The 56,531-nt window shown below is 63.6% G+C and carries 53 protein-coding genes, 1 tRNA gene and 1 other RNA gene (1 of these 55 only partly in view); 33 read left to right on the top strand and 22 right to left on the bottom strand.

From position 1 onward, the window contains the following. The 8 genes from HMPREF2734_RS11790 to HMPREF2734_RS07375 form a co-directional block, all read left to right on the top strand. A protein-coding gene (locus HMPREF2734_RS11790) for an NYN domain-containing protein (RefSeq protein WP_141750446.1) crosses the window boundary here: on the top strand, positions 1–210 show its 3' portion. The gene continues 543 nt to the left of window position 1, outside the view; only the last 210 of its 753 coding nucleotides appear in the window; the start codon falls outside the window, past its left edge; it ends in the stop codon at positions 208–210. A 21-nt stretch (positions 211–231) separates the two neighbouring features. Beyond that, complete coding sequence (locus HMPREF2734_RS07405) at positions 232–1,029, top strand: serine hydrolase domain-containing protein (protein ID WP_070570182.1); 798 nt, start codon at positions 232–234, stop codon at positions 1,027–1,029. A gap of 249 nt (positions 1,030–1,278) precedes the next feature. Further along, a complete protein-coding gene (locus tag HMPREF2734_RS07400; RefSeq protein WP_371440425.1) occupies positions 1,279–2,721 on the top strand; it encodes a uridine transporter UriT in 1,443 nt (480 codons plus the stop codon). Continuing rightward, positions 2,702–3,652, top strand: coding sequence for a uridine-preferring nucleoside hydrolase UriH (locus tag HMPREF2734_RS07395; protein WP_070570179.1), 951 nt, complete (start codon positions 2,702–2,704; stop codon positions 3,650–3,652). Before HMPREF2734_RS07400 ends, HMPREF2734_RS07395 begins: the two co-directional genes overlap by 20 nt. A 337-nt stretch (positions 3,653–3,989) precedes the next feature. Continuing rightward, positions 3,990–4,922 (top strand): trimeric intracellular cation channel family protein, encoded by a 933-nt coding sequence (locus HMPREF2734_RS07390; RefSeq protein WP_168163607.1) that lies wholly within the window; start codon positions 3,990–3,992, stop codon positions 4,920–4,922. Positions 4,923–4,946: 24 nt separating this feature from the next. Next, positions 4,947–5,882 (top strand): DMT family transporter, encoded by a 936-nt coding sequence (locus tag HMPREF2734_RS07385; protein WP_070570175.1) that lies wholly within the window; start codon positions 4,947–4,949, stop codon positions 5,880–5,882. Positions 5,883–6,353: 471 nt separating this feature from the next. Further along, entirely contained in the window at positions 6,354–6,677 is a 324-nt protein-coding gene (locus HMPREF2734_RS07380; RefSeq protein ID WP_070570173.1) for a hypothetical protein, read from the top strand. Next, entirely contained in the window at positions 6,667–8,058 is a 1,392-nt protein-coding gene (locus HMPREF2734_RS07375; RefSeq protein WP_070570238.1) for an NAD-dependent succinate-semialdehyde dehydrogenase, read from the top strand. Before HMPREF2734_RS07380 ends, HMPREF2734_RS07375 begins: the two co-directional genes overlap by 11 nt. 11 nt (positions 8,059–8,069) lie before the next feature. Here the strand turns inward: HMPREF2734_RS07375 and HMPREF2734_RS07370 are convergent, their stop codons facing one another. Together HMPREF2734_RS07370 and HMPREF2734_RS07365 are read right to left on the bottom strand one after the other, a co-directional pair. Further along, positions 8,070–8,870, bottom strand: coding sequence for an HAD-IIA family hydrolase (locus tag HMPREF2734_RS07370; RefSeq protein WP_070570171.1), 801 nt, complete (start codon positions 8,868–8,870; stop codon positions 8,070–8,072). Then, positions 8,867–9,142 carry an acyl carrier protein gene (locus HMPREF2734_RS07365; protein WP_070570169.1) on the bottom strand — a complete coding sequence of 92 codons (276 nt, stop codon included), beginning with the start codon at positions 9,140–9,142 and terminating at the stop codon, positions 8,867–8,869. Before HMPREF2734_RS07365 ends, HMPREF2734_RS07370 begins: the two co-directional genes overlap by 4 nt. 17 nt (positions 9,143–9,159) lie before the next feature. Here HMPREF2734_RS07365 and HMPREF2734_RS07360 point away from each other — a divergent pair, with 17 nt between their 5' ends. Next, positions 9,160–9,969: a YPDG domain-containing protein gene (locus HMPREF2734_RS07360; protein WP_070422124.1), complete on the top strand. Its 810-nt coding sequence runs from the start codon at positions 9,160–9,162 to the stop codon at positions 9,967–9,969. Then, a complete protein-coding gene (locus HMPREF2734_RS07355) occupies positions 9,966–10,823 on the top strand; it encodes an alpha/beta fold hydrolase (RefSeq protein ID WP_083308111.1) in 858 nt (285 codons plus the stop codon). The genes HMPREF2734_RS07360 and HMPREF2734_RS07355 overlap by 4 nt, the downstream gene beginning before the upstream one ends. Before the next feature lie 377 nt (positions 10,824–11,200). Here HMPREF2734_RS07355 and aceE read toward each other — a convergent pair whose 3' ends face one another. Beyond that, positions 11,201–13,996, bottom strand: coding sequence for a pyruvate dehydrogenase (acetyl-transferring), homodimeric type (aceE, locus tag HMPREF2734_RS07350; protein ID WP_070570165.1), 2,796 nt, complete (start codon positions 13,994–13,996; stop codon positions 11,201–11,203). 195 nt (positions 13,997–14,191) lie between these two features. Between aceE and HMPREF2734_RS07345 the strand changes: the two genes are divergently transcribed. From HMPREF2734_RS07345 to HMPREF2734_RS11785, 3 genes are all read left to right on the top strand, one after another. Continuing rightward, positions 14,192–14,596, top strand: coding sequence for a DUF3052 domain-containing protein (locus HMPREF2734_RS07345; protein ID WP_246816793.1), 405 nt, complete (start codon positions 14,192–14,194; stop codon positions 14,594–14,596). A gap of 64 nt (positions 14,597–14,660) precedes the next feature. After that, positions 14,661–14,736: transfer RNA gene (locus HMPREF2734_RS07340), tRNA-Val, on the top strand. 269 nt (positions 14,737–15,005) lie between these two features. Further along, on the top strand, positions 15,006–15,617 hold the full coding sequence (locus HMPREF2734_RS11785) for a hypothetical protein (protein ID WP_141740818.1): 612 nt from the start codon (positions 15,006–15,008) through the stop codon (positions 15,615–15,617). 489 nt (positions 15,618–16,106) lie between these two features. On the opposite strand, the gene HMPREF2734_RS07335 is transcribed toward HMPREF2734_RS11785, so the two are convergent. The 5 genes from HMPREF2734_RS07335 to HMPREF2734_RS07315 all read right to left on the bottom strand — a co-directional run bounded on the left by HMPREF2734_RS07335 (position 16,107) and on the right by HMPREF2734_RS07315 (position 19,745). Further along, the gene (locus HMPREF2734_RS07335; protein ID WP_256374916.1) at positions 16,107–16,997 is read right to left on the bottom strand and encodes an IS1249 family transposase; all 891 of its coding nucleotides are present in this window, start codon (positions 16,995–16,997) and stop codon (positions 16,107–16,109) included. Positions 16,998–17,257: 260 nt separating this feature from the next. Continuing rightward, positions 17,258–17,653: a hypothetical protein gene (locus HMPREF2734_RS12060; RefSeq protein WP_070570161.1), complete on the bottom strand. Its 396-nt coding sequence runs from the start codon at positions 17,651–17,653 to the stop codon at positions 17,258–17,260. Between the two features lie 30 nt (positions 17,654–17,683). After that, on the bottom strand, positions 17,684–18,649 hold the full coding sequence (locus HMPREF2734_RS07325) for an SURF1 family cytochrome oxidase biogenesis protein (protein WP_244268622.1): 966 nt from the start codon (positions 18,647–18,649) through the stop codon (positions 17,684–17,686). Between the two features lie 6 nt (positions 18,650–18,655). Continuing rightward, entirely contained in the window at positions 18,656–19,123 is a 468-nt protein-coding gene (locus tag HMPREF2734_RS07320; RefSeq protein WP_070450800.1) for a low molecular weight protein-tyrosine-phosphatase, read from the bottom strand. Further along, on the bottom strand, positions 19,110–19,745 hold the full coding sequence (locus HMPREF2734_RS07315; RefSeq protein WP_070450802.1) for an HAD hydrolase-like protein: 636 nt from the start codon (positions 19,743–19,745) through the stop codon (positions 19,110–19,112). Before HMPREF2734_RS07315 ends, HMPREF2734_RS07320 begins: the two co-directional genes overlap by 14 nt. 36 nt (positions 19,746–19,781) lie before the next feature. Here HMPREF2734_RS07315 and HMPREF2734_RS07310 point away from each other — a divergent pair, with 36 nt between their 5' ends. The 10 genes from HMPREF2734_RS07310 (at position 19,782) to HMPREF2734_RS07265 (ending at position 29,703) form a co-directional block, all read left to right on the top strand. Further along, complete coding sequence (locus tag HMPREF2734_RS07310; RefSeq protein WP_070570159.1) at positions 19,782–20,918, top strand: Nif3-like dinuclear metal center hexameric protein; 1,137 nt, start codon at positions 19,782–19,784, stop codon at positions 20,916–20,918. 10 nt (positions 20,919–20,928) lie between these two features. Next, positions 20,929–21,618, top strand: coding sequence for a zinc ribbon domain-containing protein (locus HMPREF2734_RS07305; protein WP_070422131.1), 690 nt, complete (start codon positions 20,929–20,931; stop codon positions 21,616–21,618). Next, positions 21,619–22,779: a bifunctional RNase H/acid phosphatase gene (locus HMPREF2734_RS07300; RefSeq protein WP_070570158.1), complete on the top strand. Its 1,161-nt coding sequence runs from the start codon at positions 21,619–21,621 to the stop codon at positions 22,777–22,779. Positions 22,780–22,977: 198 nt separating this feature from the next. Beyond that, complete coding sequence (locus tag HMPREF2734_RS07295) at positions 22,978–23,994, top strand: LacI family DNA-binding transcriptional regulator (RefSeq protein WP_070570156.1); 1,017 nt, start codon at positions 22,978–22,980, stop codon at positions 23,992–23,994. Continuing rightward, on the top strand, positions 23,991–25,523 hold the full coding sequence (locus HMPREF2734_RS07290) for a sugar ABC transporter ATP-binding protein (protein WP_070570154.1): 1,533 nt from the start codon (positions 23,991–23,993) through the stop codon (positions 25,521–25,523). The genes HMPREF2734_RS07295 and HMPREF2734_RS07290 overlap by 4 nt, the downstream gene beginning before the upstream one ends. Further along, on the top strand, positions 25,520–26,491 hold the full coding sequence (locus HMPREF2734_RS07285) for an ABC transporter permease (protein WP_070570152.1): 972 nt from the start codon (positions 25,520–25,522) through the stop codon (positions 26,489–26,491). Before HMPREF2734_RS07290 ends, HMPREF2734_RS07285 begins: the two co-directional genes overlap by 4 nt. 45 nt (positions 26,492–26,536) lie before the next feature. After that, positions 26,537–27,460 (top strand): D-ribose ABC transporter substrate-binding protein, encoded by a 924-nt coding sequence (locus tag HMPREF2734_RS07280; protein WP_070422136.1) that lies wholly within the window; start codon positions 26,537–26,539, stop codon positions 27,458–27,460. Next, the gene (locus HMPREF2734_RS07275; RefSeq protein ID WP_070422137.1) at positions 27,460–27,828 is read left to right on the top strand and encodes an RbsD/FucU domain-containing protein; all 369 of its coding nucleotides are present in this window, start codon (positions 27,460–27,462) and stop codon (positions 27,826–27,828) included. The genes HMPREF2734_RS07280 and HMPREF2734_RS07275 overlap by 1 nt, the downstream gene beginning before the upstream one ends. Before the next feature lie 61 nt (positions 27,829–27,889). After that, positions 27,890–28,291: RNase P RNA component class A (gene rnpB / locus HMPREF2734_RS07270), an RNA gene on the top strand. Between the two features lie 26 nt (positions 28,292–28,317). Next, complete coding sequence (locus tag HMPREF2734_RS07265; protein ID WP_070570236.1) at positions 28,318–29,703, top strand: RNB domain-containing ribonuclease; 1,386 nt, start codon at positions 28,318–28,320, stop codon at positions 29,701–29,703. 21 nt (positions 29,704–29,724) lie between these two features. Here the strand turns inward: HMPREF2734_RS07265 and HMPREF2734_RS07260 are convergent, their stop codons facing one another. Then, positions 29,725–30,906, bottom strand: coding sequence for a galactokinase family protein (locus HMPREF2734_RS07260; protein WP_070570149.1), 1,182 nt, complete (start codon positions 30,904–30,906; stop codon positions 29,725–29,727). A gap of 84 nt (positions 30,907–30,990) precedes the next feature. Between HMPREF2734_RS07260 and HMPREF2734_RS07255 the strand changes: the two genes are divergently transcribed. Next, positions 30,991–31,197, top strand: a complete 207-nt coding sequence (locus tag HMPREF2734_RS07255; protein WP_070422140.1) for a hypothetical protein — start codon at positions 30,991–30,993, stop codon at positions 31,195–31,197. A gap of 18 nt (positions 31,198–31,215) precedes the next feature. On the opposite strand, the gene HMPREF2734_RS07250 is transcribed toward HMPREF2734_RS07255, so the two are convergent. After that, the gene (locus HMPREF2734_RS07250; protein ID WP_070570147.1) at positions 31,216–32,817 is read right to left on the bottom strand and encodes a CYTH and CHAD domain-containing protein; all 1,602 of its coding nucleotides are present in this window, start codon (positions 32,815–32,817) and stop codon (positions 31,216–31,218) included. 142 nt (positions 32,818–32,959) lie between these two features. Between HMPREF2734_RS07250 and HMPREF2734_RS07245 the strand changes: the two genes are divergently transcribed. The 6 genes from HMPREF2734_RS07245 (at position 32,960) to HMPREF2734_RS07225 (ending at position 40,616) form a co-directional block, all read left to right on the top strand. Continuing rightward, on the top strand, positions 32,960–34,294 hold the full coding sequence (locus HMPREF2734_RS07245) for a glutamine synthetase family protein (protein WP_070484049.1): 1,335 nt from the start codon (positions 32,960–32,962) through the stop codon (positions 34,292–34,294). Then, positions 34,294–37,302 carry a bifunctional [glutamine synthetase] adenylyltransferase/[glutamine synthetase]-adenylyl-L-tyrosine phosphorylase gene (locus HMPREF2734_RS07240; protein WP_070570145.1) on the top strand — a complete coding sequence of 1,003 codons (3,009 nt, stop codon included), beginning with the start codon at positions 34,294–34,296 and terminating at the stop codon, positions 37,300–37,302. Before HMPREF2734_RS07245 ends, HMPREF2734_RS07240 begins: the two co-directional genes overlap by 1 nt. Positions 37,303–37,337: 35 nt before the next feature. Further along, positions 37,338–37,604: a hypothetical protein gene (locus HMPREF2734_RS07235; RefSeq protein WP_070422144.1), complete on the top strand. Its 267-nt coding sequence runs from the start codon at positions 37,338–37,340 to the stop codon at positions 37,602–37,604. A 323-nt stretch (positions 37,605–37,927) separates the two neighbouring features. Continuing rightward, entirely contained in the window at positions 37,928–39,367 is a 1,440-nt protein-coding gene (gene thrC, locus HMPREF2734_RS07230; protein WP_070570143.1) for a threonine synthase, read from the top strand. A 16-nt stretch (positions 39,368–39,383) separates the two neighbouring features. Next, positions 39,384–39,542 (top strand): hypothetical protein, encoded by a 159-nt coding sequence (locus tag HMPREF2734_RS12055; RefSeq protein WP_167594452.1) that lies wholly within the window; start codon positions 39,384–39,386, stop codon positions 39,540–39,542. 9 nt (positions 39,543–39,551) lie between these two features. After that, positions 39,552–40,616, top strand: coding sequence for a S1 family peptidase (locus HMPREF2734_RS07225; protein ID WP_246815404.1), 1,065 nt, complete (start codon positions 39,552–39,554; stop codon positions 40,614–40,616). On the opposite strand, the gene HMPREF2734_RS07220 is transcribed toward HMPREF2734_RS07225, so the two are convergent. Further along, positions 40,617–41,381: a hypothetical protein gene (locus HMPREF2734_RS07220; RefSeq protein WP_070570141.1), complete on the bottom strand. Its 765-nt coding sequence runs from the start codon at positions 41,379–41,381 to the stop codon at positions 40,617–40,619. Between the two features lie 27 nt (positions 41,382–41,408). Between HMPREF2734_RS07220 and HMPREF2734_RS07215 the strand changes: the two genes are divergently transcribed. Both HMPREF2734_RS07215 and HMPREF2734_RS07210 read left to right on the top strand, forming a co-directional pair. Beyond that, complete coding sequence (locus tag HMPREF2734_RS07215; RefSeq protein ID WP_070570139.1) at positions 41,409–41,933, top strand: NUDIX hydrolase; 525 nt, start codon at positions 41,409–41,411, stop codon at positions 41,931–41,933. Continuing rightward, positions 41,930–42,493, top strand: a complete 564-nt coding sequence (locus HMPREF2734_RS07210; RefSeq protein ID WP_070570137.1) for a glycoside hydrolase family 25 protein — start codon at positions 41,930–41,932, stop codon at positions 42,491–42,493. Before HMPREF2734_RS07215 ends, HMPREF2734_RS07210 begins: the two co-directional genes overlap by 4 nt. Here the strand turns inward: HMPREF2734_RS07210 and HMPREF2734_RS07205 are convergent. From HMPREF2734_RS07205 to glnA, 3 genes are all read right to left on the bottom strand, one after another. Then, complete coding sequence (locus HMPREF2734_RS07205; protein ID WP_083308110.1) at positions 42,490–43,476, bottom strand: TDT family transporter; 987 nt, start codon at positions 43,474–43,476, stop codon at positions 42,490–42,492. The two genes, HMPREF2734_RS07210 and HMPREF2734_RS07205, sit on opposite strands and share 4 nt — an antisense overlap. A 214-nt stretch (positions 43,477–43,690) precedes the next feature. Further along, positions 43,691–44,221 carry a VIT1/CCC1 transporter family protein gene (locus tag HMPREF2734_RS07200; RefSeq protein ID WP_210384748.1) on the bottom strand — a complete coding sequence of 177 codons (531 nt, stop codon included), beginning with the start codon at positions 44,219–44,221 and terminating at the stop codon, positions 43,691–43,693. Positions 44,222–44,433: 212 nt separating this feature from the next. After that, positions 44,434–45,900 carry a type I glutamate--ammonia ligase gene (gene glnA, locus HMPREF2734_RS07195; RefSeq protein WP_371326164.1) on the bottom strand — a complete coding sequence of 489 codons (1,467 nt, stop codon included), beginning with the start codon at positions 45,898–45,900 and terminating at the stop codon, positions 44,434–44,436. A 45-nt stretch (positions 45,901–45,945) separates the two neighbouring features. Between glnA and HMPREF2734_RS07190 the strand changes: the two genes are divergently transcribed. Further along, complete coding sequence (locus HMPREF2734_RS07190; protein WP_070422150.1) at positions 45,946–46,425, top strand: RDD family protein; 480 nt, start codon at positions 45,946–45,948, stop codon at positions 46,423–46,425. 28 nt (positions 46,426–46,453) lie between these two features. Here the strand turns inward: HMPREF2734_RS07190 and HMPREF2734_RS07185 are convergent, their stop codons facing one another. From HMPREF2734_RS07185 to sucB, 8 genes are all read right to left on the bottom strand, one after another. After that, positions 46,454–47,245, bottom strand: coding sequence for a DUF4191 domain-containing protein (locus HMPREF2734_RS07185; RefSeq protein WP_070450834.1), 792 nt, complete (start codon positions 47,243–47,245; stop codon positions 46,454–46,456). 43 nt (positions 47,246–47,288) lie between these two features. Then, positions 47,289–48,332 carry a lipoyl synthase gene (lipA, locus tag HMPREF2734_RS07180; protein ID WP_070570133.1) on the bottom strand — a complete coding sequence of 348 codons (1,044 nt, stop codon included), beginning with the start codon at positions 48,330–48,332 and terminating at the stop codon, positions 47,289–47,291. Positions 48,333–48,337: 5 nt separating this feature from the next. Then, positions 48,338–49,123 carry a lipoyl(octanoyl) transferase LipB gene (gene lipB / locus HMPREF2734_RS07175; RefSeq protein ID WP_070570131.1) on the bottom strand — a complete coding sequence of 262 codons (786 nt, stop codon included), beginning with the start codon at positions 49,121–49,123 and terminating at the stop codon, positions 48,338–48,340. A 33-nt stretch (positions 49,124–49,156) separates the two neighbouring features. Then, positions 49,157–49,543: a glycine cleavage system protein GcvH gene (gcvH, locus tag HMPREF2734_RS07170; protein WP_070422154.1), complete on the bottom strand. Its 387-nt coding sequence runs from the start codon at positions 49,541–49,543 to the stop codon at positions 49,157–49,159. Positions 49,544–49,545: 2 nt separating this feature from the next. After that, entirely contained in the window at positions 49,546–50,649 is a 1,104-nt protein-coding gene (gene gcvT / locus HMPREF2734_RS07165; protein WP_070570128.1) for a glycine cleavage system aminomethyltransferase GcvT, read from the bottom strand. A gap of 17 nt (positions 50,650–50,666) precedes the next feature. Continuing rightward, positions 50,667–53,519: an aminomethyl-transferring glycine dehydrogenase gene (gcvP, locus tag HMPREF2734_RS07160; RefSeq protein WP_070570126.1), complete on the bottom strand. Its 2,853-nt coding sequence runs from the start codon at positions 53,517–53,519 to the stop codon at positions 50,667–50,669. A gap of 99 nt (positions 53,520–53,618) precedes the next feature. Next, positions 53,619–55,319: a dihydroxyacetone kinase family protein gene (locus HMPREF2734_RS07155; RefSeq protein ID WP_246816792.1), complete on the bottom strand. Its 1,701-nt coding sequence runs from the start codon at positions 55,317–55,319 to the stop codon at positions 53,619–53,621. A gap of 73 nt (positions 55,320–55,392) precedes the next feature. Then, positions 55,393–56,531: 2-oxoglutarate dehydrogenase, E2 component, dihydrolipoamide succinyltransferase (gene sucB, locus HMPREF2734_RS07150; RefSeq protein ID WP_070570122.1), on the bottom strand; the 1,139-nt coding region annotated here is incomplete at its 5' end.

The raw sequence follows: 56,531 nt of genomic DNA, 5'->3' as shown, positions 1-56,531 counted from the left end.
ACCGTGCACGATTTACATGTGGCGGACCCAGTGGCAGTCGCGCGGATTGAAACAGCCAGTTGGTTCGTCCCCCGCAACGACTTTGATCCTGGCTTTCAGTCGAAGATCCAACCGGGCTTGGATGCGCAGAAGAAACGTCGGCATGTGTGGAACACGCGGATGGGAGAAGTCGACCACACCGCGAGTCTGGATGTCCGGCTATATCGATGACCCGCCACGTAGGGTGGGGCCATGCAGCTCGAGAAGTTTTTCCAGGATTGGCCGGTTGACAATGTGGCGGGCGCGCTCGTCGGTAAGCAAGAGGCGTCGTTCGGCGACACCACGCGCATCTTCGAACTGGCCAGCGTGACCAAACTCCTCTCCGCGTACGCCGTGCTCCTCGCGGTTGAAGAAGGAGCATTTTCGCTTGACGACGACGCCCGCCCCGAAAACGCCACCATCCGCCACCTCCTCTCGCACGCAGCCGGCGTCGGCTTCGACTCCCGCGAACCGCAAAAGGCACCGGGGGAGCGCCGCATCTATTCGTCCGCCGGTTACGAAATCCTCGCCGACATTGTCGAGGAAACCACCGGCATCACGTTTGCCGACTACGCCCGCGAAGGCGTCTTCGAACCACTCGGCATGAACGCGACCGAGATTTACGGCTCGGCGGGCCACGGCGGGCGCTCCACCGTCGCGGACTTGTCGCGCTTCGTCGCCGAACTGCTCGAGCCGCGGTTGCTTGATCCCTCGACGGTGCGCGAGGCGTTTACGAATCAGTTCGGTGACCTGCGCGGCGTCGTCCCCGGCTATGGCATGCAAAAGCCCTGCCCGTGGGGCCTCGGCTTTGAGATCAAGGGGGAGAAGTCCCCGCACTGGACCGGCGACGGCATGCCCGCCGACACCGTCGGCCACTTCGGCATGGCCGGCACCTACCTGTGGGTCGCCGGCGACCAGGCCTGCGTGGTGCTCACGGACCGCGACTTCGGCGACTGGGCCAAACCCCTCTGGCAGGAAACCAACACGGCGCTCTGGGACGCGCTGGCGTAGGCCGGCTTGGGGCAGTGCGTGGGCGCGGGGCGCAGATTCGTTCATATGCAGGTCTCGATATGCGTAACTGCAGGTCAGCGGCTTTTTGGAAAATCCGACGAATTTTGACCAAAACGCTGTGACCAGGGATTACGCATATCGAGCCCTGCATATGAACGGAAAGGCGCTGCTCGAGGGACGCTTGCAGGGTTCGGCGACGCACCGGAACCGAGGCGGGCGGTGCGCGGAGGGCTGTTTTACACTGCACGCATGACTATGACGAACACCTCGCTACCAGCAGCGGGGCAGAAACTACCGACCAACCAGGTCGTGCCCCTGATGACAGCGCTGCTGGTGGCTGTCTTCGCATTCCAACTCAACGCGTCCATGTTGTCGCCGGCGTTGGCGACCATGGAGGTCGAACTTGACGCGACCACCGCGCAGATCGGCATGACGCAGACGGCGTTCTTCACCGCCGCCGCTGTGTTTGCTCTGTTTATGCCGCGTTGGGGTGACTTGATTGGGCGTCGCAAGGTGTTGGTGACCATGATGGCCGTCACCGTGATCGGTTCGGTCGTTGCGGCGCTGGCCACGAACGTGACCATGCTGTTCATCGGCCGCGTCATCCAGGGTGTGTCCGGCCCGACGGTGGCGCTGACGTCGGTCATGCTGCGCCAGGCTGTGCGTGAGGAGAAGCAGTTCGCGTTCCTGGTGGGCATTCTGACCTCGGTTAACGGCGGCATCGCGGGTGTGGACGCACTGCTGGGTGGCTGGCTTACCGACGCCTTCGGTTTCCGCTCCCTCTTCTGGGTCATCGGTGCCTCCGCACTCATCGCCGTGTTCGCGGTGCAATTCGGTGTGCCGGAGACCAAGTCGAATGAGTTGCAGCCGATGGACTGGAAGGGCGTCGTCGGCCTGGTTATCGGTGCCGCCGCAATCCTGACCGCGCTGAACATGGCCGGCGAGCTCGCCGCCGCCAACTGGGTCATGGTCATCATCCTGCTGGCCATCGGCGCGGCGTCGCTGATGTGGTTCTGGCGCACCGAGAAGTCCACCCCGCACCCGCTGATGTCCACCGAGCTGCTCACCCAGCGCCGCACGTGGGCGCTGCTGCTCACCACCACCCTGACCATGACCGGCGTGTTCGCCGTCATGAACGGCCTCGTGCCCAACCTTGCGCAGGACGCCGAGGCCGGTCCGGGCATGTCCGCCGGTGTCGTGTCTTGGTGGACGCTCACCCCGTACGCGCTCGCCGGCCTGGTTATGGGCCCGGTTTCGGGCTGGCTTGCCGGCCGCGTGGGCTACAAGATCATCCTGCAGATCGGTATCGCGGGTGCGGCGTTGTCGGTGCTGTTCGGTGTGGTAGTCGTCGGCAATGCGACGCCCGCGCTGCTGCTGGCCATGTCGATCCTCGCCGGCATCACCTACGCGGGCATGGGCAACATCATGCTCGGCTCGCTTGGCGTCGTGCTCGCGCCGAAGTACAACCAGGGCTACTTGCCGGGGCTCAACGGCGGCGCGTTCAACCTGGGTGCGGGTTTGTCGTTCACGATCATCTTCGCCGTGTTCACTGCCACGGGCGGCAGCTACCACGCGGGCATGATCACGGGCGCGGTCCTGCTCGGCTGCGCATTCGCAGCGTCGTTCCTCATCCCGAAGCCGGAAACCATCCCGGACACGCTCGCCGCCGAGGATGTGGCTGCCCGTGCGTAAGATCATCATCGACTGCGACCCCGGTCACGACGATGCCGTCGCCATCCTGCTCGCCCTTGGCAATCCAGACATTGAGCTCCTTGGCTTAACGACGATCGGCGGCAACCACACCATCGATAAAGTCACCCACAACGCGCTTCAGGTGCTGACCATCGCCGGGGCCACCAACGTGCCGGTCTACCGGGGTGCGACGCGCCCGCTTATCAACGAGGTCGTTACCGCCGAGGACATCCACGGCGACACCGGCATGGAAATCCACGGCTACGACCTGCCCGAACCAGAGGTTGGGGTGGAAGATGAGCATGCGGTGCGGTGGATCGTCGATACGCTGATGCGCGAAGAACCCGGCACCGTGACGTTGGTTCCGACCGGGCCGCTGACCAACATCGCGCTGGCCGTGCGCATGGAACCACGGATCGTCTCGCGCGTGCGCGAAGTCGTGCTCATGGGCGGGGCGTACGGCACCGGTAACTGGACCGCGTCCGCCGAGTTCAACACGTGGGTGGACCCCGAGGCCGCCGCGATCGTCTTCGGCGAAGACTGGCCGGTGGTCATGGTTGGCCTGGACCTCACCCACCAGGCGCTTGCCACGCCTGCTGTCGAGTCCCGGTTTGCCTCCTTGGGCACCTCCGCCGGCGACTTCTGCGTCGGACTCATCGACGCCTTCCGCCGCAACTACAAAGACGCCCAAGGCTTCGACAACCCACCAGTTCACGACCCCTGCGCCGTCGCCTACGTCATCGACCCCACCGTCGTCGAGACCGTGGCCGTGCCCCTGTCCGTGGAACTGTCGGGAGCGCTGACCCGCGGGCGGACCGTGGCGGACTTCCGCGTGCTGGACCCGTCCGACTGCAACACGTCCGTGGCCACGCGCCTGGACGTGGAGCGCTTCTGGGATCTCGTCGTCGACGCAGTCCAGCGCCTGGGGTAGGGGCGGGGCGCTTCGGGCGCAGGCCTGCCCCGTCTTCTCGGCCAAACGGCACATTTCGCTGATTTTGGGCGAGATGCGCGGTGTTGGATGTGCCGTTTAGCTTTGCGACGCCACCTTCCCGACCCCACCCAACACATGGTGAGAACGTAACGGTGAGGACGGCAAAATATCGGCATCTTCACCGTTGTATTCTCGCCATGTGTGTGTCCGAGCGTGTCTGGCGGTACCGGCAACCACGCCAAACCGGCGACACCTACGCACACGTCCCACACCGTCATCACCGGCGCCCGGGACCGAACGCCGGGAATTACAGGAGTAAACCACTACGATGACGCGCATGTACTTCGACAACGTGTTCACCGCCGTGGGGTTCTCGTTTGCCCTGATGGACCTTATTGGGGTGTTTTTGAATGCGCTGATGGGTGGGCTCGTCGCTAGGCGATTGCGCTTTGACGCCGTCGGTTTCATGCTGATTTCCATCATTTCGGGCATGGCGGGCGGCATGATCCGCGACGCCCTGATCGGTGCCACGCCCGCGTCGGCGTTGCAAAACCCCTGGTACATCGGCACGGCGTTGGTGGGGTCGCTGTTTGCGTTTCTGATCCCGCTGTCGGGTCTGACGTGGGAGTTGTTCCGTTTCCACGGCGACATGATCATCGTCGGTGTGTGGGCGGTAACGGGCACGGTGACGGCGATGCGCGCCGACATCACGTGGTTCGGCTGCATCCTCATGGGCGTGCTCACCGCGACCGGCGGCATGGTGATTCGCGAGATGATGATTGGCCAGATCCCGTCCATACTTATCGACCGCCAGTGGTACGTCGTGCCGGCGATTGTGGCGTCGATTAGCGTGCAACTGTTTTACGACCTCAACCTGCAATCCATCGGCCTCGCCATCTCCGCCCTGATTGGTTTCGGCCTCGGCGTGGCGGCGTACTGGTTCGGCTGGCACGTGCCCGGCATCGAGGCGCTGGCGAATGTCGACGATTTCTTCACCCGCATCAAACACCGCGTCGGCGACCGCCTCCCACGCACCCCCAGCGCCCTGCGCCAACGTGCCGAGCGCGCGCAACGCCCCGGCATGCTCGTGCACGCGCCGACGCGCAAGGATATTCACGACATTCTGGGCAATCGTATCGACGACCGCCGCAACGTCACCCACGAAGAATTCCTCGACGCCCTCTACCGCGCCTACATCGACCCGACCGGCCCGGGAAGTGCTGGTGGTGCGGGCTCTGGTGTGGGCGGCGCGGGCGACCGGAAGAAGTAACCACCCGTATGAAACCATAGGCGGGTGCTTCTCCTTGTTGCGCTCGCCGTCGGCGGGCTGATCCCGATCCAAACCGCGGCCAACTCGCGACTGCGTCTCAGCGTGGGCAACTATCCGGTTGTGTCGGCGCTGATTTCGTTTTCGGTGGCGTTGCTTGTGGCTATCGTGGCGACCACCATTCTGCAGGGCAACCCGCTACCACAGTTCGCGCCGGGTACGTCCGCGCCGTGGTGGACGTGGCTCGGCGGTGTGATGGGCGTGTGCTTCGTGCTGGGCAACATTCTGCTGTTTCCACGCCTTGGCGCGGTGCAGACGGTGGTGTTGCCGATCCTTGGGCAGGTGGTGATGGGCCTGATCATCGACTGGTTTGGGTTGTTCGGAGCACCGCGTATCGACGTCACCCCGCCCCGCATCGCCGGCGCCATCGTCGTGTTCGTCGGCATCATTGTGGTGCTGCGCGCAGGCAAGTCAGGGAAGGGCGCGGCTGCTGCCGCTGCATCTGGCGACGCCACCGGCCTCGAACTCTGGCTCTTCCGCCTCTTGGGCGTCTTAGTCGGCGTCGGCTCCGCGGTGCAGACCGCAGTGAACGGATACCTAGGAACGATCGCCGGCTCCTCCCTCCACGCCGGCGAAATCAATCTCTCCGTCGGCGTGGTGCTGTTGCTGATCGCCGCGTTTGTCACCTCACCGAAGCAGTTCACCCGCAAGCCGACGCCGGGCCCGGCCTGGATGTGGCTCGGCGGCCTCGTCGGCGCGATCTTCGTGATCTCCGGCGCGACCCTCTCACCGATCCTCGGCACCGGCACGACCGTGATCGCCTTCAACGCTGGCACCATCGCCGCCGGTCAGGTCCTCGAGGCCCGCGGCGCCTTCGGTGCCCGCAAGAACCCGCTCACCGCCACGCGTCTCGTCGGGCTGGTCGTGATCTTCCTTGGCGTCCTCGCCGTGCGGTTGCTGTAGGCAATCGGCGCCGTGGCGCGCGGACGGATTGCGCTCGAGGGGGGGGAGTAGCGCGAAAACGCAGCTTAGGGGCAAACCCGAACTCGTGGATCTGAGTTCGGGTTTGCCCCTAAGCTCATTTTGCGACATATACAACCCCACACTCGGCGCTGAAAACCACGCCACTCAACCTCAACCCGAGGTCGAGTAAATAGGGGGATCAAGCAGCAGTTGAGGGTTGCTCGCGGGGCTCGTGTGACGCAAGATCGGTGGCGAGCCGAAAGGGCTCAAAGAGTAACCAGAGGCCGTTGGGGAAGACGAACCTCTCGTCTCGCACTCCGCCGCCCGGGCTAGTCACCCGGACACGGACAACCGTCCGTCGCGGCGTCCCGCTTAGTCACCGGGGCAGGAGTGCGCCAAGCAAGACATCGAGTGCTGCACGCAAAACAGCGGCACAGCACCGATGCTGAAAGCACAGAAGGGTCCCCACCAATGACGACAACACTGGCTGCGCCCCGCGCGTGCCGTCCGACACGCAATCGACTCACGTGGACGCTCCACATTGAGGGGATGTTGGGGCGGGTGCGTGGGGTCGTCGAGAAGCAAATGCTCTTGTTGCCTGAGGGTGAGCCGGGCGAGGTCTGGTTCACGCGCTGGCAGCGGCGGCCGGATCGCACGTACTCGTGCCAGGAGCAGATCCGTGCGACGGAGGCGGAGATTGAGCCGTTTCGGCGCGCGATTGAGCGGTTGGCGGCGGAGGAGAATTTCGTGGCGAGGCTGACGCAGCGCTCGTACCATGGGGCGCATGTCTACTAAATACCGAGTACAAAATCCTGTAAATAACGAGATCGTCGCAACGTACGATTTCATTAGCGACGACGCCCTCGACACCGCCCTGACCACCGCAAACGACACGTTTAAGGAGTGGCGCGAGAAGCCGTTTGAGGAGCGTGCGGAGGTGCTGCGGAAGGTCGCGAAGCTTTTCGACGACAAACGCGACGAACTCACCCGCATCATCGCCGAAGAGATGGGCAAGCCGGTCGATCAGGGCGACGGCGAAATCGACGACGTAGTCGAGATTTTCAACTACTACGCCGACAACGGCGCCGAGTTCGGGGCTGACGAGGAGATCCCGAACAAGCGTGGCGGCACGTCGATTATGCGCAAGATTCCGTTCGGCGTGATCCTGGGCATCATGCCGTGGAATTACCCGTATTACCAGGTCGCGCGCTTCGCCGCGCCCGCGCTGATGGCCGGCAACGTCGTGCTGGTCAAGCACGCGGAGATCTGCCCGCGCTCGGCGGAGGCGATCCAGAAGATTTTCGACGAGGCCGGCGCGCCCAAGGGGCTGTTCACGAATCTGTACGCGAAGCACTCGCAAATCTCGCGCATTATTAACGACGACCGCGTCCAAGGCGTTTCCCTCACCGGCTCCGAGCGCGCCGGGCGTGCCATCGCCTCCCAGGCCGGCCAGGCGCTGAAGAAGTGCGTGCTCGAGCTGGGCGGCACCGACGCCTACATCGTGCTCGACTCCACCGACGTCCCGGCGGCCGCGAAAACCGCCTGGAACAAGCGCATTTCCAACACCGGCCAGGCCTGCACCTCCAACAAGCGCATGATCGTGATGGAGGACATTTACGACGAATTCGTCGACGAACTGGTATCCCTTGCCTCCAAGTGCGAAGCGGGCGATCCGCTCAACCCGGAGAAGGGCCGTTACTACCCGCTGTCCTCGCGCGACGCCGCCGAAAACCTCGCCCAGCAGCTGAAGATCGCCGTCGAGGAAGGCGCGAAGATCCACGTTGGCGGCGAAGTCACCGGCAAGGGCGCCTACTTCACCCCGGCCGTGATCACCGACATCCCGGTCGGCTCCGACTCCTACTACGAGGAGTTCTTCGGCCCCGTTGCCGAGGTGTACAAGGTGTCCTCTGAGGAGGAGGCCATCGAGGTGGCCAACAACTCCCGCTACGGCCTCGGCGGCGCCGTGATGTCCGAGGACGTCGAGCGCGCCAAGCGCGTTGCCGACAAGGTGGACACCGGCATGATCCACGTCAACATCCCGCAGGCCCGCGGCGCCGAGCTGCCGTTCGGTGGTGTGAAGGCCTCCGGCCTGGGCCGCGAACTGGGACCGCTGGGTATGGACGAGTTTGTGAACAAGCAGCGCTTCTATATCGCCGGCTCCGACTCGGCGGTGTAAGGAAGCGCGCCCTAGTCGGCGTCGGTGTACTTGCCGTCGCCGAAGGGGTCGTGGATGCGATCCACTAGGTCCGCCACCGAGCCGAAGACGGCGGTGGGGCGGTAGGGGTAGCGGGCGATTTCGGTGTCGTCGCTAATGCCGGAGCGCACAAGTACGGTGCGCATGCCGGCTTCGAGGCCGGATTTCACATCGGTGTCCATGCGGTCGCCGATCATGACCGTGTTTTCGGAGTGGGCGCCGATGTTGTTCAGCGCCGAGCGCATCATGACTGGGTTGGGTTTGCCCACGTAGTAGGGCTCCATGCCGGTCACGGCGGTGATCATGGCGGCGACGGAGCCGGTTGCTGGGACGACTCCGTTCGGGCCGGGGCCGGTCAGGTCGGGGTTCGTCGCGATGAAGCGGGAGCCGCGTCGGATGAGGTTCGAGGCGGTGGTGAGGGCTTCGAAGGAGTAGGTGCGGGTCTCGCCGAGCACGACGAAGTCGGGGTCCGCGTCGGTGAGAATCCAGCCGATTTCGTGCAGGGCCGTGGTCAGGCCGGCCTCGCCGATGACGTACGCGGAGGCCTCGCCGGCTTGCTGCGAGAGGAACTTCGCGGTTGCCGTCGCTGAGGTCCAGATGCGTTCCGGCTCGATGTCTAGGCCCATGCGCTGCAGTTTTGCGGAGAGGTCGCGTGGGGTTTGCATCGAGTTGTTGGTCAGCACCATGAACTCGATTTCCTCATCGCGCAGGGTGGAGATGAACTCCTTCGCGCCGGGGATGACGGCACCTTCCTTGTGCAGGACGCCGTCCATGTCGGTCAGGTACGAGATCATTCGTGTTCCTCCAGGTAGTCGGCGAGTTCGCCGGCGGTGGGGTGGTCGGTAAGTACGGTGTCGTCGATACGCACGCCGAAGGTGTCCTCGATCCGCACGGCGAGTTCGATGCGGTCGAGGGAGGCGATTGCGGTGTCGTCGAAACGCGAGCTTTGCTTGACGACGACACCCGTCACCTCCTCAACCAATCCCGCGAGACGAGCGAACGTGTCTGCCGGGGTTTCCTCCTCGAGTTGGAGGCCGCCGAGATCCAAGCGCTGCGAAAGTTCCATGCCGTTATGATAGGCCCATGCACCGCCTCGCAGTTCCGGCAGCAGCCGTTGTGATCACCAGCCTCGTCGCCCCCGTCGCCGGCGCCGCAACGATGGCGGAAACGTACAAGCCGTACTTCGCGCCGGAGACATCGCACGTGTACGGCCCGCCGGGCGACTACTACACCAACCCCGTTTACCTGGAGTTGAAGGACGTGCCGGAGGGGGCGCGGTGGAGCCTGACCGGGGAGAACACGATCCGCCACCGCTTTCAGGTGGACAAGGTGGACGACAAACTCCGGGTCAACCTCAACCTGAATGGCGATACGCCGGTGCAGCGCGGCGAGAACACGCAGCAGATTCCGGTGCGGGTGCACTTTCCGGACAACTCGACGGACCTCTATTTCCCCGAGGTCACCTTAATCCCGGACCACGCGTTTCTGTACGATCCGGAATACGACTCCGCCGAGGCCGACCCCGGCCAAACCGTAACGCTCACCCCGACCAACGTCCGCCACCTGGACCTTCCTAACGACGCGACGTGGGAGGTCAAGGGCACCTACGACTCGGTTGACCAGAAGACCGGGGCGATTACCGTGACCCTGCCCAAGGACTCCTACGACAGCGCGAACCTTGACGTGACCGCCACGTTCGCCGACGGCTCGAAGCGTTCGACGACGGCGAGGGTGACGAATACGGGACGTGGGGTCGTCGAGAAGCAAACGCCCGCGCCTGCGCCTGCGGGATCGACACCGCTGCAAAAAGTCGCGCTGGTCTTCGGCATCCTCGCCGTCATCGTCGGCATCGGCTTCGCCGCCATGCCCTACCTGGGACAACTCGGATTATGATGCGCACCGGCACCCTTGACCGCGACGGCATCACCATCCACTACTACGACGTCGGCCCCCGCGACGCCGGCCTGACCGTCGTCTACGCACACGGCTTCAACATCGCCGCCGCCGAATACAAACTGCAGGTCGAAGCCATTGCCGGCGTGCGCCAAATCCTTGTCGACGTCCGCGGCCACGGCAAAACCGGCTACGCCGACCCCAGTCTGCTCACCATCGACGCCGCCGCCGACGACATCGCCGCCGTCCTACGCCACCTCGGTATCGACGACCCCCTCATCACCGTCGGACACTCCCTCGGCGGTCCGATCTCCCTGTCGCTCATGCGCCGCCACCGGTTCAACTGGGTCGGATCCGTGCAAATCTCCAGCACCGTCGACCCCTTCACCGCCCGCGGCCTACCACGCCTCCTCGGTGGGGGATTCGGCCGGTCGCTCGGCTGGTTTGTGGATAGGCTGCCGCACGCCGCCGAAGGCATCCGACGCCTGGTCACCGACATGATCGCCCCCATCCTCGCGCGCTGGTTCTACTTCCGGCCCGTACCGTGGTCCCTGATCACATTCCACGCCCGCATGATTAAAGCCACGCCGCTCGCCACCTATCGAGGCTTCTTCGACGACCTCCAAACCCACTCCGAACGAGGCGCCGCCGCCGTCCTGGCCACCATCCCCGGCTACATCCTCGTCGGCGACCGCGACAACGTCGCCCCCGTCAGCCAATCCGCCGAACTCGCCGCAATCTGGCCAGGCGCCTACTTCCAAATCCTGCCCGAGTCAGGGCACATGCCGCCTCTCGACGACCCCGACGCCGTCACCGCCGCCATCGAGCGCGTCATCGCCCTGGCGCGAGGGTAGGGCAGGCGCGACCGCGCCTGCGACAGCCACCAGCCGCCGAGGTTTCTGACACATTCCGGCAGAATCTGTCAGCGCCGGGAATCGTCGCAGGTCAGCGGGTTTTGAGGTGGGCGCCGATGTGAAGTCTGTCAGGAGCATCTGCTCCTGGCCAAAATAATTCCCGGGTCCGCGCCGATTTGTGGAACTATTTTGGCTCCGCGCGGCTCACAAAATCGGCGACCTGGGGAAACGCAGCCGCGGAAAGTTCCAAAACCGAAGAAAGTTCCCGGCCGGGGAACTATTTTCGGAAAGGGTGGCAGGCGGAAAGACGAGCCACCTCACACAACGAAAACCGCCCCAGCCAATGAAAACAGGCCGGGGCGGTGGAGGTCAGAGAACTACTCGGCGGCGTTCTCCGGGCCCTCGTCGTCGGAGTCGAGGGTCGGCTTCGCGGCGGTCGGATCGTCGATCTTCAGATCCTTTGCAGCCTTCGCCACAACATCGCGATCGATCTTGCCTTCGTTGGCCAGGCCCATCAGGGCGGCGACGGCCATGGACTCGGCGTCGATGTTGAAGAAGCGGCGGGCGGCTTCGCGGGTGTCGGCGAAACCGAAGCCGTCGGCACCAAGCACGATGTACTGGCCCGGGACGTAGGCGCGAATCTGCTCCTGCAGGTCGGAAGCGAAATCGGAGGTCGCGATGTACGGGCCTTCGGTCTGCTTGAGCTGCTTGGTCGCAAATGCCTCTTCAACCTCTTCGCCCGGGTTGCGGAGCTGCTCGGCAGCCTTGCGCTGACCCTCACGGGCGAGTTCGGTCCAGGAGGTGACGGAGTAGATCGCGGCGCCGACGTTGTACTTCTCCTGCAGGATCTCCTGGGCGCGCAGTGCCTGCTGCATACCCACGCCGGAGGCGAGCAGGGAGACCTTGTGCTCGAGGTCCTTGCCTTCGTCGTAAAGGTAGATGCCCTTGTGCAGGCCCTCAACGTCGAGGTTGTCCGGGCGTGCCGGCTGGTGGTGCGGCTGGTTGTAGACGGTGATGTAGTACATCACGTCCTCGTCCTTGTCCGCGCCCTGGCCGTACATGCGCTCGATGCCCTTGGAGATGATGTACGGCATCTCGTAGGCGAACGCCGGGTCGTACGGGATGACGGCCGGGTTGGTGGATGCCAGGATCGGGGAGTGGCCGTCCATGTGCTGCAGGCCCTCTCCGAAGAGGGTGGTGCGGCCGGCGGTTGCGCCGACGATGAAGCCGCGGCCCATCTGGTCGCCGGCGGCCCAGAAGTTGTCGCCGGTGCGCTGGAAGCCGAACATCGAGTAGAAGATGTACATCGGGATCATCGGCTCGCCGTGGGTGGCGTACGACGTTGCTGCTGCGATGAAGGATGCGGAGGAGCCGTCCTCGTTGATGCCTTCGTGCAGGATCTGGCCATCGGTGGACTCGCGGTAGGACAGCTGCAGGTCGTGGTCGACCGGCACGTAGTTCTGGCCGTGCGGGTTGTAGATCTTCTGGGTCGGGAACCAGGAGTCCAGGCCGAAGGTACGGGCCTCGTCCGGGATGATCGGGACGACGCGCTTGGCCAGCTCCTTGTCGCGCATGAGCGCCTTGAACGTGCGCACGAGCGCCATGGTGGAGGCGACTTCCTGCTTGCCGGAGTCCTTGAACAGTGCCTTGAAGGTCTTTTCAAAGTCAGGCTGCTCGAGTGGGGTGTACTGCTCCCGACGCTCCGGCAGGTAGCCGCCGAGTTCCTCGCGGCGTGCCTTGAGGTACTTGATCTCCTCGGCGTCCTCGCCCGGGTGGTAGTACGGCGGCAGGTACGGATCCTTTTCCAGTTCTTCGTCGGAAATCGGGATCTGCTGCTTGTCGCGGAAGAGCTTCAGGTCTTCCAGGGCCAGCTTCTTCATCTGGTGGGTTGCGTTGCGGCCCTCGAAGTTGTGGCCGAGGCCGTAGCCCTTGACGGTGTGGGCGAGGATGACGGTCGGCTTGCCCTTGGTCTCCAGGGCGCGCTTGTAGGCGGCGTAGACCTTGCGGTAGTCGTGGCCGCCGCGGCGCAGGTTCCAGATCTCTTCGTCGGTCATGTCTTCGACGAGCTTCTTGGTGCGCTCGTCGCGGCCGAAGAAGTGTTCGCGGACGTAGGCGCCGTCGTTGGCCTTGAAGGTCTGGTAGTCGCCGTCCTTGGTGGTGTTCATGATGTGGACGAGTGCGCCGTCCTCGTCCTTCTCAAGCAGTTCGTCCCACTCGCGGCCCCAGACGACCTTGATGACGTTCCAGCCGGCACCGACGAAGAAGCTCTCCAGTTCTTGGATGATTTGGCCGTTGCCGCGCACTGGGCCGTCGAGACGCTGCAGGTTGCAGTTGATCACGAAGGTGAGGTTGTCCAGACCGTAGAGGGAAGCCATCTGGATGAGGCCGCGGGATTCGGGCTCGTCCATTTCGCCGTCGCCAAGGAACGCCCAGACGTGCTGCTGGTCGGTGTCCTTGATGCCGCGGTCCTGCAGGTACTTGTTAAAGCGTGCCTGGTAGATGGCGTTCATTGGGCCAAGGCCCATGGACACGGTCGGGAACTCCCAGAATTTCGGCATGCCGTGCGGGTGCGGGTAGGACGGCAGGCCGCCCTGCTCGCGGGAATGCTCCTGGCGGAAGCCGTCCAGGTCGTCTTCGGAGAGGCGGCCTTCGAGGAAGGCGCGGGCGTACATGCCTGGGGATGCGTGGCCCTGGAAGAAGATCTGGTCGCCGCCCTGTGGTGCGTCTTTGCCCTTGAAGAAGTGGTTGAAGCCAACTTCGTAGAGGGCTGCCGCGGAGGCGTAGGTGGAGATGTGGCCGCCAACGCCGATGCCCGGGCGCTGTGCGCGGTGCACCATGACGGCTGCGTTCCAGCGCATCCAGCGGCGGTAGCGCTTCTCAATTTGCTCGTCGCCAGGGAATTCCGGCTCGAGTTTGGTTGGGATGGTGTTCACCAGGTCCGTGGAGGACAGCGCCGGCAGTGGTACTCGCTTGGCGTTGGCGCGCTCAATGAGGCGAAGCATGAGGTAGCGGGCGCGCTCCGGGTCGGACTCCTCGAGCAGGCCGTCGAGGGAGTCCATCCACTCTTGGGTTTCCTCCGGGTCCGCGTCATGCAGGTAGGAAGCTACGCCTTCGCGCAGCGACAGGATATTCGTATCGACGTCAGAAGCGTTCTTCACGCGACCATCGATCATCTCGGTGTCCTTTTCGGCCACTTCAACCTCCTGGGTTCATCGGGGCAATACACCGACAAGGATACGTTCTTTTGCTCGCTAGTTCTTACATCGGATGGCTTTTGGTGAGACTAATTGTTGGTTTGTCGCCATTGAGCACGGTGGGGCGGTATGCTGACGTGCATTCGTACAACTACAACTGGAGGATTTAGACACTTGAGTGCCACAGGAGTGGACACCTACGCCGACCGTTTTGGGGTTGGCCCCGACCTTGTCGTTCAGGAGATCGGCTGGGGTGAGGATGCGGATTCGTCCATCTCGGAAGCCATCGAGGATGCCATCGGAGCAATGCTTCTTGACGACGACACCCTCGAGCCCTGCGACCTCGTCCTCCTTTGGTTCCGTGAAGGCGACGGTGACCTTGTCGATGAACTCGTCGACGCCACCCGCAACCTCGGCTCCGGTGGCCGCATCTGGCTGATGACGCCCGGCGCCGGCTTCCCGGGTGTTGTCGCACCGGGCCTGATCGCAGAGTCTGCCCAGTTGGCCGGTCTGCTGCAGACCAAGGCCGACCGCTTCGGCGACTGGCAAGGCTCTTGCCTCGCCGCCCCCAAGCGGTAGTTTCCGGCGTGTAACCTGCGGGTTTCCCGTTTTCGCTAATGCTTTGGTAGTGTTACCGGGCAGCGCGCCGTTAGCTCAGCTGGAAGAGCAACTGGTTTACACCCAGTAGGTCGGCGGTTCGAGCCCGTCATGGCGCACCAGGTCAAGGCCCCTCTTCGGAGGGGCCTTTTCGTAGCTTGGTGTGAGTCCGCAGGCTGGGGTTAAGGCGGGTTAAGGCTCAAAAAGTGTGTCTGCTATCGGCGTGACATTCTCATTAATGCTCTGCCGTTCATTGGGCGAAAGAATATGTTACCGTCATCTCACAAGGCGTCTTAAGTGAGCAAGAGCTCACAGGACATCTCGACAGAGCAAGCTCTCGCAGAATATTCTTAGAAAGAGGTTAGGAATGCGCCTACTCTTTAGAAGGGCATTGGCAGTTGCACTTTCGGTATCGGCGCTAGGAATCTCCTCCCCTACGACGGTAACGGCAAAGCCAATTGACGTCGCCGAGGCGCAGATGTTATTTGCCGAGGATTCGAACCTCACCGTGGCTGAAGAGGCATCTTTTAGGGCGATGGACAGGTATGTTGATTTTGAACATGCACGGTTTGATTATCGAGCAGCTCAGTCGGATCCAGACGTGGATTCCGGTGTACTGAATGAGTTCTCAGGAACTCTTCTTGCGCAAGGCTGGAATGTTGACGCGGACGAATCAGACCTAGCGATTCTTGAACGCGAAGCGGATGCTATCGAACCGGCTATTCAGTTTTACGATGCATGTCAAGGACGGAATGGGTTCCAAAAGCTACCACCCGGTGTCTTGCTAAATAGCTGCGCGGCATCTGCACTCCAGAATGCGTACGCCGCTGGCGCTGGTGTTGCCGCGTTAGCTGCGTTAATTACTGCAGAAACAGGTGTAGGCGGGGTTCTTGCTGGCGCTATTGCTGGAGTCTTAGCGGCGGAATCTGGCATTTTAGGCATCTGCGGTTCGTGGAATCGAGGAATTAGACTTTTCCCTGGTGGAATTTGTTGGTCACAGTAGGTATAAATGCGCTTGCTACGTGTTGTCATCGGTATCATTATCGCTATAGGTGTTATCCTGAGTATTATTCAGGTAGCACTTTCTGCGTGGTCTAATCCGATTTTGTCCGTAGGTCCCATTTTATCGATTACAGGTGCTCTAGCGGGCATTTTGTACGTAGTCTTGGTGAGATACCGTAAACGAGACAGAGGCTAGTATATTCAAATTCTTGCTTCCTGCGTGAGCCGCTACTCTATAACTACTATTTGAGCGTTAAGGGTCAAAAAGGGTGTCTAGCTCGGCGTGTCGCGAGGGTTAGATGTGGCCTTTTTGGATGCCGATTGAGTGGGTGTAGTTGGTGTCGATAGCGCCCTCGTAGAAGGCTGGTCGTCGAAGTTTCGTGGTCGGCTTGGTTCTCGTTTCGGGTCAGGGGGGATACTTTGGCCAGTTAGTCCTGACCCCAGTTGGGCTGCCCGGCGATCTCAACGGGGTCGTCAGGCAGTTCCGTTTTTAGGTAGAGCCACCAATCCAACATGCGGCGTTGATGTTCCCGGATCTTCCCCGGTGGGTGCGGGCCAGCAGTTTCAACTGGGCGTTGATTCCGCCTTCCGGCTGTTTGGTGGCTTTGATCCGGCTGGCGTCGAGCACACCGTCGGGTGGGGCGAGGTAGACCAACAGTAAGTTGCCCCGCCATAGGTGGTTGAGGCTGTTGTAGGCCTTGCGAGTGCGTTCATGAGTCCATGACCAGGCGCGTTGCCGTGTCGCCGGGTCGGTTGTGAACGTTTTCTGGTTCATCCAGTCACGGTAGATAGTGCCGTATTCGTGCAGTTGCGCACCCCACGCGGCCGCCTCGTCAAGATCGGTGATCTTCGTGAGGTTGAGCGCGATCTGGTAAATCGCTCGTCCTGCATCGGTGCGGGGACGTGCGGTGGTGTGCCGGCGCACCACGCGTTGGGCGTGGACGAGGCAGCGCTGCACTTTCGTTGTGGGCCAGCATGCCTTGATTGCGCTGGCAGCGCCTTGGCCGCCGTCAATGACAGGGATCAGGGGCGCGGGGATACGTTCGAGCAGTCGTTGGTAGTCGCGGGTGGTTTCACGTGTGCACCAGTGCCAAGCGATGACGTGATCCAAGGTGGCAGCAACAATCAAGCATCCGCCGGCGGTGTAGGTGCCGTCAAGAAAGACCTGGTCGTAGACCCAGCCTTCGTGCCCGATCGTGGGATCGGGGACATCAACTAGCCAGAAGTGTTCAAACCGGTGTTGCAGCGTACGCGGATGACATCCTGCTCCGGCGGCAGCGGTTTCCAAGCTCGCACCGGTTGTGAGGTGGGTGATAAATGCTGCGAAGGCAGCGGAGTTGGTGATATCGGGGAGCTGCTTGGTGGTGGAAGCGCCGCACATTTTGCACCGTCACCGGCTGCGGTTGGCGGAGGTCTTACCGTTGCGTTTCATTTCCCCACCGCATTGGCAGCGTGGTCTGTTCTTCGGCATTGATCAAGCCAACACCAGCCCCTACCACACGCTGCTGTCACCCCCCGGTTTTTCGTCACCATGGCGCGGATATAAGCCCCAGGAGCATATACTTTCAGGAAAACCCCCGATCATCTCAAACAAATCGACGAATCCAGACACACATTTTGTCGCTTAACCCGAACCGGTACCTAGAGCGATCGGTTCTCGATGGCGGCGAGGATGCCCAGTTCGAACGCCGGGGTGTTGCCGTCGAACTCCACGTCTGCGACGTCCCATTCGGAGAACTGCACCCGAGCGGAGCCGGTGGTGGCGGTGGGGGAGTCGGGGACGATGGAGATGTCGTGGAGAGAGTGGCCAAGCGCGGCGCAGGCTAAGCCGGCGCGGGCTGGCAAAGTACCGCCGTCGGACAGGGCGAAAAGGGGCTGGCCTTCGGGGTCGGTGAGAAGCGACAAGGTTGCGAAGGGGCGGTTGGCGAAGGCGACGGCGTGGTCGAAGGCGGCGTCTTCAATATCGGCAGGTTCGACGCCGGAGGCGGGGACGACGAAGGCGTCGGCGAGGGTGCGGAGGACGGAATCGAGCGACATCAAAACCCCTTCAGAGACCATGGGACAGAGTTAGCGTTCTTGTTCCTTATCGTAAGCCTTGGCCCACGGGTTGGTGCGGGAAGAACCGTAGCGCTGGCGGGAACGCGTAGGAGCCGCAGTCGGGGTCTGAGCGGACGGCGCCGGGGCGGTTTCTTCGCCGGGGACAGGGGAAGGCTCGGGGCCGCTGCCGGCCACGGTGTCGTCGTTAAGCAGTTGCTTCTGCTCCTCGACGTAGCGGCGGCGTTCGCGGCTTTCGGAGAACAGGAAGTAGAGCAGGGCGCCGGGGGCGGCGACGCCGAACAGGATCCACTGGAGGCCGTAGGAAAGGTGGTTGCCGGTTTCGAGTTGGGGCAGGGGGATGGCGGTGAGGGTGCCGGGTTGGTCTGAGAGTAGTTGGAGGTACGGCTCGACCATGTCCGCCCCCGCGTCGACTCCGGTCAGCTCCCCAACCTGGGTGGGGTTGATGGAGTGGACCATGTCGAAGCCCTGGTCGTGGATGGGCGCGGTCGGGTGGGTCGCTTCGGCGGCGCGCAGCATGCCAGTGATGGTGACGTCGCCGGTAGGTGCTGCGTCGATGTCCGGCACACCGGTGGAGCCTTCGGCGGGGACCCAGCCGCGGTTGACAAGGATGGTGCGGCCGTCGTCAAGCGTGAACGGCGTGAGCACCTGGAACGCAGGGGTGCGGTCGACGGAACGCAGGCGAAGCAACACGTCGTTGCCCGTGTAGTGGCCGGTGGCGACCACACGTGACCATTCGTCGGCGGGGGCGAGCGTGGTGCCGGGCAGGCGGTCCACCAGCGGTTCGGGATCGTGGTCGAACGCCGCGGAGATGTGTTCGTTGCGCTCGACTAACTGTTCGTTCTTGCCGAGTTGCCAGGGCGCGAGGAACGTGAAGGCAAAGTAGGAGAAAATGCCGACGACGATCGCCGCGATGATCCAGCCGGGGTTGAGCAGTTGGCGCCACCACGGCTTTTGGGAGGACTTGTTGGCATTCACGCCCACTTAGCCTAGCTGATCGCGCACCCAGCGGATAATGCCGTCGGCGGCGGCTTCGATCTGCTCGCGCACCACGGTGAAGCCCTCGGGCCCGCCGTAGTACGGGTCGGCAACGCCAGCGCCCTCAGGTGCGGCGGGGTCGAAGGAGCGCAGCAGACGGACCTTGTCTTCGGGCACGCCGCGCACGACCAACTCCGACACGTGGTTGGTGTCCAGCGCGACGATCAGGTCGGCTTGCTCCTGCTCGTAGCCAAACTGTTGGGCGCGGTGGGCTTCGCCGTCGTAGCCGTGGTTGGCCAGTTCGCGCCGGGCGCGTTCGTCGGCTTTGTGGCCGACGTGCCAGTCGCCGATGCCTGACGACGACACGCGCACCGCATCGCCCAGTCCCGCGTCCTCCAATTTGGAGCGCACGATGACCTCCGCCATCGGGGAGCGGCAGATGTTGCCAGTGCAGACGAAATCAATATGCAGCACGGATGATCCTTTCCAACTCGGTCGCGTCCGATGCTACGTAGGTCGCCTCGTCCCATTCGGGTGTGGCACCGTAACCCCAGGTCACGGCAACACTCGGGATGTCGAAGGTGGTGGCGCCGGTGAAGTCGTGGGTGCGATCCCCAATCATCAGGGGACGTTTTGGCGCGACGTTGTCCAGCACGTACCGGATCACGTCGGCCTTCTTGGCGCGTACGCCGTCGTTAGATGCAGCGCCCAAAAAGTCGATGTGTTCGAGCATCCCTGCGCGCTCGAGGGCGGCTCGCGCGAAGCGTTCGCTTTTCGACGTCGCCGTGCACACCCCAAAACCTTCCCCCTTCAACCTGGCCAGCAGGTCGGCCATGCCGTCGAAAACCTCGAAGCGTTGCCAGCCTTCGGTGGACATGTAGGCGGAGTAGGCCTGCATGGCTTGTTCGACCTGGTCAGGCGACATGCCGAGCGCGCGCATCGATTCCGGCATCGGTGGCCCGGGGATGCGTTTGATGAACTCCTCGTCCGGTTTATCCCAGCCCACGGCCTCTAATCCGAGGAGGAATCCGTGGCGGATGCCGGGGAATGAGTCGATGAGGGTGCCGTCGACGTCGAAAAGCAATGTGGTGTTCACACCTCACCACTGTTCCAAATTTGTAGGCTGGCTGCCATGACTGCTGTGACTGTGCAAGACGTTGTTGATGCCCTCGAGGCTGCCTACCCGCCGGCGTTGGCGGAAAGTTGGGACCAGGTTGGCCTGGTTTGCGGTGATCCGGATGCTGAGGTGACCAAGGTTGCGTTCGCGTTGGATTGCACGCTGGAGGTCGCCGAACGGGCCGTGGCGCAGGGTGCGCAGTTGCTCGTTGTGCACCACCCGTTGCTGCTGCGTGGGGTGCATTCAGTGGCGGCGAATACCCCGAAGGGCAAGGTTATCCACACGTTGCTGGCTGGCGGCTGCGCGCTGTTCGCTGCGCACACGAACGCCGATTCAGCGCGCCCGGGTGTGTCGGACAAACTCGCCGAACTCGTCGGCATCACCCCAGGGCGTCCGATCAAGCCGGTGCTTCTCGACGCCACCGACCGCTGGGGCGTCCACGTCCCGCCAGCGGATGTCGACGCCCTGAAGCGTGCCCTGTTCGAGGCCGGCGCGGGCGAGATTGGCAACTACCGCGAGTGCGCCTTCACCACCGAGGGCACCGGCGAGTTCACCCCGGTCGAGGGCGCTGACCCCACCGACGGCACGGTCGGCGAGCACTACACCGCACAGGAATTGCGGGTGGAGTTTGTGGCGCCGGCGAGGTTGCGGCGTGGGCTCGTCGATACGCTGCGCGCGCACCATCCGTACGAGGAGCCGGCGTTCGACATCGTGCAGGTGGAGCACACCGCGGATCTGGACAACGCGACGGGCCTCGGGCGCATCGGCACGCTCCCGGAGCCGATGACCCTGCGCGAGTTCACCCAACAGGTGGCCAACGCCCTGCCGGAGACTGCCTGGGGTGTGCGCGCCGCCGGCGACCCGGACCAGATCGTGCAAAAGGTCGCGGTGTCCTCCGGCTCCGGCGACTCGTTCCTTTCGGATGTGTCCAAACTCGGTGTAGACGTGTATGTCACCTCCGATTTGCGCCACCACCCGGTCGACGAGCACCTGCGCGCTGGTGGGCCTGCCGTGATCGATACCGCCCACTGGGCCAGCGAGTTTCCCTGGACCGAGCAGGCAGAGAGTATCGTGGCCCCTCTAGGCGTGGACACCGAGATCCTGCACATCCGCACGGATCCCTGGACCGTGTCCGCGCACCCCGCGAACTAAAGGAGTACCGATGCACCTATCCCAAGACCTGCAACCCGTCCTCCTGGAGCTCGCGCTCGCCGACGCCGCCAAGGGCCAGACGCGCGTTCGTCCCGAAGTCCAAGAGCTACAGAAGCTTCTCGACGAACGCACGCGCATGACCGAGGCTTCCGCCTCCGCCCAACTGGCCGTGGATGACATGGAACTAGAAATCCTGCGCATCCAGGAAGACGAGCGGAAACTGAAGAAGCGCGAACTCGACGACAAGCGCCAGCTCAGTGCAGAGACCGACCCGGAGCGTCGCAAGGACCTGGAGCACGACCGCTACGCCGCGAAGTCGCGCATCGCGGACCTGCTCTACGAACTCAAGGAAGCCCACAACGAGATCGCTGCGCTGCGCAACAACCGCGACATTCACGCCGCCCGCGTCGATGAACTCAACCGCAAGGTCGAGGCCGCCCAGCGCGCCGTCGATGCGTTGCCGGAAGAAGAAGCGGTGGACACCGACGCGCTGCGTTCCCGCCTGCCGGAGGACGTGCTGAAGGCGTACGACGACATCGGCGCCGCCAAGTTCAACGGCCGCGCCTGCGGCGGCTGCTTCATCCAACTCCCGCCGTCCGAGCGCGCCGAAGTACTCGCCGAGCCGGAGGACACCCTGCCGGCCTGTCCGAACTGCGGCACCCTGCTGGTGCGCGTGAACCCGGCCACCGACGAGGTGTAAATGCAGGTCAAGATGTACTGCGACGGCGGCTCCCGCGGAAACCCGGGGGTCGCCGGATCCGGCTCCGTGGTCTACGACGCCGACGGCGAAACCCTCGGTGAGATCGCGTATGTGGTGGGCAAAAAGTCCACCAACAACGTCGCCGAATACTACGGACTGATCCGCGGGCTGGAGGCGTCGCGCGAGGTCGGCGCTACGCGGGTGGACGTCTTCATGGACTCCAAGCTCGTTGTCGAGCAAATGACTGGCCGGTGGAAAATCAAACACCCGGACATGCAACAGCTCGCCCGGGAGGCCCGCGACCTGGCCTCCTCCTTTGAGAAGGTCACCTACACCTGGGTTCCGCGCGCGAAGAACAAGAAGGCCGACGAGTTGTCCAACGTGGCAATGGACGCCGCCGCGCGCGGTGACAGGCCGGGTATTGTGAAGGGCACCGGCGTGTGGGTTGGCGGTGGCAAGGCTTCGGGCCAGGCTGAGAAGCCTGAGGAGAGGCCGGTCGTCGAGAAGAAAAAGCGCGATGCTGCTGGCCACTGGGCTGGAAACTCCGAACCGCGAACGCGGTTCATTCTGCTGCGGCACGGGCAGACGCAGCACTCGGCTGAGATGCGTTTTTCCGGCGTGTCCAACCCAGACCTCACCGATATCGGCCGTGAGCAGGCGAAGCGTGCCGCAGAGGCACTGCGCAGCTTCGGGCGCATTGATGCCATCGTCGCCTCCCCGCAGACGCGCGCTCAGCAAACCGCGCAGTTCGCAGCCGACCTGCTTGGCCTGGAAATCCGGACCGACGAGGGCTTCCGCGAACTCGACTTCGGCGACTACGAAGGGCTGACCCGCGACGAGGCGATTGCGAAGGGTGAGGATACGTATGCGACGTGGCAGGAATCGCCAAACAACGCGCCCCCTGCCGGCGAATCGCTGACGGCGTTTCACCGCCGCGTCACCCGCGCCCGGCTGAAACTGCAGGAGCGCTACGAAGGCCAGAACGTCCTGGTGGTCACCCATATGACCCCGATTAAATCCATGGTCCGACAGGCTCTCGGCGCGAATGCTGAGTTGTTCAAGCACCTGTTTTTGGACCTGGCAAGCATCTCTGTCGTGGACTACTTCGGCGAATTCGGTGTAGTTCGCTGCGTGAACGACGTCGCCCACCACCGCGGGTAGGCCTGCTGCTGCGCAGCGGCCACCAACGCCGCCTTCAAAACCACACGAAAAGCACAGTCAACCCAACGTTCGGGGGTGTGTGGGGTGTGGCGCTATTGACCTAACACTCAGCTGCGGTTTAGGTTGTTCTGCACATGGTGCAAACGTTTGCACGCATCAGTAGCACCCAACAAGATCCGGACACACACGGAGGAACCCATGGCGGGACGGGCCACGTTGCGCGAGGTTGCGCTCGACGCGGGCGTGTCGCCGTCCACGGTGTCGCGGGCGCTGGCGGGAAACCCAGCGATCTCGAAACGGACCCGGGACCGGGTGTTTCATTCCGCGGCGAAGTTGAATTATGTGCCGAATCTCCAGGCGAGGGGGCTGCGCTCGGCAGCGTCGACAGCCGTGGGGCTGACCATCCCGAGCCTTGTCAATCCGTTTTTTGCCCAGATGGCGGCGTCGATTCAGCAGGCGGCGGACACCGATGGTTTTTCGGTGATGATTGCTACGACCAACGAGGACGCCGGCCAACTCGACGCCGCCTTGCAAACGTTTAGCGGCCAGCAACTCGCCGGGGCGATCATCGTGCCGTCGATGCATAGCGCGCCGATGGTGCAGTCGCTACTGGACCGGGGCCAGCGGATTGTGCAGGTGGATCGGGTGCTGCCGGGGCTGGAGGTGCCGTCGGTGATTACGGACGCGCGGCCTTCCATAAGCAAGGCCGTCCAGCACCTCAAAGAGAACGGCCACTCGCAGATCGGTTACATCGCGGGACCGTCGAGTACGTCGACGGGGCTACAGCGCCTGGAAGGCTTCCACGACGCGATCCGCGAAACCCCAGAGACGAACGGTCTGATCTTCCGCGGCGGCTACAGCAGCGCGGAGGGCTTTGCAGGCGCTACTGACCTGCTCAAACGTGGCGCGACGGCGATTATCGCGGGGGATTCCATGATGACGGTCGGCGCGCTGCAGTACGTCCTGGACCACAAGATTGGTCTGGGCGAGGACCTCGCGCTGGTTGGGTTTGATGACCAGCCGGCATTTCAGATGCAGCCCGTTCCGTTGACGGTAATTGAGCAACATGTGGAGGACGTCGGCAGACGTGCGTGGGAGAAGATCGCCGCGCTGATCCGCGGGGAGCCGACCTCGCAGCACGAGGTGTTACCCACCACATTGACTATCCGAGAATCCAGCAATTTCAACTTCACTCCAAGGAGGTGCAGCAGATGACCACAGCGGTAAAACCCCTGATCAGGTTGGACGGCATTTCGAAGTCGTTCGGGCCGATCAACGTGATTGATAACGTCTCGCTCGCGGTCGAGCCGGGTCGCGTGCTTGCGCTGCTCGGCGAGAACGGCGCGGGTAAATCCACGCTGATCAAGATGATGTCGGGCGTGTATCAGCCCACCTCGGGGCGCATTCTTATCGACGACCAACCGGTCACCCTGCCCGACACCAAGGCCGCAGAAGCGCACGGTATTGCCACGATCCATCAAGAGTTGAACCTGGTGCCGACGCTGTCGGTGGCAGAAAACATCACGCTCGGGCGCACGCCGCGCCGGGCAGGGTTGGTGAACTTCAAGGAGATGCGCCGCATCGCCGCTGAAGCCATCGACCGCATCGGCCTGAAGGTGGACCTGGACACGCCGGTCGGCGAGCTCGGTATTGCGCGCCAGCAGTTGGTTGAGATTGCAAAAGCATTGTCGATGGATGCGCAGGTGTTGATTCTCGACGAGCCCACCGCCGCGCTTACCGGCCACGAGGTTGACCAGTTGTTCATGGTGGTCGACGACTTGAAGGCCAACGGGGTGGGCATGGTGTTCATCTCGCACCACTTAGACGAGATCGCACGCATCGCCGACAGTGTGGCGGTGCTTCGCGACGGCAACTTCGTCGCCGAAGTCCCCGCCACCACTCCAGAGGCGGAACTCGTGCGCTACATGGTCGGCCGCGACATCGAGGACCAGTACCCGAAGGTGGACAAAACCATCGGCGAGCCGCTGCTCACCGTGGAAAACCTCACCTCGGAGGGCAAGTTCAAGGACGTCTCCTTCGAGATCCGCGCCGGCGAGGTCGTCGGCCTGGCGGGTCTTGTCGGCGCGGGCCGCACTGAGGTCGTACGCGCGATCGCGGGTGCCGACCACGTCGATTCCGGCACCGTTGCCATCAACGGCGAGCCGCTCCCGTCCGGCTCCGTCGCTCAGGCGATCAAGCGCGGCATCGGCCACGTGCCCGAGGACCGCAAGGCGCAAGGCCTCGTGCTTGGTGCCACGGTGGGGGAGAATATTGGCCTGGCCACGTTGCGGTCGTCGTCACGCGCGGGGATTGCGGATGTGCGTGGTCAGCGCAAGCGTGCGGATGACGTCGCAAAGCAATTGCGCGTGCGCATGGCCGGCATCGACCAGGAGATCCGCAACCTGTCCGGCGGCAACCAGCAAAAGGCCGTGTTCGGTCGCTGGGTGCTGGCGGGCTCGAACATTTTGCTTCTCGACGAACCCACGCGCGGTGTCGATGTCGGCGCCAAAGTGGAGATCTACAACATCATCAACGACATCACCCAGGCCGGCGGCGCGGTGCTCATGGTGTCCTCGGAACTGCCCGAGGTCATCGGCATGTCGGATCGCATCCTGGTGATGTCCGGCGGCCGCATCGCAGGCGAACTGCCCGCGGGTGCCACCCAGGACGAGATTATGGCGCTGGCGGTGTCCAACGTCGAAGACCACGTCGAAACACTGACAGAAACGGAGGCCCGCGCATGACGGGAACGACTACGGATGAGCGCTTGAGTACTCGCCAGCGCGTCATCAACTGGATCATGAACAACGGCGCGCTCGTCGGCCTGATCGTGCTGTGCATCGCGCTGTTCATCGCCACCCCGCACTTTTTGACGGTCAACAACCTGATCAACGTGGGCGTGCAGGCCGCCACCGTGGCCATTTTGGCGTTCGGCATGACGTTCGTCATCGTCACCTCTGGCATTGACCTGTCGGTCGGCGCGGTAGCGGCGCTCAGTGCCATGGTCTCGGCGCACTTCTTCGTCGAGGCAGGCCTGCCCGGTTGGATCACGCTGATCGCGGGCCTGCTCACCGGCTTTGCTGCCGGCGCGGTCAGCGGTATCGCCACCGCCTACGGCAAACTCCCGGCGTTCATTTCCACCCTGGCCATGATGTCCATTGCCCGCGGTGCGACCCTGGTGATCTCCCAGGGCTCGCCGATGGCCACCGCCGACGAGGTGAACTGGCTCGGCTCCAACGCCGGCAAGTTCCCTATCCCGATTCTGATGATGCTGCTGGCCGGCGTGCTGTGCTGGTTCATCCTCTCGCGCACCGTGCTGGGTCGTTCCATGTACGCCATCGGCGGCAACGAGGAGGCCGCGCGCCTGTCCGGTATCCCGGTCAAGCGTGTGCTCGTCGCCGTGTACGCACTCAGCGGCCTGTTCGCCGCGCTTGCCGGTTTGGTCATGGCGGGCCGCCTGTCGTCCGCGCAGCCGCAGGCCGGTGTGGGCTACGAACTCGACGCGATTGCCGCCGTGGTCATCGGTGGTGCGTCGCTGGCCGGCGGCACCGGTAAGGCCACTGGCACGCTTGTCGGCGCGATCCTGCTCGCCGTGATCCGCAACGGTCTGAACCTGCTCAATGTCAGCTCGTTCTGGCAGCAGATCGTCATCGGCGTGGTCATCGCAGCAGCCGTCGGCTTCGACGTGCTGCGCAAGAAGACCACCGTTTAACCCCTGAATTAGACCCCCTTTTCACAACTTCAAGGAGAACCCGAAATGTCTTTCGCTCGTAAGGCCACCGCCATCGTTGCTGCTGCGGCGATGACCCTGTCGCTTTCCGCCTGCAACCGCGACTCCGCCGACGAGGGCGCGGTCACTCTGGCGCTGTCCACCCAGACCAACCCGTTCTTCGTCCAGCTTCGCGACGGCGCCCAGGAGAAAGCCGACGAGCTCGGCATCGCCCTGAACGTCCAGGATGCATCGGACGACGCTGCGACCCAGATCGACCAGCTCAACAACGCGATCACCTCCGGCACCGACGCCGTGATCGTCAACCCGACCGACTCCGATGCCGTCGTCCCGGCTGTCGAGGCCCTGAACAACGCCAGCATCCCGGTCATCGCCGTGGACCGTTCCTCCAACGGCGGCGACGTCGCCTCCTTCATCTCTTCCGACAACGTCGCCGGCGGCAAGCAGGCAGCCGACGAGCTGGCCAAGGCCATCGGCGAAGAGGGCGAGATCCTGATCCTGCAGGGCATCGCCGGCTCCTCCGCCTCTCGCGACCGCGGTAAGGGCTTCAAGGAGGGCATTGCCAACTACCCGAACATCAAGGTTGTCGGCGAGCAGACCGCCAACTTCGACCGCACTGAGGGCCTGAACGTTGCCACCAACCTGCTGCAGGCCTACCCGAACGTGAAGGCCATCTTCGCGGAGAACGACGAGATGGCTCTCGGCGCTATCGAGGCGCTTGGTGATCGTGCCGGTAAAGATGTGAAGGTCATTGGTTTCGACGGCACCATCGACGGGCTCAAGGCAGTCACCGACGGCCGCATGCACGCCACCATCGCTCAGCAGCCGGGTGAGCTCGGCGCCCGGGCGGTTGAGGAGGCAGCGAAGCTGCTTCGCGACGAAGACGCCACCGCCATCGTCCCGGTCGACGTTGTCACCGTGACCAAGGAAAACGTAGGCGACTTCGAGTAATGCGCAAGACAGGCATTCTCAACGCCCAACTGGCCCGCGCGATCAACGGCCTCGGCCACACCGACACCTTCGCTGTAGCGGACTGCGGCCTGCCCATCCCCGCCGGGGTAGAGGTCGTGGACCTCGCGCTGGTCTTCGGCGTGCCCCGCTTTGCCGATGTCGTCGAAGCGATTCTGGATGAGGTTGTGGTGGAAGGTGCGGTCGTCGCTACGCAAGCGCCCGATGAGGTCGCATTACTTTGCGACGACCCCACCCGCGTCGACCACGAACACCTCAAACAGGCCCTTGCGGACTGCAAGTTCGTGGTCCGCACGGGGGAGACGACCCCGTACGCCAACATCATCTTCCGCAGCGGGGTCCCGTTCTAACCCGGCGTGTTTGTGGCGGTTCCGCTCTCACGCCCTAAAGGCGTATGCTTTAGACCGCGAATGAGCCGGCCGGGCGGCCGCGGCGGCGCGAACCACCTCAGCATTGAGGCAGGCGCACGTCGAGGAAAGTCCGGACTCCACACGGCACGGTGGTTGCTAACAGCAACCCGGAGCGATCCGCGGGAAAGTGCAACAGAGAGTAGACCGCCCCGCCTTGTGCGGGGTAAGGGTGAAAGGGTGCGGTAAGAGCGCACCGGCATGCGTGGCAACACGTGTGGCCAGGTAAACCCCACCGGGAGCAAGGCAAGAACCCCTGCGCGTGCGCAGAGGTCGTCGGATGTGATGAGGCTGCCCGCCCAGTCCGAAGGTAGCTGCTTGAGGCACCCAGCGATGGGTGACCCAGATGGATGGTCGCCACCCCGCTTGCGGGGGACAGAATCCGGCTCATAGGCCGACTCATTCGCCCACTTCGTGGCACGATGGCGTTTTATGAAGCTCTACGCCGCACCCCTGAACTTCCGCGCCATTGCGCGCGAATTCGACGTGCCCACCGACTTTGCGCCATCGTTGCACGCAGAGGCCTCGGAGTTGGTGGACCGTTTCGCAGATGTGCGTATCGACGCCCGCGATATCCCCTTTGTCACCATCGACCCGGCCGGCTCTAAAGATTTGGACCAGGCCGTGTTCGTGGAGCAGCGTGCCGGTGGCGGGTACCGGGTGCGGTATGCGATTGCGGACGTGGCGGCGTTCGTGGACAGTGACTCCGCTGTGCACGAGGAGTCGCTGCAGCGCGGCCAGACGATCTACCTGCCCGACGAGCCGGCACGCCTGCACCCGGAGGAAGTGTCCGAAGGGTCGGCGTCGCTGCTGCCGGACGTGGATAGGCCCGCCGTGCTGTGGACCTTCGACGTGGACGGGGAAGGGGAGGTCGAGTCAGCCCACGTCGAGCGCGCCCTTGTTCACTCGGTGGCGCGCCTGGACTACGAGGGCGTGCACGCCTCCTTGGAGGATGGTTCCGTGCACCCCTCGATTGCGTTGTTGCCGGAGGTTGGCCGGTTGCGTCAGCAGTCGTCGCTACGCAGGCACGCGATCAACCTGCGTGTGCCGTCCGTGCGCGTGGCCCGCGACGGAGACGCCTACGAACTCGCCATTGAGCCGCGCCACCCGATCATGGACTACAACTCGGAGATCTCCCTGCTCACCGGCATGGTTGCAGGCCAGATGATGGTGGACGCCGGCGTGGGGTTCCTGCGTACCCTCCAGCCGGCGTCAGCGGAAAGCGAGGCCGAGTTCCGCCGCGAGGCCCGCAACCTGGGCTTCGACGTCACCGGCGACATTGGCGAGTTCTTGGCCGGCGTGGACGCGGACACCCCGCACGGCATGGCCGTCATGCGCGAAGCTCAGAAACTCCTGCGCGGCTCCGGCTACGTCGACCTGTCCAAGGACGCTCCCGAGGTCCACGCCGGGATCGGTGGCTACTACGCCCACGTTACGGCGCCGCTGCGCAGGCTTATCGACCGCTTCGCCACCGAAGTCTGCCTCGCCATCTGCGCCGGCACACCCGTGCCGGAGTGGGTCACGCGCGACGCCGCACGCATGCTGAAAACCATGGGACGCTCCTCCCAGTTGGCCAACACCGTGGAAAAGGCCTGCCTGCATCTGACCGAAGCGACGGTGCTCGAGCCGTGGGTAGGCCACAACTTCGACGGTGTGACGCTGAAATCCGGCGAGGAGCAGTCCCGCGTGTTCATCGTCGACCCGCCAGTGCTTGCCCCTTCCGCCGGTGCGCCCGAGGAAGGCGTATCCACGAAGTTCTCACTCGTGCACGCCGACATCGACGCCCGCGAGGTCGGCTTCGCCTGGCCCGCGGACTAGCGCTGCGGTCCAGGCGAGTGCTTAGTCCTCGAGGCGGGCGACCTCACCCGGGGTGATCTCCACGACCTCGAGGTCCTTCGCCATGGTGGCGGCGAACTCGTCGGCGGCTTGCACCGGCACGAACGCAATCACCGCGTCGGAGGTACCCGTGGCGGCTGGGCGGGCGGCGACGGCACCACGCTCGCGCGCCAGGGCGACCAGCGCGTCCGGGGTGGTCAGGTCGTGGGCCTCGGACGGGGAGTTCAGCAGCGTGAACAGCTCGTTGGCGCGCCGGGAGCGCAGCGCCTTGGCGGCGGCAAGGGAGCGCAGCGTTTCGGTTTCGCAGAACTGCACCCACTGGCGGGCGACGTCGGGATCGGGTGCGGTCTCGTCGCCAACGGAGCGGCGTGCCTCGACCCACTGGACGACGCGGTTGGTGGCGTCGGGCAGTTGGCGAAGGGATTCGACGCCGAAGTTGGAGCAGGCGGCGTCGATAAACTCGCGGCGGTTCGCAATCGCCTTAGTCTGCACGTCGTACGGCTTGCCCAGTTCCTTGGCCAGGGAGAACACGCGCACGCCGTGGCGGGCGGGGTGGGGCGCTTCGGTCAGTGACCCGTCGGCGTAGTCGAGAACACTTACGCCTGTGCCACCGCCACGCAGGGCCACGGAGTGGCGAGCGCGCAGCACCGCCAGCGATGAGTAGGTGGCTACGGCGTGCGAGCAGATCTCCGCGAGCCGGGTGCGGAAGGGTGCGGTATCGATGTCGCCGTGACCGCCCGCCAACGCCAGCGCGATCGCGGCGTCCGCGGCGTACAGCGAACCGAGGCCGGCACCGAGCGGCACGTCGGATTCCACCGTGATGTCCAGGCCCGCCGTCTCACGCGAGAGCACCTGGCGTTGGATCAGCGACTGCACCAGCCCGGTCCAGCGGCGCGCGAGCGGGTCCTGAATCTCGTCCTCGTGCAGCGCGGCCAGGGTTGTTTCGGCGGTGAACTCGCCGAAGGGGCCGTGGGCGGTGAGGGCGATGGTGTCGTCGTCACGCGGGCTCGCCGCAGCAGCTGCACGTAGCGACGACGTCCCAGCCAACGTCACACCACCAAAGTGGTCAACGTTCTCGCCGATCAACACCCACGTCGCCGGTGCGGATGCCACATGTCCGCTGCCTGGGTGATCTGCGCGGACGCGCTGGGCGGGGGAAGTTTTGGGGGTTTGAAATGCTGCCATTACACGCTCCTTAACGGCCACCACACTACCAACCGTCTCGGTAGGGTAGGGGCGGTAAAAGCAACGAACATAAAGGAGCAGATCATGGCTGACGAGCAGTACTACTACAACCCGTCCACCGGCGAGGTCACCCAGGGCAAGGAAGCATCCTGGGATAACCGCATGGGCCCGTACGCCACGCGCGAGGAAGCCGAAAATGCGCTGGCGATTGCGGCGCAGCGCAACAAAGCAGCGGATGCCGCCGACGAAGCCGACGATGACTGGGGCGAGACCCCTTCTTGGGAGAAGTAATCCCCGCCGGGCCGTGTCTTACGGCTTGATCTTCTTAAACGCCTTGCGCACTTCGCGCACGGTGTCGTCGTAATCGCGAAGCGACGCCTCGCCGCGGTCGAGTTCGCGCTGGTAGAGCATGCCGTAGGAGAAGGTGTCCTCGCCGCGCTCGCGGGCCTCGTTAGCGAGCCGCTCGATGCGCTCGCGTGAGGTCACCGCGTCCTGGAAGTCACCCAACTGGCTTTGCAGCGCCTTGCATGCCTTAGCCAAACGCCCTGCCTTCAGGCCTGCTTCCTGTGCTGCGACGGCGGAGTAGCGCAACTTCTTGGCAGCCTTGCGCACGTCGTGGACGTAATTCTCGCGCTCGTGCAGCGGCAGGGTGGTGTCGTCGTAGTATTCGGCGACCTTCTTGTGGCGCTTCTTCAACTTCTTGTAGCCGCGCTTGAGGTGGTCGTAAAGGACCTCCTTGGATTGCTTCTTCTCCGACTTGGCGCCGTCATCATCCCCAGCGCCGTCACCAACCGCCACTGGCGGCTCCGCCAGCAGGGCATCTACGGCATCCAGCAGCGACATGAACCGCTCGGAGTCCAGCATTTCCACAATGTCGGCGTGGGCGGCCTCGTAGTCGCGTCGCATGTCGTTTGCGATGTGGGTGCGCGCGGTGTCGTCGATAAGACCAGACTCGTCGGAATCCAGCAGGGCGAGGAAACGCTCCTCCACGACCTCCGCATCGCGTGCCACTCCGAGCACGCCGGCGGAGTACTTCAGTTCATCCTCCAGTGTTGCTAGTGCTTCGCCTTCGAGGATGCCCTCGAACGTCTCCAGTAGGGAGCGCATCTCGCGGGTGGCCACGCGCAGTTGGTGGACGGAATCGAACTCATCGGCGCGCACGCGCGGTTCCCAACCCACGATCGCATCGCGCTGTTTGCGTAGCGACGACACCACCGCCGCCGCCGGCGTCCCCTCCTCAACTTCGCCTTGGACGTGTGGGGGCAGGGGAGCGGACTTGATCGAATCCCCAAGCGCCGTGGCCAACTTCGACGGCGAGGAGGACTTCCGTGCACCCGCGGAGATCAGGAAGGAACCTGCCTGGGTAATCAGGTCATCGCCCGCCTCGGTGCCCGCAAGGGCGTCGGCGAGCTCGAGCTCCCATTCGCGCCAGGTGGTGCGCTCACCACCGGGAAGAAGGGACCAGGCGGTGACGTGGTCGTCGCAAAACTCCGCAACCGGGCCATCTTGGCCTGCAAGCGTGATCTCCACGCGGCGGTTATCCACCTGTGCGATCGGCTCGAGCGCTTCCGTGCGCACAATGGCGCGAACCTGGGACAGGAGGGCGTCGGGCACGGTCGTGGGGTCGTCGAGAGGCATGCGCACCTCCTTGCGGCCATCTTCCTGCGGCAACTTGATGTGCCAGCCATCATCCGAACCGCCGGTGCGACGACGCAGCGTGATCTTGGAACGCGTCAGGCGCAGATCGGCCGTGTCGTAGTAGACCGCAGACAGGTTGTGCTCCTGCGTGGACTCAATCGACGTCACCCCCGGCAGTTGAATGAGATCAGGAATGCCGGTGTCCTCATCCACCGCCAACTTGATCTCCACCTCAAGGAAGTTTTGTGGTGCCTGTTCAGCCTGTTCGGACATGGTGCGTGTGTTCTCCTCACCGACGCGGGTTCGACATGTGATCGACGCAGTTTCAGCGCATGTAATGCCTCCGAGTCTAGCGCGCACGCCGATTTGCGCTTGGCCCGTTTTCGAATCGCGGCGCCCGCTACAGTTATGTGCCATGAGCGCCCAAACCGACAACGTGCTGCGACTCGTCGAGCAGCAAGACATTGCATTTATCCGCCTGTGGTTCACCGATATTTTCGGCTCGCTGAAAACGGTGATGATGTCGCCTGCGGAACTCGAGAGCGCTTTCGAGGAAGGCGTGGGGTTTGACGGCTCCTCCATCGAAGGCTTCTCTCGCGTCTCCGAGTCGGACACGTTGCTGCGCCCGGACCCGTCGACGTACCAGCCGTTGCCGTTCGATGAGGACTCTGGTCTGCAGACCGCGCGCATGTTTTGCGACATCACCATGCCCGACGGCGGCCCGCTGTTCGCGGATCCGCGCCAGGTACTACGCCGCCAGATCAACAACGCCCGCGACATGGGATTCGAGTTTTTGGCTAGCCCCGAAATCGAGTTCTACGTGGTCAAACCCGGCCAGGGCGACCAGCCACCAACCCCTGCGGACAAGGGCGGCTACTTCGACCAGGCCAAACGCAACGAGGCCCCGCGCTTGCGTCGGATGGCGGTATCCGCGCTGGAGTACATGGGCATTGTCACCGAGTTCTCCCACCACGAGGGATCCCCAGGCCAGCAGGAGATCGACCTGCGCCACACCGACGCGCTGACCATGGCGGACAACATCCTGACCTTCCGCTATCTGGTCAAGACCGTCGCGGAGATCAACGGGGTGCACGCAACATTTATGCCTAAGCCGTTCGCGGACCTTGAAGGCTCGGCGATGCACACGCACTTCTCCCTGTTCGAAGGCGACACTAACGCGTTCCACGATCCTGATGACGAAATCAGCCTGTCTGCCACCGGCCGCCAGTTCATCGCCGGCATCATCGAGCACGCCAGCGAAATCTCCGCGGTGACTAACCAGTGGGTGAATTCGTACAAGCGCCTCCAGTTCGGCTCCGAAGCGCCCACCGCCGCGACCTGGGGCATTTCGAACCGTTCCGCGATGGTGCGCGTGCCCACCTACCGTCTGCACAAAGCGGAGTCGCGCCGGGCGGAGGTGCGCTCGCTGGATTCGGCCTGCAACCCATACCTGGCATACGCAGCCATCCTCGCCGCTGGCCTGAAGGGGATCGAGGAGGGCTACGAGCTCGACGAGCCGGCACGCGACGACGTGTTCGCCCTGACCCGCCGGGAGCGCCGCGCGATGGGCTACCGGGACCTGCCGACCTCTCTCGATCAGGCGTTGCGCCACCTGGAGCGCTCCGAGTTCATGGCGGAAGTGCTTGGCGAGCAGGTCTTCGAATTCTTCCTACGTGCAAAATGGCAGGAGTGGCACGAGTACACCTCGAAGATCACCCCGTGGGAGATCGAAACGGGGATTGATTTGTAGTGAAGCCCGCGAAACTTGGCCTGACCAGCCCGCGCGCCGCCGAGGATTTAGCCGAGCTCGGTTTTGACACCGAGGAGCTCGGCTACACGTTGGCGGGTTCCGCAGATCCGGATCTGGCGCTGAACAACGCCTACCGCCTGCACGGGGCGCTGGATTCGTGGGACGAGCTGCTTGCCGAACTGCGCGTGAACTCGATCTTCCGCACGCGCTTCTTCGCCCTGCTCGGTGGCTCGACCGCGCTGTCGGATCACCTCATTGCCAATCCTGAGCAGTGGCGTTTGCTTTGCGACGACCTCCCGTCCCGCCCCGACATGTTCCGCACCATGCTCGGCGCGGTTGGCGTGGATGCGGACGGGCCGGGCCTGTATAGGGCTGAGGTGGGTGAGGTTGGCGTCGCAAAGCAAAAGCTCCGCACCGCGCATCGCAACCTGGTGATGCGCGTTGCAGCCGCAGACCTGGCCGGCACCTTCGCCGCGGTGAAGGGCTTCGGCGAGGGCGAACCAATGACGTACGCCTACACCACGGACCGGCTCACGGACCTGGCGGATGCGGCGCTCACGGCGGCACTTGCGGTCGCGGTGCGGGAAGTCTACGGCGACGAGGACATCGACGCTGACCTGGCCGTGATCGCCATGGGCAAGTGCGGCGCGTGGGAGCTGAACTACATCTCGGATGTGGACGTCGTGTTCGTCGCCGAGCCTGTGACCACCAAGATCACGCGCGTGGCCAGCGAGATGATGCGCATCGGCTCCGCCTGCTTCTTCGAAGTGGACGCGAACCTGCGGCCCGAAGGGGCAGCCGGAGCCCTGGTGCGCACGCTTGATTCGCACGTGGCGTACTACAAAAAGTGGGCGCAGACCTGGGAGTTCCAGGCACTGCTCAAGGCCCGTCCGATGACCGGATCGATGGATCTGGGCCAGGCGTATTCGGACGCGTTGTCGCCGCTGGTGTGGGAGGCGTCCCAGCGCGACTCCTTCGTCGAAGACGTCCAAGCCATGCGCCGCCGCGTGCTGGAGAACGTGCCCGCGGACGTGCGCGACCGCGAACTCAAACTCGGCCCCGGTGGGCTTCGCGACGTCGAGTTCGCCGTGCAACTGCTCCAACTCGTGCACGGGCGTATCGACGACACCCTGCGCGCCCGCAACACCCTCGAAGCCCTCGCCGACCTGGCCAAGGGAGGATACGTGGGCCGCGAGGACGCCAAGGTGCTCACCGACGCCTACGAGTTCTTGCGGCTGCTCGAGCACCGTCTCCAACTGCAGCGGTTCAAGCGCACCCACCAACTGCCAGATGCCGATGACGAGAAGCGCAACCGGTGGCTCGCCCGCGCCGCAGGCTTCTCAGCCGGGCCACGCGGTACCGCCCCTGAGGCGATGAACCGACATCTCAAGGCCATCCGCCACGAGGTGGCCACGCTGCACGAGCGTCTCTTCTACCGCCCGCTGCTGGACGCCGTGGTGGACCTCACCGTCGGTGAAGCAACACTTTCCGCCGCCGGTGTGAAGGACCAGTTGGCAGCCCTGGGCTACCGCCACCCGGCGCGCGCGTTTGACCACCTGACCGCGCTGATCAAGGGCACCTCCCGCAAGGCGAAACTGCAGGAGATCCTGCTGCCCACACTCATGCACTGGCTGGCCGACACCGCCGATCCCGACCAGGGCCTGCTCAACTACCGCAAACTCTCCGAGGCAGCGGTGGATCGCAGTTGGTTTCTGCGCATGCTTCGCGACGAAGGCGTGGCCTCCCAACGCCTCATGCACATCCTCGGCACCTCCCCGTACACCTCCGACCTGATCATTTCCGCACCTGACGTGGTGAAACTGCTTGGGGATGGCTCCGCCGGTCCGCGCCTGCTTGAGGTGGCTCCGGATCAGGTGCATAAGGCGATCATTGCCTCGGCGAAGCGCCACCAAGCCGACCCGGAGAAAGCGGTGTCGGTGGCGCGTTCCCTGCGCCGGGCCGAGTTGGCCCGTATCGCTGCGGCTGATCTGCTGGGCCTGATGGAGGTACGCCAGGTCTGTCTGGAACTGACCTACGTGTGGGACGCGGTGCTCGAAGCAGCGCTGCAGGCAGAGGTGTATTCGACCACTGCCGCCGCTGGTCTCGACGAGGCCCCCGCACGAATCGCAGTGATCGGGATGGGCCGGCTTGGCGGCGCCGAGTTGGGCTACGGCTCTGACGCCGACGTCATGGTGGTCACCGAACCAGCAGACGGCGTCGACGAAACAGAAGCCATCGCTTGGGCCACGAAGGTGCTCGACCAGATCCGTACCCGCCTGTCCAAACCATCCGGCGACCCGCCGCTGGAGGTGGACCTGGGTCTGCGCCCCGAGGGTCGCTCCGGACCGGTGACGCGCACCATTGCCTCCTACGTGCGTTACTACCGCGAGTGGGGCGAAGTCTGGGAGCGCCAAGCACTCCTTCGCGCCAACGTCGTCGCCGGCGACCGCGAGGTAGGGGAGCGCTTCCTTTCGGCCATCGCCGAGTTCCGCTACCCCGAGGCCGGCGCAACACCTGCCGATATTCGCGAGATCCGCCGCATCAAAGCCCGCGTGGATAACGAGCGCCTGCCCCGTGGCGCCGACCGGGCCACCCACACCAAACTTGGCCGCGGCGCACTTGCCGATGTGGAGTGGACCGTCCAACTGATCACCATGGCGCACGCGCATCGTCATCACGAGTTGCGCACCCCGTCCACACTCGACGCACTGGACTTCCTCGTGGAGCTCGACGACCCCGAGGTGCTTTCCGCCGACAAGGCGCGAACCCTGCGCACCGCGTGGCTCACCGCGACCCGCGCCCGCAACGCTATTGTGCTCGTCTCCGGCAAGCGTGAGGACCAGCTCCCCGCACCGGGCCCGCAACTGGCCCAGGTCGCTGGCTCTGCCGGATACGACCCCGACGACCAGCAAGAGTTCCTCGAGGACTACCTGCGTATCACCCGGCGCGCCCACCGCGTGGTGGAGGAGGTGTTCTGGGGCGAAAAGCAGTCTCTGGAATTCGACTAGGCGCGGCGGTTGCGGAATCAATAAGCTCTGTGGGCATGGCAGTGAACATGACTATCGACCTTGACAACGCAACCTTCGCCGACCTCGTCGCACTCGTCGACGCCGCCCGCGTCGCCGGCATCGACCCGTCCGCAAAGCTCGAACTCGACGACACGACGCTTAACGTCACCGTCGAGCCGAGCCCGCGCCGGGCATCCACACCGGAGCAGCCGAAGGAGCGCTCGGTGGCACCGCTTGGCGACGCCGCAATCCGCTCCGTCGTGGACATCCTCACCGGCCGCCAGGAGCCCCCGCGCCACTAGCACCCCGGCACCGCCGCAGCACCCCGCCGGTGCGCGCTCACGCGCCACCGCCCCCGGCGCCCCGGCACCGCTAACGCACCACCGCCCCTCCAACGTTCATATGCAGGGCTCGATATGCGTAAGTCCTGGTCACGGCTTTGGAGATACCTTTCGGGCCGTTTTCCCAATTTTGCGCTGACCTGCAGTTACGCATATCGAGCCCTGCATATGAACGAATCGAGGCCCCACGACCGCACCAAAGTGCGGCTTTCCGGGCCTGCCGACGCTGAACGTAAATGCCCATTCCGACCAAGGGCATACACCGATCACGTAGACTGCCCGGCGTGGACTTCATTTCGACGCGCGACGCAACTGCCAAGGCCCGTTCCTTCACTGACATCCTGCTCACAGGCTTAAGCCCGGACGGCGGGCTGTTTATGCCGGCGGTGTACCCGACACTTTCGCCGGCGCTTCTCGACGAGTGGCGCACCCTTTTGGCCAACGACGGCTACGCCGCACTTGCCGCAGAGGTGTTGAAGCTGTTCGTCGATGACATCCCGGCGGAGGACCTCGAGGCGATTGCCAAGCGTGCGTACCGCACCCCGGTGTTCGCGGACGAGGAGATCGTGCCGGTTACGCGTCTGAACGACGGCCTGCACATCGCGCACCTCTCCGAAGGTCCGACCGCTGCGTTTAAGGACATGGCGATGCAGCTGCTCGGCGAGCTCTTCGAGTACGAACTCGGGCGCCGCGGCGAAGAGATCAATATTCTGGGCGCGACCTCTGGCGATACCGGCTCGTCGGCCGAGTACGCCATGCGTGGCCGCGACAACATCCGCGTGTTCATGCTCACCCCGGCCGGGCGTATGACCCCGTTCCAGCAGGCCCAGATGTTCGGCCTGGACGACCCGAACATTTTCAACATCGCGCTCGACGGCGTTTTCGATGATTGCCAGGACGTGGTCAAGGAAGTCAGCGCGGACGCGGAGTTTAAGTCGAAGTACTCGATCGGCGCGGTCAACTCCATTAACTTCGCGCGTTTGCTTGCGCAGGTGGTGTACTACATCGCCACATACCTTAAGACGACGAAGACGAACGAGGAGCAGGTTTCGATCTGCGTGCCTACCGGTAACTTTGGCAACGTGTGCGCAGGCCATATTGCCAAGCAGATGGGGCTGCCGCTTGATCGCCTGATCGTGGCGACGAACGAGAACAACGTCCTGCACGAGTTCTTCACCACCGGTGATTACCGCCCGCGTTCCGCAGCCGACACGTACGCCACCTCGTCGCCGTCGATGGATATTTCCAAGGCGTCGAACTTTGAGCGCATGATCTTCGACGCGCTGGACCGCGACGCGGACACCACCCGCGAGCTCTTCGGCACCAAGGTCAAAGAGGGCGGCTTCGCGCTGGACACCGATACGCTTGAGCGCATCACCGACAAGTACGGTTTCGGCTCAGGCACCTCGACGCATGCGGACCGCATTGCCACGATCAAGCGCATCAAGGACGAGTACGGCGTGGTTATTGACCCGCACACCGCAGACGGCGTGTTCGTGGCGCAGCAGCTGGCAGACAGCGTAGAAACTCCCATTGTTGTGCTGGAGACTGCGCTGCCGGTGAAATTCGCGGATACCATTGTGGAGGCAATTGGCGAGCTTCCGGAGGTGCCGGAGCGCTTCGCCGCGATTATGGACGCCGAGCGCCACGTTGTGGATCTGCCGAATGACGCCGAGCAGGTCAAGGCATTCATCGCCGACGCAATCGAGCGCACGGACGTCTAGGAAAGGATCCCCACCGATGGCACAAGAGCAGTTCGCAGGCCCTGAGCAGTACACGGAGTTCGATCCGGAGAAGTTCCTGCGCGACATCAAGATTCAGGCCGAGGAAGCCGCCAAGGGTGACAAGTTTTTTCTTGACGACGACACCGACGCCGAAGACTCCGACGCCGACAAGTAAGGCTCGCGCTTGACCTTCCCTGAACATCAGGCAGGCGGCGACAACCTGGCGAGGCGCTACCAGCCGGAGGATGGCCAGCAGTGGCGGTTCCCGGACATGCCCGGCGTGCCCGGCATGCCCGCGCAGCCTGTTCTGTCTGCGCCGCCCACGCAGCGGCGTACGGGTTTGCGGACCGGTGGGTGGATTACGGTGATCGTCGCAACGCTTGCTGCTGTTGCGATGGTCGTGTGGCTCGGGCTGACCACGAGCCAATTCCCAACTCCCACGGTGGAGGAGCGCCACGCGCTTGAGCGTGTGCAAACGCCGGATGAGGCCCCGCCTGCACCGGTGGAGGAGAGCAACGTGCTCGTGCCTGCGTTCGCGCCGTGGGCGCCGGGTACGCGCATTCAGTCCACGGACCATTACCCGGAGCCGGGTGAGCACTTCACCGCTCAGTCGTGTACTGCAGCGTTCTCGTTTACTGGCGCTGACGGCCGAGCCTATGCCGTGACTGCGGGCCACTGCGGGCGTGCGGGTGACCTTGTGTGGCCGACGAATGCGGAGACCGCCTTCGACTACGCGCACGAGGTAGGCAAGTTCATCTATTCCGGCATGTACGGCGACGCGAATGAGGAAACGAGAGGTATCGATGTCGGCATCATCGAGATCACCGATGCCGAGCGGTTCATGGATGTCGTCGGTGCTCCGATCGCAACCGGTATCGCCAAGGACCTGCACGATCTCGACCGCGTGTGCAAAACCGGCGCGACCACCGGCTATACCTGCGGCAAGTTTGAGGCGACCCAGCGTGTGCAGATCGTGAACCTTGACGACGACGCCGAGGCCCAAACCCACGGCGACATCGCCTCCGTCTGCGCCGCTTCGGGCGACTCGGGCGGGCCGGTGTTCACCGAGATCAACGGCCGAGCGACGGTCATCGGAGTGGTCTCAGGCACAGAGGCTGGCCGTGCAGGGGAGGAGTGTTTCGAAGGCATGGAGGATCCGCTGCTGATGAGCTACTCCAACATCAACCAGGTGATGGCCGTGATCAACCACGTCGTGCCTGACGCAGATCTCGTGCCCCAGCGCTGGTAGTTAGCGCTCGAGGCCCCACTTCTCGTTGAACGCCTCACCGGCGGGGAACGTCTTGGTGGACCTGCCGTCCTTCTTGTCGTTGTCCACCACGATGACCTCGTCGTCGTAGTAGCCGAAGAACGCGATGCGGTCGATCTCGTCGGGGCGGTTGAGTTGCTTCCACTGCCGCTCGAGTTGCTTCGCGTCGTAGCCGGTTGCTTCCGCGTCGGTCCAGATCAGTCTGATTTCGTGGAAGCTGTTCTGGGCGGGGTAGACGGCGAAGGATGCGGAGTCAGCGCCTTGGGCTACGGCGAAATCGAAGGTGTTTTGGATGGTGGTGGCGGGTATCGTCGCAAAGCAAAAGCCCCAGAAGTTCACCCGCATGCCGTCTGTGGTGGTCAGCTCGAGCGTGTCTAGGCAGTTCTGCTCGAGCAGGCGTGAGACGTGGCCGGCGAACTCGGTGGAATCGCTCATGACGTACTCGGCGAGATCGCCACGCGCCATCACACCAGTGTTGGTTTTGCCCACCTGCAGGTTCTGGATCAGGTGGGGGCGCACACTCGCCGCCACATTGGCAGGATCGGCCGGGGCCGGGTTAAACGGGCGCACCGGTTGTGGCAGGGACACCTCGGTGCTTTCCGCGTCTGCGGTGTATCGCAGCCCGAACACGGCCCCCACCACCGCGGCGACGACGAGTGCGCCGTAGACCGTGACAAACACCGGCGTGGGCACGCGCTGCAGGAAGGTGCGCGTGGGCTGTTCGGGTTCGGTCACGGAAGTGCTCATATCGGAAAGGATTGTACACTCGCACCCATGCCTATCCCGGAGTTCATTGTGGAAACCCGTAAAAAGATCGGCACCGACCTGATGTGGGTGCCCAGCGTGTGCGCGGTGGTGTTGCGCGACTCGGCCGACACCTCCGACTGGGCGGTGCCAGACGTGCTGCTCGTGCGCCGCGCCGACAATGGGAACTGGACCCCGGTGACCGGCATCGCGGACCCGGGCGAGGAGCCTCACATGGCGGCGGTGCGCGAAGTGCTCGAGGAGACCGGTGTGGAAGTCGAGCCGGCGGCAATCCTCGGCGTTGGCGTGGTTGGCCCGGTCACGCACGACAACGGGGATAAGGCGACGTACATGTCGGTGCAGATTCGTTGCGAGGCTACAGACCCCACCGCCGTGCCCATCGTCGGTGACGACGAGTCGATCGAGGTCGGCTGGTTCCCGATTTCCAACATGCCGGTGACCGACCCGAAGTGGCGCCTGACCATCGCCGATGCCGCAGCGCAGCGCCGCCACCCAGGCAGCTTCACCCCGCGCATGGGGCTGAAGAAGCGGTGAGATTCGGCGTCGACGTCTCCGAATACCAACGAGGCTTCGACTTCACCGGCTTCGACTTCGCCATCATCCGCACCACGGACGGCACCTACCGCGACCCGTGTTTTGAGCAATTGCTTCTCGACGCCACCGCCGCCGGCTGCGCCACCTCCACCTACCACTTTCTCCGCGCCCCCTCAGAGGGCACGACGGTGCAGCGGCAGGTGGAGGTGGCGTGTGAGGTGCTCGTCGATACGCAATTGCCCATGTGGCTCGACGTGGAGTCACCCGCGGGGCTTACGCTTGACGACGTCCACACCGCTGTAGAGTGCTTCACCCAAGCTGGCGTGGAAGTGGCCGGGTTTTACACCAACGCCTGGTACTGGCGCCGGCACATGGGGATGGCCAGCCCTGCACAGTTTGGGGAACTGTGGCTCGCGCACTGGGGCGACAACACCGTGACGGACCCGGCGCAGTTGGGGAAGTGGCCGCGCCCGCTCGGGTTCCCGGAACCCGCGGTGTGGCAGTTCACCTCCCGCGGGCGCGTTGGCGGGATCGAGGTCGACCTCAACGTGGCGCGCTAGGCCGCCATCTGGGGCGCAGCCTTCGAGGTCTGGGGCGTCTGCGTCGACTGCGAGTTGTTGTCCCGGCGACCTTCGATAACCCAACTGATGAACCTGCTCGAGCACACCGTCCAGTGTGCGAGCAGCAGGAACGGAATTGCCAAGGCAACGGCGTCCAGCCAGTGCGACCCGTTGACCAGCGCCACCTGGTGGCCACCCATGCTCACCGTGCCCGGCGGGAACGTGCACGACCACCAGGCGGGGGAGTACTGCGTCCAGCGTGCGACGTTGGGGTAGAAGGTGACCATGGCGTAGATGGCCAGCGGGATGGACAGCATAAGCGCCACGTAGCCGTAGTGGACCGAGAAGTAGCCGGGGTAGAGGATCTGTAACGCGGTAGTGGATTGGCCGATCACGCCGAGCGGCACCCATGCGGTCGCAGAGTTCGGGCCCGACAGATCAACCTCACCGTGCCAGGCAGCCCAGTAGACGCGCATGAACACCGGCACTGCGGTCAGCAGCGACATGAAGAAAAACACTGTGCCCATGACGTGGTAGATCTGCCCGTAGTCGCGGGCCAGCCAGCCGGCCACAGACGCGGAGATCATCGGGCCGACAAGCGGCAGCCCCCACGTAAACCGTGGTTTTCCTTCGAATCGCGTGAGTTGGATCGCCCAGGTCAAGGTGGTGACGGGCGCGCCGATCCAAAAGCCGACCAGGCGGTACACCGGCACATCCGTCAACCCAGACAGTGCGGCGCCGAGCGCGAGGATTCCGATGAAGAACATCGACCATTCCGCCATTGAGGTGCGTTTGAAGCTTGGCTGGCGGTATGTGACAAAGCCAACCACTAATACAACGAGGATTGCGGAGGCGATCGCTGCGAAGATGCTCGCGCCAAGCATCATGTTCTTTTCGACGAGCAGTCGCGACACGATCGACGTACCCATGAGGCTGCCGCCCCATGCGGGGCCGGCCGGAGGAAGTTGGCGGAGCTTGTTCATCACCCCATGTATGGTAATCCCTTTTGTTGTACCTGGCCATTCGGCAGTTCGGGATACTCATCCTCTGGCACGCGCAGGATGTCGGCGACACTACCGATGTTATGTGAAGTTATGTGGTTTGTGTGGAGTTGTGTACTTTGTGTGGAGTTGTGTGGTTTGGGTGTTTTCCCACGTCAAACGGATACGATCCAAATCGCTACCGCCACTCTGGACGCTAAAGTGCAGCGGCGCCGAAGAGCGAACCCACCGCAAAAGTCATCGCTAGGCCGAGTGTTCCACCGACGACGATGCGCAGAACCGGGCGGAGCACCGGGGAATCGCCAAGCTTTGCCGACAGTGCGCCGGTGAGTGCAAGCGCAACGAGCGTCACAGTGAAGATCGACACAATGCGGACGGACTCCGGCGCCAGTATCGCGGTCACAAATGGCAGCACCGCACCCAAGATGAACGACAGGAACGACGCGATACCGGCTGACCATGGATTGACCTGCTGGTGCTCCGCAAAGCCCATGGAGCGCTCCGAGTCGCGTTGCGACGACACCGAGACGTATTCGCCAAGCGCCATCGACACAGCACCACCAACGACGGCGGCCAAACCGGACATGGCAATCGTCGTCTGGTTCGCGGTCGCGCCCGCTACACCCACGACGACAGCCGCCGTGGAGACAATGCCGTCGTTCGCGCCAAGGACGGCCGCGCGGAGGCGGTTGAGCCGCTCGCTGGTGCCAGGCTCAACGTGCTGCATCGGGTGCAGGTCGTGCACCACCGGGCAGTCGGCGGAGCAGTCATTGGGGCGTGCCATCAGATCAGTCATAGCGCCCACTATGAACCGATTGTTTTGCCTGCGCAAGCATGTATAGCCTGACCTTCCGCAGGTCAGGCTATACAAAGTTATCTAAGGCTTAGCGGAGAACGAGGCTATTTCAGCCACCATCGAGCCGCTGTTTTGCCTCTGATTTAGCAGTCGAAGTACATCTCGAATTCCTGCGGCGTTGGGCGCAGGCGCACCGGGGTGATCTCGTTGTCGTACTTCAGCTTGATGTAGGTCTGAATGAGATCCTCGGTGAACACGTCGCCCTCGGTGAGGAAGTCATGGTCAGCCTCAAGCGCCTGCAGGGCAGCCTCAAGCGAGGTCGGTGCCTGCGGGATGTCCTTGGCCTCTTCTGGTGGCAGTTCGTAGAGGTCCTTGTCCACCGGGGCGTGCGGCTCGATGCGGTTCTTGATGCCGTCGATACCTGCCATGAGCATGGCTGCGAAGCCGAGGTAAGGGTTGCCCGACGGGTCCGGTGCGCGGAACTCGATGCGCTTCGCCTTCGGGTTCGCACCCGTGATCGGGATGCGGATGGCAGCGGAACGGTTGCGCTGGGAGTACACCAGGTTGATCGGGGCCTCGAAGCCCGGCACCAGGCGGTGGTAGGAGTTCAGCGTCGGGTTGGTGAAGGCGAGTACGGCACCTGCGTGCTCGAGCAGGCCGCCGATGTACCAGCGGGCGATGTCGGACAGGCCGCCGTAGCCGGACTCGTCGTAAAACAGCGGCTCGCCGTCCTTCCACAGCGACTGGTGGGCGTGCATGCCCGAGCCGTTGTCACCAGCGAGCGGCTTCGGCATGAACGTGACGGTCTTACCGAACTGGGTGGCAGTGTTCTTGATGATGTACTTGAAGTCCTGCAGGTCATCCGCCGCATGTAGCAGGGTGTTGAAGCGGTAGTTGATCTCCTGCTGGCCGCCGTTGCCCACCTCGCGGTGGAAACGCTCGATCTCAAAACCGGATTCAGCCAGGTTGCGCACCATCGCGTCGCGCACCTCGACGGTCTTGTCGTGCGGCGGGACGGGGAAGTAGCCACCCTTCACACGGTTCTTGTAGCCCAGGTTCGGGCCGCCATCGACGTCAGCCTCGGCACCACGGTTCCACCAGCCTTCTTCCGCGTCGATCTCGTAGAACGCAGTATGGGCGTCCACCTCGTAGCGGATGGAGTCGAACAGGTAGAACTCGGCCTCGGCGCCAATCGAGCAGGTGTCTGCGATGCCGGTGGAGCGCAGGTACTCCTCGGCCTTCTTGGCTACGTTGCGCGGGTCGCGCGAGAACGGTTCGTGGGTGAACGGGTCGTTGACAAAAAACTTCACGTTTAGCGTCTTCGAGCCACGGAACTGGTCGAGCTTCGCGGTGGCCAGGTCCGGCATGAGCGTCATGTCGGACTCTTCGATCGTGGTGAAGCCGCGGATGGAGGAGCCGTCGAAAGCGAGGCCCTCTTCCATCACGTCTTCGTCGAACATGGAGGCCGGGATGGAGAAGTGGTGTTCGATGCCGGGCACGTCGGTGAAGCGCACGTCAACGAATTCCACCCCCTCGTCGACAATGAACTTTTTAACGTCTTCGATGTTGTCGAAGGACACGGGCGGTACTCCTCGTCGGTCGGCTGTCATAAGCGGTTACAAGTGTAGACCTGTACACCGCTAGGCTCATAGAGTATGGCTGCTAATCGACGACCTGACTGGCGCAACGGCCCAGAAATCCCTAATCAATTCAACGGCGAGGACCATCTGCCGTCCTATCCGGGGGAGTTCCTCGGCATGCCGGAGAAAGGTGCCGGCTCGCAAGCATCGGTGGCGCGACGCATGGGCGGGGTGCTCATCGACTGGACAATCTGCGCGATCGCTGCATCCCTGATCACCCAGAACACCTCAGCGTTGGGGGACAAGTACACGCTGACCTACCTGCTGTGGATCGTGCTGGGAATCCTGGGAGGCTGGTTGTTCGCCCGCACACCCGGTATGGCTGCGCTCGGCATGGGGGTGGCGCGTGTAGACGAAGAAGCGCCGGTGGGACTGTGGCGCGCAGCGTTGCGCACCGTCCTCACCGGCTTCGTGTTGCCCGCAGCGCTTGTCGACGCCGACGGGCGCGGCATGCATGACCGCGCCACCACCACAACAGTGATCCGTTCCAGGTAGCGAGCGGATCATCGGGGGGATTCGGGGGTTACTTTCCGCCCTTGCGCTCTTGCATACGGCGCATCTTGCGGTTCATACCCGCCATGTTCTGTGCCTGCTTTGGCAGTGGACCACCCGGCAGGCCCGGCATCTGGCCGTTGCGTGCGCGTGAATCCATTGCGTCCAACTTCGCTGCGAGGTTGTATACCTCGTTCTTCTGGTAGTTCTTCGGCAGCTTCAGCAGGTGCTTCTGCAGATCGCGAGTGCGCACCTGGTCTTCGCCTTCACCGACATACACCTCGTAGATCGGTACACCAGCCAGCAGACGGTCGACGCGCTTGTGCTCCTTGGACATCAGGGTCTTCAAACGGTTCGGGTTACCCTCGCCGACCAGGACCACACCCGGGTTGCCCACTACGCGGTGGACGGTGTCCATGGAAGTATTCGCCTGCACGCCGGTCTTAGTCAGCCACACGATGCCCATCGTGTTGCGCATGTTCTCCAGTGTCCAGCCGGCAGCGCCTGGGGTGTCGCCGACCTCTTCGTACATGGAGCGCTCCAGGCGACGGGAGAAGACAAACATTGCCAGCACGGCACCCAGAACGAGGCCGAAGACGAGCCAGAGCCACTTCATGCCCCACCACAGGCCGAGGAGGAAGAATAGCAACCCGACGCCGAGCACACAGGCCAGCATGATCGGGATAAGCGCCTTGTCGCGCTTACGCTGAATATTAAACGCCTGGACGATTTGCCCGCGCGTTGCCTTGCTCTTCGCGCGCTTCGCCGCGCGCTGTTCCTGTTTCGCAGCCTTTGCGGCTGCCTTGTCCTGCGTCTTAGCCATGGCCAATACTGTATGCCACAGCTAAGACGCGGGCCAAAGACCCCTAGCGGGTCTCTACAGGGTGGTCCTCAGACGCGCCGTACTTCTTCAGCAGCGACGAGGCTTCCTGCGCGGTCTCACCCTGAGACGTTTCCGCGAGGTGCTTCAGGTTCTCCGGCAGTTCGAGCCCACGGTGCTTCATTGCTTCCACGTAGAGCTTGCCTGCACGGTAGGAGGAGCGGACCAGCGGGCCGGACATGACAGCGCCGAAGCCCATCTCGTAAGCAGCGTCGCGGTACTCGATGAACTCTTCCGGCTTCACCCAACGGTCGATCGGGTGGTAGGTCGGGCCTGGGCGCAAGTACTGCGTAATGGTGATGATGTCGCAGCCGGCATCAACGAGGTCGTTGAGTGCCTCCAGGACCTCTTCACGGGTCTCACCCATGCCGAGGATGAGGTTGGACTTGGTGATCAAACCGAAGTCACGTGCCTGGCGGATAACGTCCAGAGATCGCTCGTAACGGAATGCCGGACGGATGCGCTTGAAGATGCGCGGGACAGTCTCCAGGTTGTGGGCGAAGACCTCAGGGCGTGCTTCGAACACTTCCTGGAGCAGATCCGGCTTGCCGGAGAAGTCCGGAGTGAGGTTCTCTACGCCGGTGTGCGGGTTGAGCTCGTGGATCTTGCGGACGACCTCTGCGTATAGCCAAGCACCCTCGTCTTCGAGGTCGTCGCGGGTCACACCGGTGATGGTGGAGTAGTTCAGGTTGAGGCTCTTGACCTCTTCTGCCACGCGACGCGGTTCGTCGCGGTCCAACGGATCCGGTTTGCCGGAGGCGATGTCACAGAAATCGCAACGGCGCGAGCAACGCGATCCGCCGATGAGGAACGTTGCCTCACGCGATTCCCAGCACTCGTGAATATTGGGGCAGCCGGCTTCCTGGCACACGGTGTGCAGCCCCGCTCCCTTGACTTTTTGCTTCATGTCCTCGTATTCGGGACCGGTCTTTACAGAGTTGCGGATCCAGCGTGGTTTCTTCTCAATTGGTGTCTGCGAGTTGCGCGCCTCAACGCGCAGCAGCTTGCGTCCTTCTGGTGCTACAGTCACGCCCCCTACCGTACATGTTTTGTCAAACCCTTCGACGGGTCCGGCCGAGTGGCAAACGTATGGTCCGCAACCACCAGTTCACCAGCCAAAGCTCGCTTGAGTTCGTGCACGACAGGGCCAGCCATATCGGCAGGCGAGATGTCGCGTCCGAGTTCGAGCGACATGGTGGTCACGTCGGCGTCGTCGATACCGCAGGCGACGATGTGTTCGTAGTGTTCGAGGGTGTTGTCGCAGTTCAGGCTCAGCCCGTGCATGGTCACGCCACGGGTGATACGGATGCCAAGTGCTGCGATCTTGCGCTCACGTGTCGAGGCCTCAGGGGAGGCCGCCTTGGTTTCAGCGGGTACCCAGACGCCCGAGCGGCCGTCGATACGCCCTGCGGTGGTCACCCCGGCTGCCCGCACGGTCTGAATGAGGGCTTCTTCGAGGCGGCGCACATAATCGACGACGTCTACCGGCTCGGCCAACTTAATAATCGGGTACACCACGAGTTGGCCTTCGCCGTGCCAGGTGATGCGACCGCCACGGTCCACCGTCACAACCGGGACGGGGTAGGAAGCATCCGGCATATCCTCCGGCTGGGTGCGCTTGCCGGCAGTGAATGTGGAGGGGTGCTCCAACACCAGGATGGTGTCGCCCACCTCATCCTTGGCGCGCTGCGCGGCAATCTCGGCCTGAAGATCCCAGGCCTGCTGATAATCCACGAGCCCCAGATCGCGCACGTCAATGGGCGAGTCTGAGGCTCGGATGGACTTCTCGGCGGGGAAAAACGGGTCACGTGGCGCAGTCATGCGCCCAACCCTAGTCCCCGGCAGAGATGTGTACTACACGCCGTTAGCGGCGCCGTACTCGTCGGCGGTCATGAGCGGGCCGACCTCTTCGACCTCAACCTCGTAGAGCCAGCCTTCGCCGTACGGGTCGTTGTTGATGGCCTCATACGCGCCGTCGATGTCCTCGTTGACAGCGGTGACCGTGCCGGTGACCGGGGAGTACAGATCAGAGACCGACTTGGTGGACTCGATCTCACCGCAGGTTTCGCCTGCGGTGACGGTGTCGCCGACCTGCGGCAGTTCCGCGAACACAACCTCACCGAGGCGGTCAGCAGCGACGTGGGTGATGCCCACGCGTACGGTCTGGCCAACGGCGGTGTCCGGGGTGGCGTTGATCCACTCGTGGTCCTCGGAGTAGTAGAAATCCTGCTTCAGAGCCATAGTTATGCGTCCTCTCGGGTGTAAAACGGGGTTGCTGCAATAGTAAACGGGTAGCGGCGTCCGCGGATATCAACTTCCACTTCGGTGCCCACTTCCGTGTGTGCCGGATCCACATGTGCGAGTGCGACCGGGTAGCCCAGCGTCGGCGAAGGCTGGCCAGAGGTGACCACGCCGATCTTGTCCTCAGTACCCGCCAGGTACACCTCGGCGCCCTGACGTGCGGCACGGCGCTGCTCAGACGTCAGACCAGCGATAACGACGCTTGGTTCACGACCAGTGAGCGCCTGCTTACCGACGAAGTCCGCCTCCTTCTTTGCAAACGCACGGCCCATCCCGGCCTCCACCGGGGTGATGTCGGTGGTCAATTCGTTGCCGTAGAGCGGCATGGATGCCTCGAGACGCAGCGAGTCACGTGCAGCCAGACCGCACGGGGTACCGGAGCCGATGACGGCGTCCCACACGGCAACGGTGTCTTCGGCCGCGCAGAACAGTTCGAAGCCGTCTTCACCGGTGTAACCGGTGCAAGCGACAAACACGTCGACTCGCTTCGCATCGTCGACTGTTGTGTCGTTCGAGCGAAGCGAGAACCAAGCGCCGGAGTAGTACTCAAGGGCGCCAGCATCGCCGTCCAGCAGCGGGTTGAGCACCTCGAGGGAGCGCGGACCCTGGACGGCAACCAGGCCGGTGGCTTCGGAGTCGTTGCGCAGCTCGACGTCGAAGTCCCCCTTGCGTGCCTCGAACGCCGCCCATACGGCTGCGGTGTTGCCAGCATTGGGCACAACCATGAAGTGGTCGTCGTCGAAGCGGTAGGTGATCAAGTCGTCGAGGATGCCGCCGTTTTCATCGACAATCATCGAATACTTCGCCTTGCCCACCTTCAGGATGGACATGTTGGAGATCAACGCGTAGTCCAAAAACGCTGCAGCGTCGGGGCCCTTGACGTCAATTTCGCCCATGTGGGACAGGTCGAAAATGCCAACGTCGTTGCGCACCGCGCGGTGCTCTTCCAACTCGGAGGCGTACTTCAGCGGCATGGTCCAGCCACCGAAGTCGGTGAAGGAGGCGTTGAGCGCCTCGTGCTTAGCAAACAGGGGAGTCTGTGGCATGGGTGTTCTCCTTACTCCTAGTTGTCGGTGCCGTTAGTGTCGTCAGTGATGTCGAAGGCCTCCGGCGGCGGGCATGCGCACTGGAGGTTGCGGTCGCCGAATGCTTCGTCAACACGACGCACTGGCGGGAAGTACTTCTGGTGGACGAGACGATCCACCGGGTAGGCGGCCTGCTCACGGGTGAACTCGTACGGCCACTCGTCACGGGCCACGCTGTGCGCGGTGTACGGCGCGTTGTGGACCACGGAGTTTTCGTACTCGATCTTGCCGTCAATGATCTCCTGGATCTCCGCACGGATGGAGCGCATTGCCTCGATGAAGCGGTCGATCTCAGCCAGGTCCTCGGACTCGGTCGGCTCCACCATGAGCGTGCCCGCAACCGGGAATGCCAGGGTGGGGGCGTGGAAGCCGTAGTCCACCAGACGCTTGGCCACATCGGCGGCGGTCACACCGGACTGATCAGTGAGTTCGCGCAGATCCAGGATGCACTCGTGGCCGACAAGACCGTTGTTGCCGGTGTAGAGGACCGGGAAGGAGTCGTTGAGTTCCTTCGCAATGTAGTTCGCGTTCAGCACCGCGTGCGCCGTGGCACTGCGCAGTCCTTCCGCACCGGACATGGCGATGTACGACCAGGAAATCGGCAGCACACCAGCCGAGCCAAACAGGGTGGAGGCCACCGGCACGCCAGCCGAGCCGTCGATCTCCGCAGCGGCCTGCTCCAGCGGCACGTTCGGGTTGGACGGCAAGAACGGGATGAGGTGCTCGGCCACACCGATCGGGCCAACACCCGGACCACCGCCACCGTGCGGGATGGTGAACGTCTTGTGCAGGTTCAGGTGAGACACGTCGCCGCCGAAGTCACCCGGGCGGGCGATGCCGGTCAGGGCGTTCATGTTCGCGCCGTCGATGTAGACCTGGCCGCCAGCCGCATGCACCTTGTCACAGACCACGCGCACGTCCTCCTCGTACACGCCGTGCGTGGAGGGGTAGGTGAGCATGATGGCTGCGACGTGGCCTTCGTGCTTGGCCAGCTTCTCGTCCAAGTCGTTGATGTCGATGGAACCATCGGCAGCAGTCTTGACGACGACCACCCGCAGGTTCGCCAGCGTCGCCGACGCGGCATTCGTACCGTGCGCCGACGCCGGAATCAGGCAGATGTCGCGCTCGGTGTCGCCGTTGGCCACGTGGTAGCGACGGATTGCCAACAAGCCCGCCAACTCGCCGTTCGCACCGGAGTTCGGCTGGACGGACACCTCGGCGTAGCCGGTGATTTCGACCAGCCAGGAGCGGATTTCGTCGATAAGTTCGCGCCATCCCTCGGTGTACTCGTCCGGGGTGAAGGGGTGCACGTTGGCAAAACCAGGCCAGGTAATCGCCTCAAGGCCCGCGGTCGGGTTGAGCTTCATCGTGCAGGAACCCAGCGGGATCATCGTGCGATCCAGCGCCAGATCCTTATCACCAAGTTCACGGATGTAGCGCATCATCTGGGTCTCAGAGTGGATGCGGTTAAACGTCTCGTGGGTGAGGAACTCGGTCTTGCGCACAAGTGCCGCAGGGATACGAGACTCGCCGGTCGCAGCCTCCGCGCCGAAGCCGGCCAGCAGCGCCGAAACATCCGCATCCGTGGTGTCCTCGCCAAAAGACACGCCGACCGTGTTGTCGTCAATCGCGCGAACGAGGTAGCCCGCCTGCGCAAACTTATCGACGACACCACGCGCCCCGTCAACCTCCACCGCAACAGTGTCGAAGAACTCAGCATGCTTGACCTTCACGCCAGCCTTCTCAAGAGCGGCAGCAAAATCCGTCGCGCGCTGGTGAATCGTGCGAGCGATCTGCGTCAGCCCGTCCGGACCGTGGTAGACCGCGTACATCGACGCGGTGACCGCAAGCAGTGCCTGAGCAGTACAGATGTTGGACGTCGCACGCTCACGACGAATGTGCTGCTCACGCGTCTGCAACGCCAGGCGGTATGCGGGGTAGCCCTCCGCATCCTTGGACACGCCAACGAGGCGGCCTGGCATCTGACGCTGCAACTTCTCACGCACAGCCATGTAGGCGGCGTGCGGGCCACCGTAGAACAGCGGCACACCAAGACGCTGCGTGGTGCCGATTGCGATATCCGCACCGAACTCACCAGGGGACTCCAACAGCGTCAGCGCAAGAATGTCCGCGTCAACCGCAACCAGGCCACCACGCTCGTGGATCGCCTCGATCACCGGACGCGGATCCGCAACGTCGCCCTCGGTACCCGGGTAGGCAAACACCGCGCCCACCAGGTCCTCGCCGACAACACCCTCGGTGAGGTCAACAACCTCAACCTCAAGATCAATCGCACGGGCGCGCTCTGCAGCCACGTTGATCACCTGCGGATGCAAACGAGCATCCAACAGCACACGGCGACCCTTCTTCACCACACGAGCCATCAGGCCAACTGCTTCCGCGGCGGCTGAGGCTTCGTCGAGAAGCGAAGCGTTCGCAATATCCAAACCAGTCAGATCCTGCACCATGGTCTGGAAATTCAGCAGCGCCTCCAAGCGCCCCTGAGAAATCTCCGGCTGATACGGGGTATACGCGGTATACCAGCCAGCATCCTCCACCACACCACGACGAATCACCGGTGGCGTGAGAGTCGAGTTAAAGCCCTGGCCATAGAACGCGCGCAAGACCTTGTTCTTGCCAGCCAACTCACGCAGACGAGCCTGAGCCTCGTACTCCGTAAGCGCATCCGGCAGGTCAAGCGGCTGCTCAGCCAGGATCCCGCCTGGCACCGCTGCAGCAATCAGCGCATCGATACTTTCGTAACCCAGCGCGTCCAGCAATTGCTGCTGTTCATCCTGGTTTGGGCCAATATGACGGGAAATGTAATCCAACTGAAGGCTCCTTATCTCGGGGCGTACGAGCACGCCCAAGCATAGCGGGCAAACACGTCCGTGACACCCACCAATAAGACAAAGCGGTCTACCAGGGTGTTAAAACTCCGACACGTCCGCAGCGCCGAACAGCCACGTCACCGCAATCGCGCCGGGATCCGGCACATCCTTTGCGCTTTCGCCCAGGTAGGAGGCCCGACCCTTCTTCGCCTGCATGCCGCGGGTGGACTTTGCGCCCTCGACGGCAGCTGCGAATACGTGCTCGAGAACGTCCTCCACAGTGGCAGAGCTATCGATCGATTCGGCGGCCTTCGCGGCCGGTGCGAGGGCGTCGATAAGCGTGTTGTCGCCCTCCTTCGCCCCACCGAGCTCTGTAATGGCCGTCACGCCGTCTCGCAGGCCCTCAGCCAGCGCCGTGCCGAACGCAGCGCCGTCCGCTTCCCGCGAATCCACATTGGCGCGCTCAAACACGTCAGCCATCTCGCGGAAGAACGTGCCCAGCACCGCACCCGAGGTACCGCCCGCGCGAACCAACATCCGGTGGGCAAAGAAGTTCAGCACCTCGGGGTCGTTGCCCCGAATCGGGGTAGTCATATCACCGAAGGCTGCTTCCATGTTCTGGCCGAAGTCGCCGTCGCCGGCCTCCCGGTCTAGCGCCGTCAGGTCGTCGTAGGCAGCTGCGAGGCGATCCACAAAGGCCGAAAGCCACACGTTTGCCTCGCCACTGTCTGGCTGCTGTTCGTCGTCCGTCATCGTGGCGTCGGAATACTGCGGGTCACGGACCAAATCAGGCCAGGCTGGTGCCTGGGTTTCCGCGTCGAGCAGGCTGATGAGCTCGTCGTCAAGCGCCGTGACTGTAAGCGAAATACCAGCCATGTTCAACGACGTCACTAGCGAGCCACGCATTCCGCGACGCACCGTCACGCCACGATCCGACAGCTGTTTGAGCGCCTCGCCGAAGACCAGATCGAGCTCCAGCTCGCTTGTGCCACCCAGGCCGTTGACAAAGAGCATGGCGTCACCCACCTCAACGCCGTTGTCCTTGAGCGAGGCCAGCACCGCATCGAGTAACTCCTCAACCAGCGCCTGCGCGGACGGCTTCGACCCCGCCTGATCACGACGCTCCACACCCGGCTCACCGTGAATACCAACACCGACCTCAATCTGGCCCTCCTCCAGATCAAACGTCGCACGGTCGCTGGTCGGAGAGTGGCCAGGCTGCAGCGCCACCGCCATGCTTCGCGACTGATCCGCCGCCCGCTGCGCAACCTCCGCAACGGCGCCGAGGTCGTCGCCACGCGCCGCAGCAGCACCCGCAATCTTCTCGACGATCACCGTCGCCCCCGTACCCCGCCTCCCCGGCGAGTCATCGTTGTCGATCTCGGTTGCCACATCGTCAGCCACCAACACCTGCCTTACTTCAGCCTCGGCATGGTTTCCCGCCACGGTGAAGTTCATGACGTCGCCCGTGTAGTTCTTCACCACATGCACAACGCCACGGCCACGATCTGCCCACTCCGTTGCCGCGCCAATCTGCACCGCGTTCGGGGACGTAAACAGCAGCCCCGGGCAAGCCGCGTCCAGCATCCCCTCGCCGACGAACCCGGCGTGCATCGGCTCGTGGCCCGACCCGCCGCCGGAGATGACGGCGACGCGGGCGGGGGAGTCGTCGTCACGCAAAAGCCCCACGAACCCCTCGTTGTGCCACTCCGCAAAAGGATGCGCGGCCACAAGGCCGCCGAGTGCCTCGCGCATGAAATGTTCAGTGTTGTTGCGGAAAGATTTGAATGTGCCTGTCATGCGCGCCAGTGTAAACATAAAAAGAAGGCCCGGCACTGACATAAATCAGTGCCGGGCTTTCGCCTGCTAGAGGTTAGATATCGAGGTCAGCCTCGAAGTCACCCTCCTCGATGCGGTCCTTGATGGTCGTGACGAAACGACCAGCGTCCGCACCGTCGATCAGCTGGTGATCGTAGGTGAACGGCAGGTAGCACATCTGACGGATCGCGATGGAGTCAATGCCATCCTCGGTCACGATGACCGGGCGCTTCTCAATCGCAGCCGTACCCAGAATGCCAGCCTGCGGCGGGGTCAGCACCGGAGTATCCAGCAGCGCACCCTCGGAACCAATGTTGGTCACCGTGAAGGTTGCGCCAGACAGGTCGTCCGGACGCAGCTTCTTGTTGCGTGCGCGCTCGGCCAGGTCGGTGATCGCCTTCGCAATCTCCGCAAGGTTCTTCTTCTGCGCCTGCTTGATCACCGGCACCAACAGACCCATCGGGGTATCAACAGCGATACCGATGTTGACGTCCTCGTGGTAGGTGATCTCCTTCGCATCCGCGTCGTAGGAAGCGTTCACGTTCGGGTGGGACACAAGCGCCTCTGCCGTGGCCTTGATGAAGAAGGCCAGGTACGTGATGTTTGCGCCATGCTTCTCGACGAACGCCGGCTTCACCTTCTTGCGCAGCTCCGCCACACGGGTGACGTCGACTTCCTGCACGTGGGTGAGCTGAGCAGTGGTCTGCAGCGACTCGACCATCTTCGCAGCGGTGATCTCGCGGATGCGGTTCACACGCTGGGTGGTGCCGATGAGCTCCGCCTTCGCCGGATCCACAGACTTGGTGGACCAGTTAGCGCGCTCGCCCTTCGGCTGCTGCGTCTGCTCCTTCGTCGCAGACGCAGCGGTGGTGCCCTCAGCCTTACCACCCTCAGCGGCAGCCAGGACATCCTGCTTACGGATGCGGCCACCAACACCGGTGCCCTCAACCGTGTTCAGATCAACGCCGTGCTTCTCAGCCAGCTTGCGCACCAGCGGGGTGACGTACGGGACGTTGTCGCCGTTGTTGACCTTCGCCGAAGCGTTCTTGGAGTCGGTGGATGCAGCCTTCGGCTCTTCCTTCTTCGGTGCTTCCTTCGGCTCCGGCTTCTTCTCTTCAGCCTTCTCCTCGGCCTTTTCCTCAGCCTCTTCGACCTCGGCTTCGTCTTCGTTGGAGTCGTCGGAGGAAGCAGCCG

It is taken from the genome of Corynebacterium sp. HMSC055D05, assembly GCF_001810365.1.
Lineage (GTDB): Bacteria > Actinomycetota > Actinomycetes > Mycobacteriales > Mycobacteriaceae > Corynebacterium > Corynebacterium coyleae.
Note: the sequence above shows the minus strand (reverse complement) of the source record. Positions and strands in the feature narration are given on the sequence as shown.

Coding starts and splice junctions, on each gene's coding strand:
- HMPREF2734_RS07405 (WP_070570182.1), top strand. CDS start 232: ATGCAGCTCGAGAAGTTTTTCCAGGATTGGCCGGTTGACAATGTGGCG.
- HMPREF2734_RS07400 (WP_371440425.1), top strand. CDS start 1,279: ATGACTATGACGAACACCTCGCTACCAGCAGCGGGGCAGAAACTACCG.
- HMPREF2734_RS07395 (WP_070570179.1), top strand. CDS start 2,702: ATGTGGCTGCCCGTGCGTAAGATCATCATCGACTGCGACCCCGGTCAC.
- HMPREF2734_RS07390 (WP_168163607.1), top strand. CDS start 3,990: ATGTACTTCGACAACGTGTTCACCGCCGTGGGGTTCTCGTTTGCCCTG.
- HMPREF2734_RS07380 (WP_070570173.1), top strand. CDS start 6,354: ATGACGACAACACTGGCTGCGCCCCGCGCGTGCCGTCCGACACGCAAT.
- HMPREF2734_RS07375 (WP_070570238.1), top strand. CDS start 6,667: ATGTCTACTAAATACCGAGTACAAAATCCTGTAAATAACGAGATCGTC.
- HMPREF2734_RS07370 (WP_070570171.1), bottom strand. CDS start 8,870: ATGATCTCGTACCTGACCGACATGGACGGCGTCCTGCACAAGGAAGGT.
- HMPREF2734_RS07365 (WP_070570169.1), bottom strand. CDS start 9,142: ATGGAACTTTCGCAGCGCTTGGATCTCGGCGGCCTCCAACTCGAGGAG.
- HMPREF2734_RS07360 (WP_070422124.1), top strand. CDS start 9,160: ATGCACCGCCTCGCAGTTCCGGCAGCAGCCGTTGTGATCACCAGCCTC.
- HMPREF2734_RS07355 (WP_083308111.1), top strand. CDS start 9,966: ATGATGCGCACCGGCACCCTTGACCGCGACGGCATCACCATCCACTAC.
- aceE (WP_070570165.1), bottom strand. CDS start 13,996: ATGATCGATGGTCGCGTGAAGAACGCTTCTGACGTCGATACGAATATC.
- HMPREF2734_RS07335 (WP_256374916.1), bottom strand. CDS start 16,997: ATGTGCGGCGCTTCCACCACCAAGCAGCTCCCCGATATCACCAACTCC.
- HMPREF2734_RS12060 (WP_070570161.1), bottom strand. CDS start 17,653: ATGTCGCTCGATTCCGTCCTCCGCACCCTCGCCGACGCCTTCGTCGTC.
- HMPREF2734_RS07310 (WP_070570159.1), top strand. CDS start 19,782: ATGACTGCTGTGACTGTGCAAGACGTTGTTGATGCCCTCGAGGCTGCC.
- HMPREF2734_RS07305 (WP_070422131.1), top strand. CDS start 20,929: ATGCACCTATCCCAAGACCTGCAACCCGTCCTCCTGGAGCTCGCGCTC.
- HMPREF2734_RS07300 (WP_070570158.1), top strand. CDS start 21,619: ATGCAGGTCAAGATGTACTGCGACGGCGGCTCCCGCGGAAACCCGGGG.
- HMPREF2734_RS07295 (WP_070570156.1), top strand. CDS start 22,978: ATGGCGGGACGGGCCACGTTGCGCGAGGTTGCGCTCGACGCGGGCGTG.
- HMPREF2734_RS07290 (WP_070570154.1), top strand. CDS start 23,991: ATGACCACAGCGGTAAAACCCCTGATCAGGTTGGACGGCATTTCGAAG.
- HMPREF2734_RS07285 (WP_070570152.1), top strand. CDS start 25,520: ATGACGGGAACGACTACGGATGAGCGCTTGAGTACTCGCCAGCGCGTC.
- HMPREF2734_RS07280 (WP_070422136.1), top strand. CDS start 26,537: ATGTCTTTCGCTCGTAAGGCCACCGCCATCGTTGCTGCTGCGGCGATG.
- HMPREF2734_RS07275 (WP_070422137.1), top strand. CDS start 27,460: ATGCGCAAGACAGGCATTCTCAACGCCCAACTGGCCCGCGCGATCAAC.
- HMPREF2734_RS07265 (WP_070570236.1), top strand. CDS start 28,318: ATGAAGCTCTACGCCGCACCCCTGAACTTCCGCGCCATTGCGCGCGAA.
- HMPREF2734_RS07260 (WP_070570149.1), bottom strand. CDS start 30,906: ATGGCAGCATTTCAAACCCCCAAAACTTCCCCCGCCCAGCGCGTCCGC.
- HMPREF2734_RS07255 (WP_070422140.1), top strand. CDS start 30,991: ATGGCTGACGAGCAGTACTACTACAACCCGTCCACCGGCGAGGTCACC.
- HMPREF2734_RS07250 (WP_070570147.1), bottom strand. CDS start 32,817: ATGTCCGAACAGGCTGAACAGGCACCACAAAACTTCCTTGAGGTGGAG.
- HMPREF2734_RS07245 (WP_070484049.1), top strand. CDS start 32,960: ATGAGCGCCCAAACCGACAACGTGCTGCGACTCGTCGAGCAGCAAGAC.
- HMPREF2734_RS07235 (WP_070422144.1), top strand. CDS start 37,338: ATGGCAGTGAACATGACTATCGACCTTGACAACGCAACCTTCGCCGAC.
- HMPREF2734_RS12055 (WP_167594452.1), top strand. CDS start 39,384: ATGGCACAAGAGCAGTTCGCAGGCCCTGAGCAGTACACGGAGTTCGAT.
- HMPREF2734_RS07220 (WP_070570141.1), bottom strand. CDS start 41,381: ATGAGCACTTCCGTGACCGAACCCGAACAGCCCACGCGCACCTTCCTG.
- HMPREF2734_RS07215 (WP_070570139.1), top strand. CDS start 41,409: ATGCCTATCCCGGAGTTCATTGTGGAAACCCGTAAAAAGATCGGCACC.
- HMPREF2734_RS07205 (WP_083308110.1), bottom strand. CDS start 43,476: ATGAACAAGCTCCGCCAACTTCCTCCGGCCGGCCCCGCATGGGGCGGC.
- HMPREF2734_RS07200 (WP_210384748.1), bottom strand. CDS start 44,221: ATGCAGCACGTTGAGCCTGGCACCAGCGAGCGGCTCAACCGCCTCCGC.
- glnA (WP_371326164.1), bottom strand. CDS start 45,900: ATGACAGCCGACCGACGAGGAGTACCGCCCGTGTCCTTCGACAACATC.
- HMPREF2734_RS07190 (WP_070422150.1), top strand. CDS start 45,946: ATGGCTGCTAATCGACGACCTGACTGGCGCAACGGCCCAGAAATCCCT.
- HMPREF2734_RS07185 (WP_070450834.1), bottom strand. CDS start 47,245: ATGGCTAAGACGCAGGACAAGGCAGCCGCAAAGGCTGCGAAACAGGAA.
- lipB (WP_070570131.1), bottom strand. CDS start 49,123: ATGACTGCGCCACGTGACCCGTTTTTCCCCGCCGAGAAGTCCATCCGA.
- gcvH (WP_070422154.1), bottom strand. CDS start 49,543: ATGGCTCTGAAGCAGGATTTCTACTACTCCGAGGACCACGAGTGGATC.
- gcvT (WP_070570128.1), bottom strand. CDS start 50,649: ATGCCACAGACTCCCCTGTTTGCTAAGCACGAGGCGCTCAACGCCTCC.
- HMPREF2734_RS07155 (WP_246816792.1), bottom strand. CDS start 55,319: ATGACAGGCACATTCAAATCTTTCCGCAACAACACTGAACATTTCATG.